This window comes from Dysgonomonas sp. Marseille-Q5470 (assembly GCF_951230145.1).
Classification (GTDB): Bacteria; Bacteroidota; Bacteroidia; order Bacteroidales; family Dysgonomonadaceae; genus Dysgonomonas.
Genome location: NZ_CATNVE010000011.1, coordinates 115,344 through 160,617 on the forward strand (window position 1 = coordinate 115,344; position 45,274 = coordinate 160,617).

At 36.8% G+C, this 45,274-nt stretch carries 38 protein-coding genes (1 of these 38 running past the window's edge); 14 read left to right on the forward strand and 24 right to left on the reverse strand.

What is annotated here, in order from left to right:
- The 5 genes in view from QOX35_RS15175 to QOX35_RS15195 are tightly spaced (at most 23 nt apart) and all read right to left on the reverse strand, a layout consistent with a single transcriptional unit that may run on beyond the window.
- On the reverse strand, positions 1-1,173 hold the 5' portion of the coding sequence (locus QOX35_RS15175; protein ID WP_135104410.1) for an ABC transporter permease. The gene continues 48 nt to the left of window position 1, outside the view; the window shows 1,173 of its 1,221 coding nt (coding positions 1-1,173); its start codon is at positions 1,171-1,173; its stop codon lies beyond the left edge, outside the window.
- A gap of 9 nt (positions 1,174-1,182) precedes the next feature.
- On the reverse strand, positions 1,183-1,923 hold the full coding sequence (locus QOX35_RS15180; protein ID WP_283687653.1) for an ABC transporter ATP-binding protein: 741 nt from the start codon (positions 1,921-1,923) through the stop codon (positions 1,183-1,185).
- Positions 1,924-1,927: 4 nt separating this feature from the next.
- Positions 1,928-3,157, reverse strand: coding sequence for an efflux RND transporter periplasmic adaptor subunit (locus tag QOX35_RS15185; RefSeq protein WP_283687654.1), 1,230 nt, complete (start codon positions 3,155-3,157; stop codon positions 1,928-1,930).
- A 7-nt stretch (positions 3,158-3,164) separates the two neighbouring features.
- The gene (locus QOX35_RS15190; RefSeq protein WP_283687655.1) at positions 3,165-4,499 is read right to left on the reverse strand and encodes a TolC family protein; all 1,335 of its coding nucleotides are present in this window, start codon (positions 4,497-4,499) and stop codon (positions 3,165-3,167) included.
- Positions 4,500-4,522: 23 nt separating this feature from the next.
- The gene (locus QOX35_RS15195; RefSeq protein ID WP_283687656.1) at positions 4,523-5,092 is read right to left on the reverse strand and encodes a hypothetical protein; all 570 of its coding nucleotides are present in this window, start codon (positions 5,090-5,092) and stop codon (positions 4,523-4,525) included.
- Positions 5,093-5,328: 236 nt separating this feature from the next.
- Between QOX35_RS15195 and QOX35_RS15200 the strand changes: the two genes are divergently transcribed.
- The 4 genes from QOX35_RS15200 to QOX35_RS15215 all read left to right on the forward strand — a co-directional run bounded on the left by QOX35_RS15200 (position 5,329) and on the right by QOX35_RS15215 (position 12,994).
- Entirely contained in the window at positions 5,329-8,184 is a 2,856-nt protein-coding gene (locus QOX35_RS15200; protein ID WP_283687657.1) for a TonB-dependent receptor, read from the forward strand.
- Positions 8,185-8,230: 46 nt separating this feature from the next.
- On the forward strand, positions 8,231-9,751 hold the full coding sequence (locus QOX35_RS15205; RefSeq protein WP_283687658.1) for a beta-helix domain-containing protein: 1,521 nt from the start codon (positions 8,231-8,233) through the stop codon (positions 9,749-9,751).
- 267 nt (positions 9,752-10,018) lie between these two features.
- Positions 10,019-10,837 (forward strand): 3-methyl-2-oxobutanoate hydroxymethyltransferase, encoded by an 819-nt coding sequence (gene panB, locus QOX35_RS15210; RefSeq protein ID WP_135104417.1) that lies wholly within the window; start codon positions 10,019-10,021, stop codon positions 10,835-10,837.
- 72 nt (positions 10,838-10,909) lie between these two features.
- A complete protein-coding gene (locus QOX35_RS15215) occupies positions 10,910-12,994 on the forward strand; it encodes a DNA topoisomerase 3 (RefSeq protein ID WP_283687660.1) in 2,085 nt (694 codons plus the stop codon).
- Positions 12,995-13,071: 77 nt separating this feature from the next.
- Here QOX35_RS15215 and QOX35_RS15220 read toward each other — a convergent pair whose 3' ends face one another.
- Complete coding sequence (locus tag QOX35_RS15220) at positions 13,072-13,311, reverse strand: hypothetical protein (protein WP_135104419.1); 240 nt, start codon at positions 13,309-13,311, stop codon at positions 13,072-13,074.
- 121 nt (positions 13,312-13,432) lie between these two features.
- Entirely contained in the window at positions 13,433-14,599 is a 1,167-nt protein-coding gene (locus tag QOX35_RS15225; RefSeq protein ID WP_283687661.1) for an AIR synthase related protein, read from the reverse strand.
- A gap of 257 nt (positions 14,600-14,856) precedes the next feature.
- Here QOX35_RS15225 and QOX35_RS15230 point away from each other — a divergent pair, with 257 nt between their 5' ends.
- The 4 genes from QOX35_RS15230 to QOX35_RS15245 all read left to right on the forward strand — a co-directional run bounded on the left by QOX35_RS15230 (position 14,857) and on the right by QOX35_RS15245 (position 17,377).
- Complete coding sequence (locus tag QOX35_RS15230) at positions 14,857-16,017, forward strand: low temperature requirement protein A (RefSeq protein WP_283687662.1); 1,161 nt, start codon at positions 14,857-14,859, stop codon at positions 16,015-16,017.
- A 72-nt stretch (positions 16,018-16,089) separates the two neighbouring features.
- A complete protein-coding gene (locus QOX35_RS15235) occupies positions 16,090-16,392 on the forward strand; it encodes a GNAT family N-acetyltransferase (RefSeq protein WP_283687663.1) in 303 nt (100 codons plus the stop codon).
- A gap of 47 nt (positions 16,393-16,439) precedes the next feature.
- On the forward strand, positions 16,440-16,658 hold the full coding sequence (locus tag QOX35_RS15240) for a (4Fe-4S)-binding protein (protein ID WP_283687664.1): 219 nt from the start codon (positions 16,440-16,442) through the stop codon (positions 16,656-16,658).
- 200 nt (positions 16,659-16,858) lie between these two features.
- On the forward strand, positions 16,859-17,377 hold the full coding sequence (locus QOX35_RS15245; protein ID WP_283687665.1) for an NUDIX hydrolase: 519 nt from the start codon (positions 16,859-16,861) through the stop codon (positions 17,375-17,377).
- 8 nt (positions 17,378-17,385) lie between these two features.
- Here QOX35_RS15245 and QOX35_RS15250 read toward each other — a convergent pair whose 3' ends face one another.
- The gene (locus QOX35_RS15250; protein ID WP_283687666.1) at positions 17,386-18,024 is read right to left on the reverse strand and encodes an HAD family hydrolase; all 639 of its coding nucleotides are present in this window, start codon (positions 18,022-18,024) and stop codon (positions 17,386-17,388) included.
- Between the two features lie 418 nt (positions 18,025-18,442).
- Here QOX35_RS15250 and QOX35_RS15255 point away from each other — a divergent pair, with 418 nt between their 5' ends.
- From QOX35_RS15255 to QOX35_RS15270, 4 genes are all read left to right on the forward strand, one after another.
- On the forward strand, positions 18,443-18,964 hold the full coding sequence (locus QOX35_RS15255; RefSeq protein WP_283687667.1) for a shikimate kinase: 522 nt from the start codon (positions 18,443-18,445) through the stop codon (positions 18,962-18,964).
- Complete coding sequence (locus tag QOX35_RS15260) at positions 18,961-20,574, forward strand: trypsin-like serine protease (protein WP_283687668.1); 1,614 nt, start codon at positions 18,961-18,963, stop codon at positions 20,572-20,574. The genes QOX35_RS15255 and QOX35_RS15260 overlap by 4 nt, the downstream gene beginning before the upstream one ends.
- A gap of 23 nt (positions 20,575-20,597) precedes the next feature.
- A complete protein-coding gene (gene radA / locus QOX35_RS15265; protein ID WP_283687669.1) occupies positions 20,598-21,962 on the forward strand; it encodes a DNA repair protein RadA in 1,365 nt (454 codons plus the stop codon).
- A gap of 145 nt (positions 21,963-22,107) precedes the next feature.
- A complete protein-coding gene (locus QOX35_RS15270) occupies positions 22,108-23,400 on the forward strand; it encodes a bifunctional folylpolyglutamate synthase/dihydrofolate synthase (RefSeq protein ID WP_135104429.1) in 1,293 nt (430 codons plus the stop codon).
- A gap of 15 nt (positions 23,401-23,415) precedes the next feature.
- Here the strand turns inward: QOX35_RS15270 and QOX35_RS15275 are convergent, their stop codons facing one another.
- From QOX35_RS15275 to hcp, 7 genes are all read right to left on the reverse strand, one after another.
- Complete coding sequence (locus tag QOX35_RS15275; protein WP_135104430.1) at positions 23,416-25,194, reverse strand: L,D-transpeptidase family protein; 1,779 nt, start codon at positions 25,192-25,194, stop codon at positions 23,416-23,418.
- A 104-nt stretch (positions 25,195-25,298) separates the two neighbouring features.
- The gene (locus QOX35_RS15280) at positions 25,299-26,972 is read right to left on the reverse strand and encodes a putative transporter (RefSeq protein ID WP_283687670.1); all 1,674 of its coding nucleotides are present in this window, start codon (positions 26,970-26,972) and stop codon (positions 25,299-25,301) included.
- A 155-nt stretch (positions 26,973-27,127) separates the two neighbouring features.
- Positions 27,128-30,019: a PD-(D/E)XK nuclease family protein gene (locus QOX35_RS15285; RefSeq protein ID WP_283687671.1), complete on the reverse strand. Its 2,892-nt coding sequence runs from the start codon at positions 30,017-30,019 to the stop codon at positions 27,128-27,130.
- Positions 30,020-30,258: 239 nt separating this feature from the next.
- Complete coding sequence (locus QOX35_RS15290; RefSeq protein WP_283687672.1) at positions 30,259-30,765, reverse strand: DUF1858 domain-containing protein; 507 nt, start codon at positions 30,763-30,765, stop codon at positions 30,259-30,261.
- Between the two features lie 6 nt (positions 30,766-30,771).
- Complete coding sequence (locus tag QOX35_RS15295) at positions 30,772-31,998, reverse strand: DUF438 domain-containing protein (protein WP_283687673.1); 1,227 nt, start codon at positions 31,996-31,998, stop codon at positions 30,772-30,774.
- A gap of 3 nt (positions 31,999-32,001) precedes the next feature.
- Positions 32,002-32,331, reverse strand: coding sequence for a cupin domain-containing protein (locus tag QOX35_RS15300; protein WP_283687674.1), 330 nt, complete (start codon positions 32,329-32,331; stop codon positions 32,002-32,004).
- 31 nt (positions 32,332-32,362) lie between these two features.
- The gene (gene hcp, locus QOX35_RS15305; protein ID WP_283687687.1) at positions 32,363-34,015 is read right to left on the reverse strand and encodes a hydroxylamine reductase; all 1,653 of its coding nucleotides are present in this window, start codon (positions 34,013-34,015) and stop codon (positions 32,363-32,365) included.
- 211 nt (positions 34,016-34,226) lie between these two features.
- Between hcp and QOX35_RS15310 the strand changes: the two genes are divergently transcribed.
- Positions 34,227-34,889: a Crp/Fnr family transcriptional regulator gene (locus tag QOX35_RS15310; protein ID WP_283687675.1), complete on the forward strand. Its 663-nt coding sequence runs from the start codon at positions 34,227-34,229 to the stop codon at positions 34,887-34,889.
- 80 nt (positions 34,890-34,969) lie between these two features.
- Here QOX35_RS15310 and ccsA read toward each other — a convergent pair whose 3' ends face one another.
- The 5 genes from ccsA to nrfH form a co-directional block, all read right to left on the reverse strand.
- Entirely contained in the window at positions 34,970-35,749 is a 780-nt protein-coding gene (gene ccsA / locus QOX35_RS15315) for a cytochrome c biogenesis protein CcsA (RefSeq protein ID WP_283687676.1), read from the reverse strand.
- Positions 35,750-35,767: 18 nt separating this feature from the next.
- On the reverse strand, positions 35,768-37,045 hold the full coding sequence (locus QOX35_RS15320; protein ID WP_283687677.1) for a cytochrome c biogenesis ResB family protein: 1,278 nt from the start codon (positions 37,043-37,045) through the stop codon (positions 35,768-35,770).
- 22 nt (positions 37,046-37,067) lie between these two features.
- Positions 37,068-38,345, reverse strand: coding sequence for an alginate export family protein (locus QOX35_RS15325; RefSeq protein ID WP_283687678.1), 1,278 nt, complete (start codon positions 38,343-38,345; stop codon positions 37,068-37,070).
- A 73-nt stretch (positions 38,346-38,418) separates the two neighbouring features.
- Complete coding sequence (gene nrfA, locus QOX35_RS15330) at positions 38,419-39,915, reverse strand: ammonia-forming cytochrome c nitrite reductase (protein WP_283687679.1); 1,497 nt, start codon at positions 39,913-39,915, stop codon at positions 38,419-38,421.
- A gap of 8 nt (positions 39,916-39,923) precedes the next feature.
- Positions 39,924-40,508: a cytochrome c nitrite reductase small subunit gene (gene nrfH / locus QOX35_RS15335; RefSeq protein ID WP_135104441.1), complete on the reverse strand. Its 585-nt coding sequence runs from the start codon at positions 40,506-40,508 to the stop codon at positions 39,924-39,926.
- A gap of 471 nt (positions 40,509-40,979) precedes the next feature.
- Here nrfH and QOX35_RS15340 point away from each other — a divergent pair, with 471 nt between their 5' ends.
- Positions 40,980-42,254 carry a peptidase U32 family protein gene (locus QOX35_RS15340; protein WP_283687680.1) on the forward strand — a complete coding sequence of 425 codons (1,275 nt, stop codon included), beginning with the start codon at positions 40,980-40,982 and terminating at the stop codon, positions 42,252-42,254.
- 5 nt (positions 42,255-42,259) lie between these two features.
- Here the strand turns inward: QOX35_RS15340 and QOX35_RS15345 are convergent, their stop codons facing one another.
- The 4 genes from QOX35_RS15345 to QOX35_RS15360 all read right to left on the reverse strand — a co-directional run bounded on the left by QOX35_RS15345 (position 42,260) and on the right by QOX35_RS15360 (position 44,972).
- Entirely contained in the window at positions 42,260-42,601 is a 342-nt protein-coding gene (locus QOX35_RS15345) for an iron chaperone (protein ID WP_283687681.1), read from the reverse strand.
- Between the two features lie 156 nt (positions 42,602-42,757).
- Complete coding sequence (locus QOX35_RS15350; RefSeq protein ID WP_283687682.1) at positions 42,758-43,150, reverse strand: HIT family protein; 393 nt, start codon at positions 43,148-43,150, stop codon at positions 42,758-42,760.
- A 4-nt stretch (positions 43,151-43,154) separates the two neighbouring features.
- Positions 43,155-43,625, reverse strand: a complete 471-nt coding sequence (gene greA, locus QOX35_RS15355; protein ID WP_135104445.1) for a transcription elongation factor GreA — start codon at positions 43,623-43,625, stop codon at positions 43,155-43,157.
- A 174-nt stretch (positions 43,626-43,799) separates the two neighbouring features.
- Positions 43,800-44,972 (reverse strand): TlpA disulfide reductase family protein, encoded by a 1,173-nt coding sequence (locus QOX35_RS15360; protein ID WP_283687683.1) that lies wholly within the window; start codon positions 44,970-44,972, stop codon positions 43,800-43,802.
- Positions 44,973-45,274: the final 302 nt, after the last annotated feature.

A 45,274-nucleotide genomic window follows, 5' to 3' on the forward strand; every position in this document is an offset into this window, starting at 1 on the left:
TGCCGGATACCACCCAAAAAATATTCCGGTAGCGGTACATACTATAAAAGACAAAGCTATAGTATAAACTTGAATATCGATAGGCCATGCTAAAATATTTTTCACAATATATGCACTGCCAATACCAATGATCACGCCTATAACGCCTCCTGTAACGCTCAATAGTATAGATTCTATAAGGAATTGCATCAATATATCAAATCCCTTGGCTCCGATAGACATTCGCAAACCTATTTCCCTTGTGCGCTCTGTTACCGATACATACATGATGTTCATAATACCGATGCCACCAACAAAAAGAGATATTCCGGCAATACATGCCAGCAAGATAGTCATCATGTCTGTTGTAGAACTCATCATAGTTATTAGTTCCTTTTGCGATCGTACATTGAAGTCATCTTCCTGATTTCCTGTTATTTTATGTTGTTGCCGCATTATATTTTCTATACTCGAAATGGCTTGATCTGTAGCATCTTCGCTAACCGCCGAAACCGATATGGATTGTATATAAGTTATTGCCAATATACGCTTTTGTACAGTAGTATAAGGTGATATCATCAGGTCATCCTGATCCATTCCCATTGTATTATCCCCTTTTGATGTTAATACGCCGATGACTTTGAATGGAATTTTATTGAAACGTATTGTTTGCCCTACAGGATCTTCTCCATTCGTGAATAGGTTATCAACTACAGTTTGTCCGATCACGCATACTTTTGCAGACGTCTTCACATCGGCATCGGTAAACATCTCTCCTTGTGCTATTGTATATTTGCGGATATCAAGAAAAGAAGGATTTACTCCATAGATAGATGTTGGAGCATTATTTGCTCCAAAAATCACTTGCCCCGAAGATTGAACTTCCGGCGATGCTGCAGAAATGAATTCTGCCTGATCTACTATTGCCTGATAATCTTCCATCTTTAATGTTTGCATACTGGAAGAGCTTTGACGCACACCACCAAATTGTCCGGTTCCGGGACGTATATTTATCATATTAGAGCCCATTGTGGAAATCTGATCCTGTATACTTTTTTTAGATCCTTGACCTATTGCAAGCATCGTAATAACGGCAGCTACACCGATAATTATACCAAGCATAGTAAGGAATCCCCTAAACTTATTACCGCTAAGGGCTCGTAATGCTATTTTAAAGAGATTGATGAAATTCATTTTAATATATCAGTTTTCTACTGGTAATTTAGCGAGAAATTCTTTTGCCGATTGAATATTTATGTTCCTTGTATCTTCCTTAATACGTCCGTCTCGTATAACAATATTACGACTGCTAAATGCCGATATTTCGGGGTTGTGTGTAACGAATATAATAGTACGTCCTTCGGAGTGTAACCGCTGCATCAGTGATAATATTTCGAACGAAGTACGAGTGTCCAAATTCCCTGTTGCTTCGTCTGCTAATATGATAACAGGCTCGTTCACTAATGCTCTGGCAATGGCTACCCGTTGCATTTGCCCTCCCGACATTTGATTCGATTTATGATTCAGTCGGTCTCCCAGTCCTACATCTTGCAAAGCCTTTATGGCTCTCTGGTGACGATCTTTTGCCGATATATCCGGATTGTACATTAATGGTAACTCTACGTTTTCAACAGCTGTTGTTTTTGCCAGTAAATTGTAAGACTGAAATATAAATCCAATCTTACGATTGCGGAGAGTTGCTCTTTCATTTTTACCCATTTTGCGTACAGAAATCCCATCCAAATAATATTCACCATCGGACGGTGTATCTAAACAGCCCAGTATATTCAATAAAGTAGATTTACCCGAGCCGCTTGTACCCATGATTGTGACAAATTCGCCTTCGGATATACTAAAGTCTATTCCCCTCAAAGCATGAACCGTTTCATCACCAACAATATAGTTTCGCTTCAGGTTTTCAACTCTTATAATTTCTTTAGTCATTACGTTATTTTTTCTTATTGTCTTCGGGGCGTTTTGGCATAAAAGGGCTAGATTCTCCATTTCCATTCGTTTGCCCTTCGGGTTTATCACCATTTGTCTTTTGTGATACTCCGGTTACAACTTCCTCTCCTACATGTAGACCTTCTATTATAGCTGTATGTATGCCGTCGGTTTTACCAATAACAATATGTTTAGGTAATAGCTTATCACCTTCCTTTACCCATACTATTTTCTGAGTTTTATCATTATTAGGATCAACAGGACCTCTTTGTTCTGATACCTTTAACCCTTCTATATCTTTCATTACTTCGGGTGCAGGGTTGAAACGTAAAGCTTTTGAAGGAATCAATAGTAAGTCTTTTTCTTCCATTGTATAGATGTTTACGTTTGCTGTCAGCCCTGGTTTTAATTTGAGGTCAGGGTTGGGTGCATCTATTACAACTTGATATGTAACTACGTTGGATGTAGTTGTTGCTTCCAGTCTTACCTGCACTACTTTCCCTTGAAATTCGTCTTCGGGAAAAGCATCCACAGTAAAAGATACTCGTTGTCCCTCTTTTACTCCGCCTATATCTGCTTCATCTACATTGGCTATTACGCGCATCTTGGTCAGGTCGTTTGCGATGGTGAAAAGAGTCGGAGTGCTGAATGATGCAGCTACCGTTTGTCCTTGTTCTACAGCACGGGAAACAACTACTCCGTCTATTGTCGAAGTAATAGTTGCATAGCCAAGATTGGTTTGAGCCTTTAATACGGCTGCTTTGGAAGATGTTACAGCCAGTTGAGCGGTTTTGTATGTCGATTCGGCATTTTCCCAATCAACCTTGCTGATCGCTTGTTTTTCCCAAAGGCTTTTTTGCCTCTCATAATTTTTCTTTTGAAGATCCAGATCTACTTGTCTCGATTGAAGTGCTGCATTAGCATTTTCCAGTTCAGATGCGAGTAGGCGTTTATCCAGTTCGGCAAGTACTTGTCCGGCCTTGACCTCCGAATTGTAATCCACATATATTTTAGATATTACACCCGAAACCTGTGTACCTACTTCTACTAGGGTAATGGGTTCTATTGTTCCTGTCGCTGTGATGGCTATAGAAAGGTTCCCTTTGTCTACCTTAGCTGTTGTTAATGTAGTTATTGTCTTTTTCCCTTGTGGGAATATAAGAAAAGCTATACAGCATAAAGTGAGTACTATAGCTCCTATTATCAGATATTTCTTGGATTTTCTTTTCATCATTATCTTATTAAAGCGTTAATTCTTGTCCTTGATAGAAATTTAGTAATTTCAAACTTAGCAATGCTGTATATTTGGCTTGCAGTAAAGACTGTAAAGCATTGGCATAATTGTTTTTCTCGGTAGTGAGTTCTACTGTATTGCGCATTCCTAATGAATATTGCTCTAGTACGAGCTGATAACTCAATTCCGAAGATTTTACTTGATCCTTAGCTGCTCTATACTTGCTTTGCCCCGATACTGCATCTTGGTATAAGGTTTCTATCGTCTTTAATAATGTTTTTTCTGTATCTATCAAGTCTAGTTGAGCTGTCTGTATGTCGAGCTCTGCCTTTTTTACGTTTGACTTGTTTTGTTTATTATCGAAAATAGGCACACTAAGCGTAAGCCCTATAGACTGATTGAAATTTCGTCCTATTTGTGTTGCAAAGGAGGGTGAATTATTAAATATATTACCGGTGCCCATACTTCCTGTAACAGAAACAGTAGGTAGATAGCCTGCCTTTGCAGATGATTTACTGAGATTAGCCAGCTGTATATTTAATTTGCTATTTGCTACTTCGGGCATTATATTTAGAGCTCTTCTGTAAACTTCGTATTTTGAAGGAATAAATAATAGTATATCTTCGTCATTTATCTCAGGAAATACAATGTCTATCTCTTCATCATAATCTAATTCGAGCAATTGTTTCAGTTGTAACTTATAACTTTCGTAAGAACTTTGTGCTTGTACAAGATTGTATTTGTCGGAACTATATTGAGCTTCCACCTGAGCATATTCACTGTGTGTAATACTTCCTGCATCAAGAAACTCTTTGCTCTGTTTCAATTGCTCTTCATCCGATGCTACAATATTCTCGTTGTTTTTTATCGACTCTCTACTATATAAAATTTGTAAATAAGCCTGTGTAATAGATATCTCAGTCTGATTACGGATATTTTCTGTATTTAGGTTTTGAGCTTCTTTTTTTAGTTGAGCTTGTTTAATATTATTCTTATTTTTTCCACCATTGTATACTGTCCAGTTTGCATTTAATGTATATTGCCCATTGAACAATCCTTCATAATGATAATTCCCGGCACCATCCGGTGACTGAGAGTTTGTGTATCGCTGCGAAACACTTCCGCTTAAACTCGGAAACAATGCAGCCTTCGATTGCGAAATATCTACATTGTAACTTTCTGTAGTGATAATGGACTTCTTTACTTGGATGTTTTCTTGTCTGGCATAGTCTATGCACTCTCTTAATGTCCATTTTTTTTGAGAGAAAGCAGCAACCGGAATGAAGAGTCCGGTTACTGCCATTACTAAACCTAACAAATTTTTAGTAAAATAAATGCTCATCTTTAAATTGTATCTTAATGTTTTCAAAACATTCCATCTGGTGATTCATCGGGAGCTGTACCTTCGTTTGGCATTGCTGAAGGGCGTTGATCTCCTTTCTCTTCGAGTCTCCTTCTGGGTGGTTCGCGGAACTCCACGCTTTGTTTCTTTTCAGCAAATATGTGGTATTGTTCCGATGTAAGTATAGACTTGTACTTTTTGTCGTATTTCTCTTGTTTAGTCTTAATCTTCTCGTCTGTTTTACTTATTTTTTCTGTAAGTTTTAATCTTTCTTTATTTGCTATTCCGGGATTCTCTGATCTCATTTTTAGCTCTTGTTTCTCTTGCATCAATTTGAAGATATCCTTCCGTTCATCCGAAATCGTTTTACTCAATTTCTCTCGTTGTTCAAGGGTTAGGTTCGGAATGTCAGGTATACCCATAATAAAAAAACTCTCGTCGCGAGAATTACCTTGATGCATAGGGGCATGGCCTTCCCCTCGTCCTTTGCCTCCTTCGGGAGGTCTTCCTCCTCCCATACCTCCCATAGAGCCTTGTGCAGCAAGGCTATCGCATACTATAGCAAGAGATATTAGTAGTAAAATTTTCTTCATTTTATCTTTCTTTTTACTCAAAAGTATATTTGTGTATTTCGCTACACAATGGTAATCGATGAATAAGTCTGTTTTATCGACAAATAGATCATATTTAGGTTTGATCTGTTGGCTAGTCGAGACATTGGTGTACCGTAACTAAAACGAAACGTTTTCTTGAATTAAACTTATTGAGGGTGTAGTTCTCTTGTAACAAAAATGTAAGTGATTTGCAATGTAAAATATCAAATAAATATATGTTTAAAATTGACTATTCAGTGAAAAAGAAGAACCGCAACTTACTAAAATCAATGTTGCTTGTATTTGCTTTATTATCAATAACTACACTTTCTGCTCAGACCATTCTGACCGGAAGTATTGTAGATGCAAAAACAAAAGAATCTCTACCGGGAGTTACCATTTCTGTTAAGAACACAACAATAGGTGCTATTTCTGATGAAGATGGAAAATATGAATTGAAGCTTAGTCCGGGGAAATATACCCTCGTAACTTCTTACATCTCATATCAACCATTAGAAATTACAGATGTAGAAATCAAGAAAGGAGAGCCCACTGTAGTAGATATTCCCATGATAGAAGCATCGCATACATTAGGCGAAGTATATGTTGTAGCCTTGGGACGTATAAATTCTGAAGTGTCTTTACTCAGCTCTATACGAAAATCGAACGCAGTAGTCAGTGGAGTATCCTCACAGCAAATTGCAAAAAGTCAGGATCGCGATGCATCGGAGGTGATAAGACGTATTCCTGGCATATCGATTATAGATGATAAGTTTGTTGTTGCCAGAGGGCTTTCTCAACGATATAACAATGTATGGGTAAATAATAGTGCTATACCTAGCTCGGAAGCAGATAGCCGATCTTTCTCATTCGATATATTGCCAAGCTCACAGATAGAAAATATTATGATTGTAAAATCTCCGCAACCAGAGTTGCCGGCTGACTTTTCGGGAGGTTTTATTAAAGTAGAGACAAAGGGGATTCCGAATGAAAATTCTATCCAGGTCAGTTACGGAGCCGGCATAAATACGCAAACTCAATTCAAAGACTTTAAATACAGTAACGGTAGTGCAACAGACTTTCTCGGATTTGATAATGGTATGAGAAGTCTTTCTAACGCATTTTCATCTGGACGTATAGATAATGATAATTCTCAGCAGGTAACAGATCTCACTCAAACCGGATTCAATAACGATTGGCTTGTTAAAAACAAGAAACCATTACCTGATCAACGTTTAGGTTTTGTTATCAACCGAAAATACGCCGGAGCGAACAACAGTATGTGGGGACTTATAGCTGCTCTGAATTATAGCAATACAAGTAAGACTTTTACCGATATGGAAAACTCTCGATATGGAGTCTACGATTCGGACAATGATAAACCATACTTTACATTTAAATATAAAGACAATCAGTACAACAATGATGCAAGGGTAGGGGCTTTGGCTAATCTGATATACATGCCTAACGATAAACACCATTTCGAGTTTAGAAATATTTTGAACCAAATAGGTAAAAACAGATATACTGAGCGCGAAGGATATCAGAATACAAGTGGCTTCTACGGGCAACGAAAAGCAGAATATATCTATAGCAGTCGTCTTGCTTATTCTGCCCAATTTGCAGGGAAGCACACCTTGACGGAGAAAGACAAATTAGATTGGGTATTAGGTTTTTCTTACAGTAATAGAAATCAGCCTGACAGACGTATTATCAACTGGGAGCAAAATGGTTATCCGGGTGATGCACACTATATGGAATATCAAATCGATCAAAATGATATAACACGCGACTATAACAAACTAAACGAATATAATTATTCCTTTTCTGCCAATTATACACATGATTTTTCTTTTGAGAATGGATTTAAACCGTCTATAAAAGCAGGTGTATATGGAGAATATAGAGATCGGAATTATAATACACGCTATTTTAAATATCGCTGGATACCTGAGAATCTGGATGAAGACTTTGGATATAAAGATGTTTATACTCAAATGCTGATTCCCCAAAACTATGGAGCAACCAAGCTGTATGTTTATGATGATACCGATCGATTAAATGATTATTCGGGAACAAATACGCAGGCTGCAAGCTATATCGGCTTCAATATTCCACTGAATAAATTGAATATTTATACCGGAGTTCGTTTAGAACACAATAAAATGTCATTGAAGAGCTATACAACAATATCGGGAGATAAGTCAAAAACATCAGATTATAACTATACAGATATATTTCCTTCTTTGAATGCTTCTTACAATTTATCTAACGATCATTTAGTAAGATTAGCTTATGGGCGATCTACAAACAGACAGGAATTTAGAGAAATATCATCTTCGTCATATTATGATTTTGATTTGTTCAGTTTTGTTTCGGGTAATCCTGACTTAAAGCCTGCATATGTCAATAATTTTGATTTAAGATATGAGTTTTATCCTTCCAATTCAGAAATTTTCTCGGTAGCTCTATTTTACAAAAACTTTACGAATCCGATAGAATGGACTTATCTCGACGGAGGTGGAACATATATCTATACTTTCAAAAATGCGGATAAGGCTAACAACTATGGTATTGAAGTAGATATAAAGAAAAGTTTAGACTTTATAGGGCTTAATAACTTCTCTTTGACCTTCAACGGGTCTCTGATAAAAAGCGAGGTAAAGTTTAAAGAAAGAAGTAGTGCCAACTACGACCGTCCTATGCAAGGTCAATCTCCTTATCTGGTAAATACAGGTATATTCTATCAGAACGAAAAATTGGGAATTAATGCGACGGCGCTCTATAATATAATTGGGAAACGGATAGTTGGTATTGGCCGTGTATCTACTACTTCTGGTGGCTCTGTAAACAATGATATTCCTGATATGTACGAGATGCCAAGAAGCGTAGTAGACTTTATTATAACTAAAAAATTCGGGAAGCATTTTGAACTGAATGCAGCAGTAAAAGATATACTTGCTGCAAAAGTAAAGTACGCTCAATTTCCTAAGTTCATAGATGCTGATGGTAATACACAAGAAAGAGAACAAATCACAAAAGAATTTAAGACCGGACAAAATATATCATTAACAGCTAGATACTCTTTTTAGAAAACAAATTATAAATCAGAAAGTAATACATTTTAATAATATGAATATGAAGACATTAAATTTATTTGGAAAATTATTTTTAGTTGCATCTATCGCTATTCTATCAGCATGTTCTGATAATGGCAATGATGATCCAATTGTAGATCCGTCTAAAGAACAGATCCTATTTAACAATGGTACTGAAATAGGTAATGGTGAGCAGGAATTTAGCATAAAAGAGAGCCATACACTTGCAAAAGGTACTTATGTATTGAAAGGTTGGGTATATATCGAAGATGGTGCTACACTGACTATCGAGCCGGGTACTATTATCAAAGGTGATAAAAATACAAAAGCAGCAATTATAGCAAAAAGAGGCGGAAAGCTAATCGCCAAAGGAACAGCTTCTGCACCTATCGTATTTACTTCTAATCAGGCGGCAGGAAGCCGTAAGCCGGGAGACTGGGGAGGTATTATACTTTGCGGTAGAGCAAAAAATAATATCGATATCGTAGATGGAATGCAAATAGAAGGTGGAGTAAATGCTAAACATGGTGGTAATGACGATAATGACAACTCTGGTGTAGTCAGCTATGTGAGAATTGAATATGCCGGATTTCCTTTTGCAACAGACCAGGAAATTAATGGTTTGACAATGGGATCTGTAGGTCGTGGCACACAAATAGATCACGTACAAGTATCTTATTCTAATGATGACTCTTTTGAATGGTTTGGCGGGACTGTAAATGCTAAATACCTTGTAGCATATCACGGATGGGACGATGATTTTGATACAGATAATGGGTATTCCGGTAACCTTCAATTCCTTTTAGGTGTTAGAAACCCTCAAATAGCAGACCAATCTTTATCTAATGGTTTCGAATCAGACAACAACGCGAATGGTACAACCGACGAACCATATACAAAAGCTGTATTTAGTAATGTGACTCTAATAGGGCCAATCGGACAAGCTACAGATTTTGCTAATACAACTCAATACATTACAGGTAATGGACTAAATCCTAATAATGGATCAAGACTAGGTGTATTCCAAGCTGCAATACAAATTCGTCGCAACTCTCGTTTGAATCTTTTCAACTCTGTTGCTACAGGCTATCCGGTAGGTTTAATATTAGACAATCAGAAAGGAACAACTCAAAAATGGGCTGAAGACGGCACACTTAAACTACAGAACAATGTTTTTGCAGGAATGAACGTTCTTGGTGCTGATATTAACAAGCAATCGCCTACATGGACAGACCAATTGTCAACCAATGGAACATCTATAACAGACGAAACAAAAGCATCATTCTCAAGTACATTCTTTAAACTAACAGCAAACAATAATAAGGTTCTGACTAGTATTTCAGACCTGAAATTCAAACAACCAAACAGTAAAGCAAGTAATCCGAACTACGGTCCTGTTTCAGGTAGCCCTGTACTTGGATTGGCTTCTTTCTCAAATGCTTCGTTGTCAGATTCATTCTTCACAAAAGTAACCTATTCAGGTGCTTTTGCCAGTGACTCTAGCAATGATAATTGGTTGCAAGGATGGACAAACTTTGATCCTCAAAACACTACTTACTAATAATAACAGAAATTTTCAAAATGAGAAAAGGCCGGATGTGAAAAACATTCGGCTTTTTTATGCTTAATATTGGGGGATATCAATAAGCATATAAGTGCATAAAATAGAAGAGAATGCAGCGTATATTCTCCTCTCTTAGCATGATTCTGGAATTGCATTGTTTTAACAAAGAGAAATTATATCACGGTAAGATTAACCCTTAAATTGATACTTTAATCATATCTTTGTGTCTTTAAATCCATAATTTTTAACCATAAAAAGGAGATTATGTCCACATACACAGAAGATAACCGCAAGGTCACTACTCGTCGCCTGATAGAAATGAAACAGCGTGGCGAAAAAATTTCAATGCTTACAGCGTACGATTTTTCAATGGCATCTATTATCGATCAGGCAGGAATGGATGTTATCTTGGTTGGTGACTCCGCCTCTAATGTAATGGTTGGTAATGTTACTACTCTTCCGATGACATTGGAGCAAATGATTTATCATGGGCGTTCTGTCATGAATGCAGTTAAACGATCATTGGTTGTCGTTGATATGCCATTCGGTACAGTGTCAGGTAACCCATTAAAGTCTCTGGAATATGCTATCCGCATGATGAAAGAAACCGGAGCCGATGCTATTAAGGTAGAAGGTGGCGAAGAAGTTATCTCGGATATCAAGAAGATAATCGATGCCGGTATTCCAGTAATGGGGCACTTAGGGCTTATGCCACAATCTATAAATAAATATGGAACTTATAATGTGAGAGCAAAAGACCAGTCGGAAGCAGATAAACTACTAAAGGATGCTCTTAAACTTCAGGAAGTAGGTTGTTTTGGTGTCGTATTAGAGAAAATTCCTGCTGAACTGACAAAAGAAGTTACATCAAAACTATCAATTCCTACTATAGGTATAGGGGCGGGGCCTCATGCCGACGGACAAGTTTTGGTAGTGCATGATATGCTTGGAATAAATAAAAATTTCTCGCCTAAATTCTTACGTCGTTATGCAGATTTACATTCTGTAATGACAGAAGCTGTTCAGAATTATATCAAGGATGTAAAGACTTCTGATTTTCCGAATGAGAACGAAAGTTATTAGAGCTTGATCTCTGTTGCAAAGTATAGCTGATCTATTAAATATTATAATATTTATAAAAGGAGTTGAGAATAAATGAAGGTTTGTATTGCAGAAAAACCAAGTGTTGCAAGAGAAATAGCAAGTATTTTAGGCGCGAATGCTCGTAAAGACGGCTATTTTGAGGGCAATGGCTATCAGGTAACATGGACCTTCGGGCATTTCTGTACGCTCAAAGAACCTCACGAATATACCCAGGAATGGAAAAAATGGTCTCTATTCGTATTGCCGATGATTCCACCTCGTTTTGGTATAAAGGTTATTGATAATGATGGTGTTAAGAAGCAGTTTTCAGTTATTGAAACCTTGATTTCTCAAGCAGCTGAGGTTATAAACTGTGGAGATGCCGGACAGGAAGGAGAACTAATTCAACGTTGGGTATTGCAAAAAGCTCAATGTAAAGTTCCTGTAAAACGTCTGTGGATATCATCATTAACCGAAGATTCTATACGCGAAGGGTTTAATAATCTTAAAGAAGAGCAGGTCTTCGATAAACTTTATGAAGCCGGATTGTCCAGGGCAATAGGCGATTGGCTGTTAGGTATGAATGCCACCCGATTATATACTGTAAAGTATGGGCAAAATAGATCTGTATTGTCTATCGGACGAGTGCAAACACCTACATTGGCACTAATTGTCAACCGTCAGCTCGAGATTGAGAACTTTAAACCTGAGCCTTACTGGGAGCTAAAAACAGTTTATAGAGAAACGACATTTTCTGCAACTAAAGGACGGTTTCTGGAAAAAGAAGAAGGTGAGAAGTTTCTTGAAGAAATAAAGCAAGTTGATTTTGAAGTAACGGATGTATCAGTAAAGAAAGGCGAGGAGGCACCTCCACGCTTGTTTGACCTTACTGCTCTACAGGTGGAATGCAATAAAAAGTATGCATTCTCGGCAGAAGATACATTAAAGACGATACAGTCGTTGTATGAAAAGAAACTGGTGACATATCCTCGTGTTGATACTACATTCCTTAGTGATGATATTTATCCTAAAATTCCTGCCATCCTTCGTGGAATAAGTGGCTATGAAGAGCTTGTGAAACCTTTATTGGCAGCAGCAAAGATTCCAAAGTCAAAAAAGGTTTTTGATAATAGTAAAGTTACCGACCACCACGCTATTATACCTACAGGTGTAAGGGCGAATGCGATAGCAGGTAACGAACAAAAGGTTTATGATCTTATAACAAGGCGTTTTATTTCAGCTTTTTATCCAAATTGTAAAATAGCAACAACGACTGTTCTGGGTGAAGTAAATAAAATAGAATTTAAGGTAACGGGCAAACTAATTCTGGAACCCGGCTGGCGAGTAGTATTTGAAAAGCAAGCGGAAAGTCAGGATGAAAAAGAAGAGGATGCTGATGATAACATACTACCTGCTTTTGAAAAAGGAGAATCGGGGCCTCATATTCCTGCCTTGAACGAAAAATGGACTCAGCCACCTAAATATTATACCGAAGCAACTTTGTTACGTGCCATGGAAACCGCAGGGAAGCTTGTAGATGATGACGAGTTGCGTGATGCCTTAAAAGAGAATGGTATAGGTCGTCCTTCTACACGGGCCGCAATAATAGAAACTCTGTTTAAACGGAATTATATCCGTAAGGAGCGAAAGAATCTTTATGCTACTCAAACAGGGGTTGAGCTTATTGGTACAATCAAAGAAGAGCTGCTAAAATCAGCCGAACTAACGGGAATCTGGGAAAAAAAGTTGCGCCAAATAGAACGAAACGAGTACGATCCTCGTCAGTTCATTGACGAGCTCAAGCAAATGCTAATAGAGATTGTAGCCAATGTGAAAAATGATTGGGGAACGACTATTACAATACAAGAAGCCGTAAAAGAAGAGGCAAAATCAACAAAGAAACCGACTAAGGAAAAGAAGGCTAGAGATAAAAAAACGACACCAAAGCCTAACAAAGAAAAGAAAACCGAATCTAAAAATAGCGAGCCTCTATCTTGTCCGTTATGCAAAGTCGGTAAAATATTGAAAGGGAAAACGGCTTACGGATGTTCTGAGTGGAAACAGGGCTGTACCTTCCGTTTGACCTTTGATGAAGTTGGTGATAGTTTGACTGATGATGAACTAAAAGCAATATTTGAAACGAAATATAAATCTTAGCTATTTTTGTGAAAGTCACATATAAAAAGAAAGAGCTATCATTCAATGATAGCTCTTATTTTTACCTTAAGTTTTAATTACTTTTTCTTATCTGTAGCAGCTTTGTCTTTGCAACAAGCTTTTTTCTCTCCGTCTTTTGTACAAGCTTTTTTGTCGGCAGCAGCTTTGTCTTTACAGCATGCTTTCTTTTCTCCGTCTTTAGTACATTCTGTTTTAGATTTAGGACAATCTTTTTTAGGTGCTTTGTCTTGAGCCATTACACTTGTTGATGCAATTAAGGCTAAACACATAATTGCCGACATGATCATTTTTTTCATACTTTGTACCCTATTAAGTGAATATTAATATTTTCGTTTGGATACAAATATAGTAGCAAATCAAATAGAATTTAATTAACTAAAGTTAAATTTGATAATCAAATACAGTAACTATTCCTAATTAATATTCAAATCGGCCAAATTCACTATCAATAAGCAGTTCTGTCTTCTCCGACTTCTCAACATATCCAACGATCTGAGCATCGATGCCGAAAGATTTTGATATATCAATTACTGCCTCTGCATATTCCGAAGGTAAGTATATTTCCATACGATGCCCCATATTGAATACTTTGTACATTTCTTTCCAGTCGGTTCCCGATTGTTCCTGTATCAGTTTAAATAAAGGTGGCACAGGGAACAAGTTGTTCTTTGTTATCTTCACTTTATCTACAAAGTGGAGAACCTTTGTTTGTGCTCCTCCCGAACAGTGTACCATACCGTGTATTACCGGGCGTAATTTATCTAGTATCTGTTTTATAACAGGAGCATAAGTACGAGTAGGAGATAGAACCAGCTTACCGGCATCAATTCCTAGCCCTTCGATGATATCCGTTAACTTCATATTGCCTGAATAAACCAGATTGCTAGGAATAGACGAATCATAACTTTCCGGATACTTCGTTGCCAAATAGTTCGCAAACACATCATGGCGGGCAGATGTTAATCCGTTGCTACCCATACCGCCATTATACTCTTTTTCGTATGTGGCTTGTCCGTATGAGGATAGGCCGACAATCACATCACCATCCTGTATATTGTCATTAGATATTACATCCAATTTTTTCATGCGGCAGGTAACCGTACTGTCTACTATTATTGTACGTACAAGGTCGCCTACATCGGCAGTTTCTCCACCGGTAGGATATATATTTACTCCTAGTGACGATAATTCTTCACAAAGATCATTTGTTCCCTGTATAATGGCAGAGATCACTTCGCCCGGAATCAGCATTTTATTACGTCCTATAGTAGACGACAATAAAATATTATCGGTAGCACCTACACACAGCAGGTCGTCTATATTCATTATCAGTGCATCCTGTGCAATACCTTTCCAAACCGACAAGTCGCCGGTTTCTTTCCAATACATATACGCTAACGAAGATTTTGTTCCTGCTCCGTCGGCATGCATAATATTGCAATATTCGGCATCGCCACCTAATATATCGGGGATTATTTTACAAAAAGCCTTAGGGAATATTCCTTTATCGATGTTTTTTATAGCATTATGTACATCTTCTTTCGATGCTGAAACGCCACGCTGGTTGTATCGTTGGTCACTCATTATTATATGAATATATTTAAGCTGCAAAGTTAATAAAATAGAGGTAATATTGAAATAAGAAATACAGTTCTAATTTCTGCAATTATACAATACTATATATAACTCTCTTCTAGGGGAGAATTGTGTGAAAAAATGAGAAGAAATTAAGCGCATACTTACATGTAAATTTTATCTTTGTTGGAATAGAAGTCATCTTGGCTTTTTAGTTTTCTTTATAATCTTTATTGCTACTAAAATATCTTTCAATTTATTATAATATGTCATTTTCACAGTCATTGTTGCGCAGTAGAGGGAATGGTATCGCATCTGTTTCTTTCTCCGAACTTCTTTTTGACCTTATCTATGTATTTGCCGTCACCCAGATATCTCATTATCTCCTGCATCATCTTACATGGCTTGGATTTTTACAAAGTGCAGTAATCTGGTTTGCCATGTGGATGGCTTGGCAGCATACTACATGGATGACTAATTGGTTTGATCCTAATACACGAAAAATCCGTATTTTTCTGTTTATCTTAATGTTGATAGGGCTTATCATTGCTGCGGCGATACCAGATGCATTCGGAGATAGAGGGCTCATATTTGCCTTGTGTTATGTTGTTACTCAAATCGGACGTTCGGGTATTATCCTTTTCATGCTTGGTAAGAAGCATCATCTGACAAAGAACTATACTCGTATATTGATATGGTTTTTTATCTCAGCCGTATTCTGGATCGTAGGAGCTTTGGAAGAAGATTTCATTCGATTGATATTATGGACTATCGCTGTTCTGTCAGACTATATAGCTCCTATGCATGGTTTTTATCTTCCCATTCTCGGTCGTTCCGATTCGAGCAAAGAATGGACAATTGAAGGACACCATCTGACTGAAAGATGTCAGCTTTTTGTAATTATTGCTTTTGGAGAAACCATATTGATGACAGGTGCATCGTTGAGCGAATTAGAAGTTTGGACACTACCTGTTGTGGCAGCAGCCCTTTTGTCTGCTGTCAGCAGTCTGGCTATGTGGTGGGTCTATTTTGATACGAGCAGCGAAGTAGGTGCTGAGAAAATCCAGAAAGTGGACGATCCCGGAATGTTAGGGCTGAAATATCATGCTGTGCATGTGGTACTGGTAGGTGCACTGATAATGAGTGCTGTTGGAGATGAACTGACTGTCAATCATCCTCTTGGCTATATTTCTTTAGCTGCAATCTTTGTAATCATAGTGGGGCCAGTCATTTATCTTGTGAGCAATATTGCCTATAAATGGCTTACTTGCCATATTATCGCAAAATCGCATATTGTGGGCATAATAGCTTTATTGCTGATAATTCCGTTTTCTCCATACCTGAATCTGTTAATAATTAATGCCTTGTCTGTGTTCGTATTTGTGGCAATCAGTATTTATGAAATGATGAATCCAAATGTTGAATGACAAAAATTGAGAACAAGAGTGCTAGAAATATGTTTTATAAATAAGAAACAAAACTTATAGTAGAAATGAAATATGGAAACAAAGGAATATGAATTGATAAATAATACAGATGAAAGCCAGTATGAATTTCATGTAGGAAAATACATTCCCAAAATAAAATATATGAAATCGGTCAACAATGAGATTTATCTGACACATACCGAAGTACCTTCCGAACTTGGAGGTCAGGGTATAGGCAGTCAGTTGGTAGAAAAAGTATTGCAGGATATTGAGATGCAAAAACTTCAATTAGTACCATTATGTCCTTTTGTTGCGGGATATATACAAAAACATCCAGACTGGAGGCGTATTCTTATGAAGGGGATAAATGTATAACGTAACACATCTTTACAAAAAGAATCAATTAAAAAATATTTCATAAAATGGAAAAAGTAATAGAATACACAAACGGGGAAGTGACCGTAATATGGAAACCTGAAATATGCAAGCATGCGGGTATTTGTGTTAAAATGCTTCCAAATGTTTATCATCCTAAAGAAAGGCCATGGGTAAAACCTGAAAATGCTACCACTGAGGAACTAATAGAACAGATAGATATGTGTCTGTCCAAAGCTCTTACCTATCGGATGAATAAGACTTAATATACTCTTTTACTTTATCCTTAAACTTTTTATATATAAATACTTTATCAAATACAGACTTATATTCAACCTTATTTATATAGTCAAATCGTAAAGCGGAAGATTCTGTACAAAAAATTGGTAGTGAAAACAAGCTAATTCTAATCAAAATAATTTCTATATTTAGAAGTCAAGAAGACTTTATAATAAAAAAGACTTTAATGCAAGAAGAAATATTTCCTCTAGTAGATGAACAAGGTATTGTGGTTGGACAAGCATCACGTAGTGTCTGTCATGATGGATCAAAGTTGTTACATCCTGTAATTCATCTCCACATCTTTAACTCTAAAGGTGAATTGTATTTACAAAAACGTTCTGCTACAAAAGATGTACAGCCCAACAGGTGGGACTCTTCCGTAGCGGGGCATATAGATTTAAACGAGACACCCGAAAAGGCAGCATTGCGCGAGGCTTCCGAAGAGTTAAATATATCGGATATTATACCTCGCTATATAACCAAATATATAATAGAGACAGATCGGGAGCGTGAATTAAGCTATTGTTATTATGCTATATACAATGGTGACTTTACACTAAATACGGAAGAGCTTGCCGACGGACGTTTTTGGACGATCGATGAGATACAAAATGAGTTGGGTAAAGATGTATTTACCCTAAATTTTGAATCCGACTTCAGATTATTCCTGCACAAAGGCTCTCAAAATATAGCTCAACAGTAGTCCTATATTTAGTTGATATATTCGATGACTTGTTTTAGATCTGAAAAATCTGAAATTATAAAATCGGCTTTACCTTGAAGTTCATTTTCGGGAATTGTAGTGGAAACACCTACAACACGCATTCCGGCATCTTTGCCTGATCGTATTCCATGAAAAGAATCTTCGAATACAACGCATTCTGAGGAAGATACATTCAGGTCTTCCGCAGCTAATAGATAGCATGCCGGATTAGGTTTACCTTTGGTTATGCGTGCCGCTGTAACTTCGGTATCGAATGTTTTGGATAAATTTAATATATCCAAAGCACGTTTCATTTTGAAATCCTGCGAACTGGTTACCAATCCTATTTTATAGTTATTGTTTTTCAGATACTCAATAAACTCCATCACACCGTCTACCAAAGGAAAGTCCATTTGCAATTCGAATTCACCTAATTCTTTCTCTACGGTTTTTACTTCTTCTTTGGGTAAGTGGCTAAAATATTTTTTCAGTATGTCCGGACTAGTGGTTCCTTTTACTTTCAAAGCAAAATTTTCGATACCTAGATTATATTTTTCACCTAAAGCATCAATGTATATATCATATTGAGGCTCGGTGTTAGCTATCACTCCATCAAAGTCGAACAGTACGGTTGTTATTTTTGTCATATTTCAATATTATTTCTTCTTTTCCGCTGCAAAGGTAAGGTTTTAAATTGTTATTAACAATTAGCGTTTGATTTGTAAATAGTTACTATATTTTTCTGTTTAAAATATCTATTATAAAGTACTGTTGCGATTGCAATATAAATTCATTAATCGCTTGTCACTTGTAAAAAGCATAGCAGAAAAGTGACAATAATAATTATATAAAAAAGTGTCACCTTTGTCACCTTTTTATACGTAATTGTTTGGATTATATTGTGTTGTGATATATTCCGGATTGTCACTTTTTGTACCATTATATAAAGAATGTTATAAAAGTTGGAATTAAGGTGCAATTAATACTTATTTGCTAAAGAATCGGTGTTGTAAAAAAGCCTCTTTATTTATTTTATTTATATTTTTGTATATTTGATTGTTTAAGATGAGAAGAATATTCCTGATAGGATATATGGGTGCTGGAAAAACAACAGCAGGGAGAGAGCTTGCAAAAGAGCTTAATCTAGAATTCGTTGATTTAGACCACTTCATACAGGCTCGCTATCAAAAAACAGTAGGACAGATTTTTTCAGATGTTGGAGAAGGCGAATTTCGTAATATTGAAAAGAGCATTCTGAAAGAAGTAGGTGAGTTCGAAGATGTAGTGATATCTACAGGTGGAGGCACACCTTGCTTTTTTGATAATATAGAGTATATGAATCAAGTAGGTACAACCATTTATTTGAAAGCATCGGCTGATGTGCTGGCTTCGCGATTGAATGATTGTAAAGATAAACGTCCTTTGATAAAGGATAAAAATGAAGAGGAACTACTTCGGTTTGTAACAGATACTCTAGAAAAGAGAGAGCCTTTTTATTCCAAAGCGAAAATTATATATGAAACTGAGGTGTTGGTCACTCGTGAAGATGTAAATGAGTATGTTCGGAAATTAATAAAATTATTATGAACTTAAGTCTGATTCGTTTTTTAGCAGGTATTACTTTGTTATCCTGTATTATTTCACTCTCTGCCCAAGAAAAGCAATATAGTTTCAATAAAGATAAATCGAAGTTGACTCTCATTGTTGAAAAAGAAAATACAAAATTATTAGTAGTAAAAAACAATGTAAAAAGAAGAGGCCTTCCACTCAAAGAGGCCAAAATTTATACATTAGATATAGCTTCCGACACAGTTGGTACATGGTCGGTATTGCCTACAAAAGAAAATGTTTGGAAGTTGTCTTTCGATATTCCCAATGCCAAAGGGTTTTATATAGGATTCGATGATTTTTATTTACCCGAAGGGGCTCAATTATATGTATATGAAAAAAGCAATGTGAAAAATGCTATTGTATACAAACATGAAGATAACCCCCAAGGTGGAGCTTACTCTCTCGAGAATCTGAAAGGAGATAATGTTGTACTTGAATATGTAGCACCACAAAATATAGGAACTCCACGATTGCATATATCCGATGTAGGGTATAAATATGTTGATGAACAAGGCGATCCGATCAGTGGCTTTAATACCGCCTCTAATTCTTGTATGGTAAATATAAATTGTGCAGAAGGCGGCTTTTGGAAGAATCAGAAAAAAGGAGTGTTGCAATTGCGTGTCAAAAGAGGAGGTAGTACTTATCTTTGCTCGGGTACGTTAATTAATAACACGAGTGAAGATAAAACCCCCTATGTGTTAACAGCATATCATTGTTTTGAATACTTATCGTCGTCAATAATATCTAATACTGAATTCTTTTTTGATTACGAGACTCCCGAATGTGAAACAGAAAACAGACCCAACTATAAATATCATAAAGGAGCAAAACCATTGGTACTTAATTCAATCGATGATGGTTCTGACGGCGCCTTACTTAGGTTGTCGGAGTCAATTCCCGATAACTGGGATGTCTATTACAACGGATGGGATAGAACAAATGATGGCGCGAGTGTAACAGGTGGAGCGGTAATTCATCACCCTCTGGGAGATGTTAAAAAAATAACTCTATTTAATAAACCTCTTACTTCGAGTAAATGGGATCCGGATTCTGAAGACGAACCAGATGGTACTCAATGGAGTGTGACTTATTATAAAGGCGCTACAGAGGGTGGTTCTTCGGGAGCTCCTCTCTTTAATCAAAATGGTTATGTGGTGGGTACATTATCAGGAGGAGAAAGTAATTGTTCAAATCAGGGGTTAGCTGATTCTTTTGGTAAATTTTGGTTTCATTGGGATCAGTACTATGATGCAGATCAGCATATGTCTAAATATTTGGATCCCAATAATACAGGAGCTACTAAATTGAAGGGTTTGAGTTCGCTTGGAACTGATGAGCCAAATCCTGATCAACAACCAGAATTCCTCGTATATTTTAAAGATGATGTCTTGCGCATATATGCTAAAGATATATTAAAGAAAGTAAGTATTGCAGACTTAAACGGACGAATATTGTATACTAAAACCACAGGTTTTGATTCTTCTATATTTGAAGAAACGTTATCTGGATGGCGTCCGGGAGTATATATTGTCTCTGTGGATGTTTCGGGAAGATCTACGAAGTCGATAAAAGTAATGAAGTAAAAGAAGAAAGACTCAATAATAAAATGGCTAAAACCAAAACAGTATATGTTTGTAACAACTGTGGAAATGATTCTCCTAAATGGCTAGGGAAGTGTCCTGTATGTGGAGAGTGGAATACTTATGTAGAAGAGATTGTTAGTAAAGATAGCTCATCGAGAGGGAATTCCAACTTATTTGAAACATCTAAGGCGAAGCCGTTATTATTGAAAGAAGTAGAAACGGGAGAAGAACCTCGTATAGACTTGCACGATGGAGAATTGAACCGTGTGCTTGGAGGAGGACTGGTTCCCGGTTCGTTGGTGCTGATTGGGGGTGAACCCGGTATCGGAAAGTCGACACTCGTTTTACAAACAGTCTTAGGACTGAAAAAAATAAAAACACTATATGTTTCGGGAGAAGAGAGCGCCAGGCAATTGAAATTGCGTGCCGATCGTATAAACTCCAATAGTGAGAACTGTTTTATCGTATGCGAGACAAATCTCGAACAGATATTCGTTCATATACAAAATCTAAAACCGGACTTTGTTATTATAGACTCTATACAGACAATCTTCACAGAAACCGTAGAATCGTCTCCGGGTAGCGTATCGCAAGTCCGCGAATGTTCTGCTTCAATCCTTAAGTTTGCAAAAGAGACAGGAACCCCTGTGGTTCTTATCGGGCATATAAATAAAGAAGGAAGTATTGCCGGACCAAAAGTACTAGAGCATATTGTAGATACAGTACTGCAATTCGAAGGAGATCAGCATTATATGTATCGTATTTTGCGAAGTATAAAAAACCGCTTTGGGAGTACTGCCGAACTAGGTATTTACGAAATGAGGCAAAATGGGCTTCGTGAAGTTAGTAATCCCTCCGAATTGCTATTAACTCAGAATCACGAAGGGCTGAGCGGTGTTTCTATTGCCGCAGCTATAGAAGGAATACGTCCGTTTCTTATCGAAACTCAGGCTTTGGTAAGTACTGCTGCTTATGGGACTCCTCAACGTTCGGCTACAGGTTTTGATCTGCGACGGATGAATATGTTACTTGCGGTATTAGAGAAAAGGGCAGGATTTAAGCTGATACAAAAAGATGTATTTCTTAATATCGCAGGAGGGCTTAGAGTGAATGATCCTGCTATGGATTTGTCAGTAATTAGCGCTGTATTGTCCTCAAGCTTGGATATCTCCATAGAGAAGCATGTTTGTATGACTGGCGAAGTGGGCTTGTCGGGTGAAATACGTCCCGTAAATCGTATTGAACAAAGAATATTGGAAGCAGAGAAGCTGGGCTTTTCTAAGATACTTGTTCCTCAAAATAACCTGAAAGGATTTACCTCGAAAGTAAACATTGAGATCGTGCAAGTAAGAAAAGTAGAAGAAGCTTTTAGGCAACTATTTGGATGAAAATATAACGATATTAGAATCGTATCAAAAAGAAGTATTGACGACATTATCTTTTTTGCTTACTACGTTATTGGGAGGTTTGATAAGTATGTCATTTTCCGTTGTATTACAACTGATAAAGAAAAAGATAGAAGAATAGTTTATAATGAATTACGAAGAAACACTAGAATATTTATATAATCAATTACCTGTTTATCAAAAAGTAGGAGGTACAGCCTATAAAGAAGGATTGGACAACAGTCTGTCTCTTGATAAATATTTTTCACACCCTCATATCCGATATAAGACGATTCATATTGCAGGAACAAACGGAAAAGGATCTACGTCTCACCTTTTGGCTGCAACATTGCAACAGTCTGGTTACAAGGTTGGATTATATACTTCTCCCCATCTAGTTGACTTTAGAGAGCGTATTCGTGTAAATGGAGAGAAGATATCGAAGCAATATGTTTTGGATTTTGTAACAAAACACAGAGAGGCTTATGAGCCTATACAGCCTTCTTTCTTTGAGCTGACGATGATGATGGCTTTTCAGTATTTTGCCGATACAAATGTTGATGTTGCAATAATAGAAGTCGGACTAGGAGGAAGACTGGATAGTACTAATATTATAACACCGGTGTTGAGTATAATTACCAATATTAGCTTCGATCATATGCAATTTTTGGGCAATACACTAGAGAAAATTGCGGCTGAAAAAGCAGGTATAATCAAGAAATATATTCCTGTTATTATTGGAGAGGCAGAAGGTGATGTCCGTAAGGTGTTTGAAGATACTGCAGAGAGGGTAGGAGCACCTATCGTTTTTGCAGAAGATGAAAAACTTATACACTCAAGCTTGCGTACTGCCAGTGGGTGGTTGTATGATACAAAATACTATCAGCAGCTCAAAGGTGAACTTTCGGGCTATGCCCAGATAAAAAATACGGCGACAGTACTATGTGCTATACGTGAACTTCAAAAACAGGGCTATGTAATACCATCCAAGGCTGTATATAATAGTTTTGCCTATGTGAATGAATATACCGGACTAATGGGACGCTGGCAAATACTACAAGACTATAATCCCAAAATTGTATGTGATACAGGGCATAATGAAGCCGGAATGAAATATATATCAGAACAGCTTGTAAACGAGCGTTATGATACATTGCATATTATTCTGGGTATGGTAAATGACAAAGATATCTCATCTGTATTATCCTTACTCCCTAAAAAGGCTATTTATTACTTTACTAAAGCATCTGTACCTCGATCGATGAACGAACGAACCTTGCAAGAATTAGCTGTCAAAAAAGGGCTTACAGGCTATTCATATCCTACAGTGAAAGAAGCTATTCGTGCAGCAAAAGATTGGGCTATACCAAGTGATTTTATATTTATAGGAGGAAGCAACTTCGTTGTAGCTGATGCACTTATCGAATTCGGCTATGAATAGAAGCAATACAGGGTATTAATTCTTTTGCTCTTTCTTTACTTTACTATGTTGCGGCTTTAGTGCATTAAGTATTGCACTATCATATTCATACACATCATCAGCATAGTATAGCATATCGTCGTCAGGATACATATAGACTGTGTAATAATCTATGAATAAAGAAATCTTGTCTTTAGGATTAAGAATATCCGGTAGCTTTTTTAATTTGTTTTCTTGTGCGAGCTTCTTTCCTGCCTTTGATATAGGTTGTTTATCTATACTATAAAATAATCGATCTTTGTATATGTCGTCTGATGTTGTCGACATACAAAAGAAAGCCAGATCGAAAGGTTTTTGTACTCTGACACATCCATGGCTTACGGCTCTGTTTTTTCTTCCGAATGCCGCTTTAGATGGGGTGTCGTGTAGATATACTGAAAATGCGTTGTTGAACATGAATTTTACTAAGCCAAGAGCATTACTTTCTCCGGGACTTTGACGAATTGTATATGAAAACTTAGAAGGGTCAACTTCTTTCCAGTTGATAGTCGTAATATCTACTTCTTTGCCGTTCCTATACAGTTTCATGTTGTGACGCTTAATGTATGTAGGATCTTTTTTTTGTAATACTGCTACTTCTTTCTGTGCTATACTTGTTGGAATATTCCATATCGGATTCAGATTCAAGTAGCTGATATCACTTTGTAATAAAGGTGTTTTATTAGTAGCAGTGCCAACACAAACTTTCATGATCAGAGGAAGGCTGTCTTGCTCCGTGGCCATAAGATATGCCGATGCAACATTTACTTCGATATGCTTGTTATGCTTTGCTTTTGTCATTTTCCAACGATAACGCTCCATATTAGCTTGTAGCTTATCCAAATAGTAATCCAGTGGCCTGTTTAGCGCATCTATAGTCAGCTTGCCTACTTCTTTTTCTTCCGGGTATGAGTTCTTTTTTCGGAATACATTTATTGCCTCGAGCAGATTTTCATCCAAGATCATATCTGAAGAATCATCTCCGATAGAGTCGCCTTCTTCCATAATATATTCTCCTGTTAGGGCTAATCTTCTGGCAATTTCAGATATATGTTTATTTTTATCTCCCAACTTATAGGTTTCTGTACTTGTTATCTTTTTAAATCCTTGTTCTTTGTTATCTTTCAGATTTTGGTATTCTTTTTGAAGTCTCAGATAGATCGGGTCTGTAGGCACAGAATTAATGATACTAGAGATCGGATCTTCTTTCAACCCCTTATATATCTCTTGATAGAAAGCAGAGTCGGCGGTTAATACTGATATATCATAATCTTTTTTGTACAATTTTTTAGGGTTGACAAAACCGTATTTCATCCCTTTGATGTATTTTACAGCAGTCAGAGTAGAAGTCAGTTCCAGATCAACCATCTTTTTATACAGATCGTCAAGGTTATACAATCCTGCGTCTATAGAATCTGTAAGAGCTTCTATTCTACTCGCAGAGAAATATTCTGACAATAAACCATGTTTATCACTTTCTTTCAGAACAGAAACAAAGTCCTTTATTCTCGCTACGTCTAATGTATCATGTGACCAAACAGGATGATATACATCTTCGGTATAAAATGGCAGTAATAGGGAATCTTTTAGAATAAGCTCATGTATAGTCTCTTTTATCAGCTGAGGATTATAGTCGGGATATAGTCGTGCAAATTTAGACTTAGCTACCTGTTTATTTGTTGATTCGCTAAGCTTTGTAGTTTCCTTTTCTTTACAGTCCGTGAAGCTAAAAATTAAGAATGCTAAGACTAAAGAAATGGATAATGTTTTTTTCATAAAAGTAAAGTTGATCAAGTACAAGTGTTTTTATAAAGACAAAATTATACAAAAAGTTATGATAGTACAAACGTGTTAAGGTACCTGATGTTATTATAGTTATTTCAGAAAAATAGCATCAGCAACAATTGTGTGAAAACGATTCGAGCAAACATTGATACCGGATACACTGTAGCATAAGCAACGGCAGGCTCATCGCCGTCGATAGTAGAATTGACATAGCTTAAAGCCATTGGATTAGCCATACTACCACATAGCATTCCTACATTCCGGGCAAAATTGATATTATATAATTTCATAGCTATCAATGCAACAATAAGTACCGGTACAACTGTAAGTATAAAGCCAAAACCAATCCATATCAATCCTTCGGTTTGGAATACTGTTTCGAAAAAGTGTTCTCCTGCTCCAATACCCAGACAAGCCAGATATACTGTTAAACCAAACTGGCGCATCAGTAAATTGGCACTTTGCGTTGTATAAGTAGTAATATGAAATCGAGGGCCAAATGATCCCATCAAAATTCCTACAATAATAGGACCGCCAGCAATCCCTAATCTGATCGGAAAATCCATTCCCGGAAAAGGTATCGGTAACGCTCCTAGTATAAGACCTAGCGCGATTCCAAGGAATATTGCTATCAGATTTGGTGTATTAAGTCGCTTCTCCTCATCACCAAGTATTTTAGCAACATTGTCTATCGATGCTTTTTCTCCGACTACAGTAAGCTTATCTCCAATTTGTAGCATAAGATCCGATGATGCTAATAGGTCTATACCTGCACGGTTAATACGTGTTATGTTTATTCCATAATTATTGCGCAGTTTCAGGCTTCCGAGTTTCTCACCGTTTATTTTGCTATTGGTGATAATGATTCTTCGTGATACTAATTGGCTATTGTCTATGTGGTTCCAGTCTATATCTTCTTTATTCCAGTCAACGTTTTCTTGTTCTCCAAATAGAACTTTGATATGTTCTACGTCGCTTTTTTTAGATATAATAAGCAAGTGGTCATTATGTCTGAGAATACTCGCAGAAGTAGGAATAGTAACTATACCATCGTGCCAGATACGTGAAATAACGAAATGCTTAGCCGTTAATTTCATTATATCAACTATCGATTTTCCTTCTATAGCCGGATTAGTTATATGAAATTCACCTACGTGCATTTCATTTTCTTTCTTTTCTGATAGCTTCGCAAATTCATCGTTTGGCACAAAGCACTTTCTAAGAAATATTATAGCCAGAATAACTCCCACTACCCCTAATGGGTAGGCAATGGCTGTAGCCAAGGCCATGTCGGCTATTACCCTTTGATTTCCGCTAATTTGTTGTAATGCCTGCTGAGCCGCACCAAGAGCCGGTGTATTTGTCGTAGCACCGCATAATATTCCTACCATATTAGGAAGGGATATGTCACTTGCATAGCTGAATATAACGGTGAGGATTAGTCCTAGAAATACAACTCCCAAGGCAAGCATATTCATACGCAATCCTCCAGCCCTTAAAGATGAAAAGAATCCCGGACCTACTTGCAATCCCAATGCATATACAAAAAGGATAAGTCCAAAATTTTGAGCAAAGTTGAGCATATCTTTGTTCAGGTCGAAATTGAAGTGACCAATAACGATACCAACAAAGAAGACAAATGTAATACCAAGAGAGATATTGAGGAGTTTTAGTTTTCCTAGTTGTAGTCCAACAGCAGAAACTATAGATATAATTATAATTGATAGAACCGATGGGGATTCTATTATGGTTTTCATAAACCAATCCATACAATTTACTACTTAGAAATGGACTGCAAAGGTAAAACATTTAATGTGAAAGAGCCAATATCCGCATGTGAAAAATAAAAAGAGAGAGAAGAATATAAATTTTCCATCTCTCGTTATTCAATTACAGAAGCTGTTAATGATAATTTACGGACTTCCTATTTTTTGCAAATGTTTGTGAATATACACCACTTACAAGCTTCTCCGGTAGGTGTTTGTGTAAATGATGTCTCAGGGTCGAATATCTCATCGAGGCACGTATCGAAGTATTCTTTGAATTCTTCTCTATACATTGAGAAGTCTGTTATATGGTCATCGTTGCGTCCCGATTTATTAATTACTCCCGGCTCAAATTTAGCATCGAATAGATTGCGGAGATAGTATATCCCCGGTTCTATTATTTTATTCGGATACTTTTGCATATAAAGATGTGAATACATAAATACCTGCATCACTGCTTTAGGGCGATCTTTAAGATCTTTATCAAAAAGATCTTTCATTTCTTTATATCGTAATACTCCTTTTCCTGTCTTATAATCGATAATACGGGTACGGCCTTTAACTTCATCTACACGGTCGATAAATCCTTTTAAGGATACAACTTTCCCCGATGGTAGAGTATATTCCATTTTTATTCTTTCTTCTGAGTCGACATAGATAAAAGGTGTAAGTCCCGCATCAGTAACTAAAACTTGTTTGATATATTTACGAAGCACTTCTCCGGTCAGATAATTCTGCCCTGTCAATTTTTTTATTTTCTCAGTTTTGAAATAGTTTTTAGCAAAAGATCGTTCTATATTTTCTGTCAGCAGCTTTTCATCCTTTCTGATCTTGTGTAACAAGTCCGCAGTAATCATCTTTCCCTTAAATGGCTCGTACAACCATTCCATTATTGAGTGAAAAATTGTTCCAAACATACTGGCCTCTATTGTTTCCACTACCTCATCCTCTTCTGCCATGTTTTCTACTACAGAGAAATAAAACTGTAGAGGACAATTGAGATACACATTGATAGCACTGGCAGATAGTTGTTTGTCTCCTCCTTGCAAAAACACATTCATCTTTTCCTGTATCTCAGGAGTTTTAGATACTGAAATGGGAAGACTCTCGGTAGAAGAAACTTTGTAAACAGTGAGCTTTTCCCTTATATCGAATGAATTGGCATATAAATGTTTTATCTGTTTAAAATAGCGGCTCACTTCGCCCGATTGTAAGCCGTCGGTGCGAGTATCATACAAAAGATAAATTCGTTTAGCCCGGTTTATCAAACGATAAAAGTGATAAGCAAAAATACTGTCCTGATGCTCGTAAGTCGGTAAATCAAATCCTTTTCGAAGATTATATGGTATAAAAGAACTGGTAGCACGTTTGAGAGGGAAGATACCTTCATTCATCGATAGGATAATAAGATTGTCGAAGTCTAAAGCACGAGTTTCGAGCAGTCCCATAATTTGTAATCCAGATAAAGGCTCTCCCGTAAAAGGCACGCTGATGTTTACTATCAACTTTTTCAATAATTTGAAATACGTATCAATTTTAATTTCAAAGGAAACATTTTGCAAAGCATCGTTCATTTTATTGATCGTCTTGTAGTATTCTACAATGAATTCGCCTTCAATGTCTACCGAACGGGCACTTATTTGCTCTTCTTCGTTCTCTGTTTCTTTCTGATTATATAAGGATCCTCTTAATGCTGATAATATCTCTTTTAAATACTCAGGTGCATCGTACCAATTATCTATTATTTTGAATATGAGACTAAATAACGGATGAATTTCTAATTCCTTGACCGATACTATAATCTTATTGTATTGAAGTATATTTTGTCTTAGTTGTTTAGCTTCCTGTCCGGCTATATTCGTTATATATCGGTGATTGAGTATAGCCAATACCGGTTTGTAATAAAAGCCTGCGCTATTTTCGGATCTTCTTACATTCTTTTGCAATTCAAAAATGTGTTCCATCAGTCCCGAAACAGAACTATTATTCAGGCTATACCCCATTGTTATGTTTATCTTGTCTATCTCTTGGGGTATGGAGTACAGCGTTGGCAATAGAAGATTTTCATCAGGTAGCACTAACGCTGTATTCATAGCTTGATCGGATGACACTATCTGATTTTCTGCCAACAAAGACTTGATGATTGTATGCACATATTTAGCTTGTCCTATGGATGACGGAATGCCAATAGCTTCCACTGTCGGTTGATCAAGGCTTAATTCTTCCGGTTGTAACGCGAGCTGAGACGGAAATTGCACCTTATTCTTATCCATAAAGAAAGATGCTTTGTTCTGAGGATCGCGCACTAAAGGTGATGAGTAATCCCAATAAAAATCGGCAATACCTTTTTTATGGAGGTAATTAAGTAGTTTCTCTTCGGATTTGCTATGCCCGTTTAGGCCTATAAATATTATTTTTTCGTATGGAAGTTCATAATCCGGATTCTTTGAAAAAGAATCTATTACATCTCTGAAAATCATTCCTTCATAGGCTTGATTTTTTTCTGCAAGTTGGTTTCTTAGAGAAGAGTATAGCTGAAAGAGTACTTCCCACATTTCGAGGAAGTCTTTCTTTTTGTCATTTTCTCCTACAGGCAAAAAGTTTGACCAGAAACGTCGTATAACTTCTATCTGTGTTTCGGTTAAGTATGAAAATCCGGCGTCAATATCTTTTAAGTCTTTTATATTTCTGAACAGTTGGTGTGCATCAACCAAATATTTATCGATGTCGTCAAAATCATTGAGCAGCATTTCTCCCCAATATAGAAATTCATCGAATGTTTCGTTGGTCTTACCTACCTGTTTGTATATATTGAACAACATAAAAAGCATCTCAATGCGATCTGCTTTTTTATATGGACTTAGTTGTTCGAACAAGTCTGCTATTGTCAGTATTTGGGGCGAAAAAATAGGCTTATCCGCTATCTGCGATAAGTAATGTTGGAAAAAGACTCCGGCTCTACGGTTCGGAAAAACAAAAGTATAACGACTTATATTTTGTCCATCGGCCTTATAGTATGCTTGAGCTACATTGTATAGAAAAGGAATCATTTTTTTAGAAAGTAGGTAAATCAATTACATGCAAAAATACGAATTTAAGACATTGGCTGCATTATTTTCTTCAAAAGATTACCGGGCAAAGTTTTTATTCTTGATGAAGTGCTTTATCATTAAAATAGATTCCTTACACGACTATAAAGATTCTGGTTCTCTTATGAGAAAGGGATGCATTTAGTATGCATCCCCTTGCCAATTTGGTTAAATGTTTAATTTTTATAATCTTACAAGGCTCAATGATTTTGTTTCATGAAATAAGCTTTACCGTTATTATACCATACTTCAAATCCTTTTGATTTTAGCAAATCCATGATTGGTACGGGCTTGAATGGTGCAGTTAATTCCATAATCTGATTGTTTTGCAATTCCTTTGATAACCGGATAATCTCTTGCATGGGGTTTTCTCCAGACTCTATAATAGGACGAGCATCAAACCGAATTGTGATATTCATTTCGCCAAACCATTCCGGCTTATCTTTCTGTTCATTATCTATATCTATTGATTCATTACTGTTATCAATAGGCAACCCGGCGGCTTGGCGCAGTGTTTCAAGAAGTAGAATAGGGGAGATGCCCGCAACTTTTGCAGCCTGCTGTAATGTCGTAACCTTTGCTACAGTACGGCGCAAAATAGGATTCCGCAGTTTAGAGAATGCAGGAGAAAGATCCAATAATGTACCCTCTAAATGAGGATATGCATCCAGCAAATCAGAAACCTTTATATGTAGATTAATATCCATGACTCTTTATTTTGAATAAGAAAGTAACCTCTGATCTCCTTCCAGCTTTCGCAAGTCGGTTATATCCTGAGTAATTTCTATCACGCCTAAATATTCTCCGTCATGTCCCCTGAGAGCGGTATAATCTATATGCACAAAGCGTCCTTTGAAGTTAGATATCCAAAATGCGGCTTTGTTTTCTTTGCCGGTCTTGAAGTCATCAATGATTTGTTCTACGATATGAACACTGTGGGGAGGATGGCACATACGTACATCACGCCCGATAATAGAACGATTTCTCTCAAATACACGATTAGGACTGTGAGAAAAGAACTTTACTTTATCATCTTTATCAACAAAAGTGATATCTACCGGAAGAGTAACAAAAAGAGCTTCTAACTCTTTTATATCGAAGCTGCCTGAAGATAGCTTAATTGCATTACCCGGCATAAAGATTGCTTCTTCTTGCTTTACAAGTTCGGGTTTCCACTCTACGCTTGGATCATAAAGGCAAAAACCGTATATCGTTGTTTCCTTATGTATTTGATACCAATTTTCTTCAGTGAGTGTATCCAGGCACATTGGCAATAGAATTTGTTCTTCTTTCATTATCATGCCTTCTATTGCATCGATGGCAGGTTGCAAAACCAAAGAGCAAACTGTTTCCAGCTCTTCTCTTGTCAGTTCGCTTTTGAGAGCTTCATGAGCGGCTTTCAATAATTCCCGGGTTTCATCATGTTTTCCCCACATCACCTTCGGTGGACCTGTAATTCCTGCCTTCTCTAGAAATGGAAACAATAGATACTCTTTGCGCAAAAAGTGTTTATCTACATCCGATAGTTGATTAAAGAGGCTTCGCAATCCCATCGTATAATCTGCAATGTCACTATCTTTCAAGTTTTTCAACACATCGAACATCCCATAAGTCAGGTCTATGCGCTTTTCCAGTTCTCTGTTTTCTTTGATAAAAGTATCTACAGGATGTCCATCAGGTACACCTTTGGCGGTTGATGTATCTATACTTCCGTCGAGTACAGCCGTGTGTATATCGCAGAGGCGTAATATATCTTCTTCGGGAAGACCTTCAGCTATCAATTCCTGCTCTACCTCTACTACCTCATTGTATGGAACCGAGTGTAGTAAATTTATCAGATGGCTTTTCACTTGTTCGGGAGCTTCGCCGTTATGCAATTGAAGAATAAGATGTTTAAGTAACTCTTTTCTTTTTTCGGAATTATTGATTAGCTCGCTCATCGCCTATTCTTTTATCATGGTTAATAACATCTTAAAAGACTCCACAGCTTGAAGTGCATGGGTTATGTTAGCCGGCATTATAATAATCTCACCTGCCTTTACCCTGTGAGGTTCGCCATTTATGCGAATCTCAACTTCACCATCCAGTACTTGTACAAGCGCATCGAAAGGTGCTGTATGCTCGCTAAGTCCTTGTCCCTTGTCGAAGGAAAATAATGTAACATTTCCTGCTCGGTTTTTAAGTATTTGTTTGCTTACTATTCCTCCTATGGAATAATCGATTTGCCCCGCAATATTGAATACGGTTGCTTTAGCGAATGTATTTGTTTCCATTTTTAATGTTTTATGTAATTATGTGCTGACATTATGAAGCAAGAAACATCTTCATATCTTCGTCAGGTGTGGTAATAGAGCCAATACCAAAATTATCAACCAGCACTTTTGCCACGTTAGGCGATAAGAATGCCGGGAGTGTTGGCCCTAAGTGAATATTTTTTACACCGAGTGATAACAATGCAAGAAGAACGATAACAGCTTTTTGTTCGTACCATGCAATGTTGTATGCAATCGGTAATTCATTAATGTCATTTAGTTCAAAAACTTCTTTAAGTTTCAGCGCAATCAAAGCGAGAGAGTAACTGTCGTTACATTGTCCGGCATCCAGAACACGAGGAATACCACCTATATCACCCAGAGGCAATTTGTTGTAGCGATACTTAGCACAACCGGCAGTGAGGATAACTGTATCTTTAGGTAGATTTTCTGCAAATTCAGTATAATAGTTACGTCCTTTCATACGACCGTCGCAACCTGCCATTACAAAGAACTTACGTATAGCTCCTGTTTTTACAGCGTCAACGACCTTATCAGCAAGTGCGAATACTTGTGCGTGAGCAAATCCTCCGATAATTTCTCCAGACTCTATTTCAGTAGGGGCTTTGCATTGTTTTGCATGCTCTATCAATTTTGAAAAATCTTTAGGCTGCCCGTCTTTTCTGTCTTCTATATGTTGGAAGTCGGTAAACCCTGATGCACCGGTAGTATATACTTTATCTGCGTAGGTTGAAGTAGAACGTGGAGGTACAATACAGTTAGTAGTAAATAGTATTACACCATTAAATGATTCAAAGTCTTCGTTCTGACGCCACCAAGCACTACCGTAATTGCCTACAAAATGACTATATTTCTTAAATGCAGGGTAGTAATGCGCCGGAAGCATTTCGCTGTGTGTGTAGACATCTACGCCTGTTCCTTCTGTTTGTTCTAATAGGTCTTGCATATCACGCAAGTCGTGACCAGAGATAAGGATTCCCGGATTATTGCGAACCCCGATATTTACTTTGGTAATTTCAGGATTTCCGTATGTAGAAGTATTTGCCTTATCAAGCAAAGCCATTGTTTTTACACCATATTCACCACACTTAAGCACAAGAGCTGTAAGCTCGTCTCCGCTTAATTCTTGGGTTGTTGCAACTAAAGCTTCTTGCATAAAGGCATGGATGTCATCATCCTCATATCCCAGATTTGACGCATGTTCAGCGTAAGCTGCCATCCCTTTGATTCCATAGATAAGAAGTTCACGCAACGAGCGTATATCTTCATTTTTAGTTTCAAGGATTCCTACATTTCCAGCCTTCACTTCCATTTCTTTTACGCTTTCGGTAGTCCAAGTAATACAGTCACAATCTAGGTTGGGTGTAGTGTTGCCTCCTTTAGCTTTTAATTCGAGTAAAAGTTCGTCTCTCAGATTTATAGCTTCACGTACACGTATTACGAAACGCTCTTTGTCGAAGTTTGCATTGGTGATTGTCATAAATAATGACTCCATTACAAAGCGGTTTGTATAAGCGGGTATTTCTACACCTGCTTTACGTAATTCTACTGTACTGTATGAGATTCCTTTGAGAAGAAACATTAACAAGTCTTGAAGATTAGCTACCTCCGAAGTTTTTCCACAAACACCTTTTACCGTACAGCCTGTATTGTGAGCTGTTTCCTGACACTGATAACAAAACATATTCATATCCTTAGTTTTTTAGTTAATTATTTTTTATAGAATGATTATTCCTTTATTTCTGATAAATTGGTTATATAGTAAATTTAACTCCTGATTATTGTGACTAACCTGTTATTTCCTATGCAAACATACGATGGTAGTGAAACTAAAATCGTAACATTTGTTACGACTGTGGATTATTTTTTGTAACTTTGTAAAAAATTACAAGACTATGAACTCTGACTTACTTTTTTTCTGTACAATGTGTCGTGAAAAATCTCAAGAAGAGATTGCTCGACTAAAGTGTACGATAGATCATACTATAAAGCATTATAAAAAAGGAGAATACATCGCCTATCAAGGTGATGTTATTTCACAGTTATATATGTTATCCAAAGGGAAAGTAAAAACAGAGATAGTTTCCGATTCGGGGCTTACTCTATCAGTAGAAGAAATTTCAGCTCCTTATCCTTTGGCTGCTGCTTTTATTTTTGCGGAAAATAATCGTTTCCCTGTGGATGTGATAGCTCTTGATGATTGCGAAATTTTATTTATCACCAAAGATTCTGTGGAGAAACAAATGGCTAAATGTCCCGGATTTTTGCGAGGATTCATGGCTTTCAATGCCGATCGCGTACAATTCTTGTCTGAAAGGCTCAAAATATTCTCACAAAAAGGAATTAAAGCTAAAATAGCATATTACATTTTGCAGCACGATAAAAACGGATCTTTTGAATTAGGAAAGAGTATCGCATCTCTTGCCGAGTATTTTGGTGTAGAACGTCCTTCCCTATCCAGAGCTATTTCAGAAATGGCTGCCAGTGGAATCATAGAATTTGAAGGAGGTAAAGGTAAAATACTAAACTATAATGAAATAAAAGAATTGTTAGGATAATTGATATCCGAATATCTTTTGTCTTACTCTATAATAATAGAGAACCGAATTTTCTATTCTATCTATATAATTCTGTATTGTCAATATACATGTACACTCCCTTGTGCGGCCGGTAGGTAATTTACACCAATCCAAGTTATCATCAGTAATATGAATGCGATAGGCAACGCCCAAAGCGCAACTTTATCATATTTACCATACAACCGTATATGTATATACGCGAGATAAGCCATGGACGTAACAAAAGCCCATGTTTCTTTAGGATCCCATGACCAATAGTGTCCCCATGCTTCTTTTGCCCATACAGCACCCATCAGCATTCCTAATACAAGGAACCCAAATCCTACATAAACGATATTATCTATAAAATTGAATATCTTTTCATCAGAATAACCATAACGATGTACTTTTCGTAATTGCACAAAAGCTCCGATAGTAGCAGCTCCAAACATTGCGTAAGAAAGAATATAGGATGTGACATGAGGTACAAACCATTCGCTTTGAAGGGCAGGCATCAAATTTTTAGAATGTATTTCGGGCTTAAATAAATTGATAAACACAAAAACCGATGCTACCAATGCAGAGAACGATAATAGCCAAGGATATTTCCATCTGCGATAAGCTAGGTATCCGACCGAAGATAGAAAAAAAGAATACCATAAGCGAGTTTCACCCATCGTTCTCATTGGCGGACGTTCGATATGTATCCAAAAGCCTGTGATAAATGCAGCAAATACAGCAATACCACATAGCATTAATATATCAGCTAATCGCTTTTGTGATCGATACACTATAATTCCGGCCGAAAACCAGAGTATTACAGCAGGAAGTGCAAACCATATAAAATTATTCCAATTCATATTCTTATCTTAGTACTATTATTCTTTGTTGTTGTCATTCTCACTTCTATGCTTAACCAATCTGCCATTCCAAATTAAAGCGATTGAACCTAGAGCGATAAAAATAAATCCGATATATACCGGTATAACCCAAGGGTCGTATACAAGTTCCATGCTACTGTATGAAGATAAGCGTCCGGCCTGATTATCATATCCATATTGATAGATTGTCCAAGTTCCGATACGCATTGGTTTATTTACTTCTATTGTTCCTTTTTTTATTGTGCCGTCAGGTGTGTATGCTTCTATATCCGACATAAATCGTTTGGGCTCAGGAACGCTCATTACCACACACTGGCGTTCATCGAGGGGAAGGGTCATATAAAGTTGTGCCTGATTTCCTCCACATATCCATCCGGTGGTATCTTTACCTTGAGATACATTGAATGCTCGTATTTTGGCAGCCGGAGTTGCTCCGGGCATAGGTACCTCCCTATAGGTACTATCGCTATTGCGTACTGCCTGATGGATATATTCTTTCAATTCAATCTCCCATCCATTAAGTCGTCCTTGAGCTATCTCTGTATCTATCTGATAATAGTCAGGCTTGTCTTCTGGCAGAGGTTTTCCACTTTTGCGATCTATAATAGTTAGTTTGGGTGGATATTCCTCCATATCAAAATCGTTTAGTTGTATCGCAATAGGTAATTCCTTTACGTTTTCATCTTCATCATAAACTCTCCACTCTACCTCTCCTTCACGTATGTGCATCAGATAACGTTCAATATCAGCATGTCCCAGTCCTGCTGCGAATAGTGTGATCCATAGTCCGATATGGTTCAAGTAAAATGCGTAGTCTTTCTTGCGGAAATTAAACAAACGGCGAACGATAAGACAGCCAAGTGATAATAGGGTGATAAAGTAAATGAGTATGAAAGCCCATGAACTTGTCATACTGTCGAAACCCAGACTTGAAAATATGTTTACTGAAACTTCGTCCGTATGGCTTGTCGTTTGTGGAGTAAGCCCCATAATGATCGTAAGAATGAGTAATGCTGAGATTAAACAGACTGAAGAGGGAATACCACTAAACCATAGTATGAAATGGTTCTTACGAACAAAAAGCGAAAGAATACATAAAATCATTATAATAGCTCCAACCAAGAGATTGGAAGGGAATGCCAATAAATAAAAATTAAAATTACCAATTGTGAGTTGAAGGAGAAATCCGACCAAAAGGATTCCGCACGTAGCAACAATGCTTTCAGGATATCCCCAAGACTGTTGCCACATTTTTCGATTATTTGTTTTTTCCATCTGTTTATATAGAAGAGAGCTATTATTTTTTTGTCGAGAATAGTTTAGGTGTTATATTTATAGATACCCATCCCCAGTCTTGCCAGCTTTTATGGTATCCGCCTTTTACTACATCCATCGATTTGCTTCCAAGCATGAACGAATAGCCTGCCATAAGTTTTACATCAGGCATGATTGACCAATTTACCTGAAAGTCAAACTCAGAACCTAAGCCTTTGTCTATTTTTTCATTTGATACAATAACTTCATTTGCAGTCAAGAAATAATGATAATTCAAAGATAGATCGACTTTCTTCGAGGGCTTGTAGAAAATGGCAAGTTGATTGTCCCATAACCCCGGATTGAGACCATTCGCAAATGAAGAAGCATAGAAGTAATCCATTGTTCCGTAGAATTTATGGTGTGTACCATACAACGGATCAAATGCTTTTTGCTTTGTGTCATCCTGCTTGTTTCCACTCAGATAGTCACTGCCCACACCTAATGACCATTTAGAGTCTATTTTGAAACCTGCAAAAAGGCTTCCCATAAAGGCTGATACTTCTTTATTTGACTTATTTTTTCCTGTTTGATAATAAAAAGAACCTTTGATATCCCAACCATTTGCTATATAAGTCAAATAAGTCCCAAAGGTTTGCATATACTTGTTGGATGAATCTTCTTCGCTTCCGTACTGAAGACCCAGATTCATTGCAAGTAATGAGATGCCGAATGGGGTCTCTTTATTTCCATAGTGATACCAAAGTGTTTGCATATTTTTATAAGGCTGTCCTCCGGCTTCATAAAAACTTCCTCCTTTTATTTTTTCATCGTTCTGGTTTAAAGCCAGGATCAAATGCAAAGTGTTTATTTTATCCGCATATCCTAACTTTAATACATCATGATAGCGTCCCGAAACGTTCCAATCGAGCCCACCTAATATACGTTCATCGTCATAAGATAAGGCTTGTCTTCCTAATTGGGCAAAGAATCCGTTGTTAAAATTTAATTTAGCCCATGCTTCGTTTAGCATGAAACGTCCATTCTTATTTACTTGGGGATCTTGCCCCCAAACTCCAACGTGCTGTCCTGATAGTTTTAATTCCAGATTTGAACGTTGAAAGTCCATTGAAATTCGAGCACGGTTGTTTATGAAAGTAGCGGGGTGTTCACCTTCATTTCTGGGGAACAAGGTTCCATTGCGATATTCTCCGCGTGATCGTAGTTGCGCCGATATGGAAAATATGTCTTCTTGATTATTCTCTTGTCCTAATAATGTGAGAGGGATTAATAGCAACCCTATTATGAAAATCTTTCTCATAATGATTATAGTTTAAAAAGCGCCTGCAAATGCTATATTAGATGAATGCAGACGCCCTTGAGGTAAGAAAAAATTAGTTCATAGCCAGCTTTCCTTCTGATTTGGCTTTTTCTATCCAAGTAGGAAGTGTTGTTTTAATCCACTTTTCTTTGTCCTCACGAAGCTTTTTCATATCCAATCCGATATATTCCTGAGCTTTTGATTTTGTAGAAATATCTGGCATTTTAACGTCTGCAACTCCAAGAGTGAATAATACTTTTTGCAGTTCCAGTTGTGCTTGTAGCGTACGGTCTAAACTATGAGCAAGGATTCGTTGAGTTTCTACAGGAGCATGGAAGGATGCACCGTGAGAGGCCACAGCAAAATCCCAACGCCATTGAGCCTGACGAATCAATTTCAAAGACTCTTTCATTTTAGCTTCATCTGCACCATTGTCCCACGCTGCTTTAGCCATTACATGGGCTTTAGCAAGTTCTACTTCTATTCTGTTTCTAATCTCTAATGCCTTATCCTGATATTGATAAACATAATTTTTCAGATTCTCTTCACTATCTCTATGGCATGTTTGACATGTTGATGACACATTTTTAAGCGGACTCATTACCTGATGGTTAGAATATTTAATACCTCCTTCGGACATATATGGCATGTGACAGTCGGCACATGATAATCCACGTTGAGCGTGTGGTCCTAAAAGGAAAATTTCATAGTCAGGATGCTGTGCTTTTAGCATTGGAGCTTTGCTCAGATGATGCACCCAGTCTGTATAATTTGCATTGTCATAATATTCTTCCATCGATTCTACTGTCATACCTCCATCCCAAGGGAAGGTAAGATATTTACCGTCACCCTTAAAGAAATATTCTACATGGCATTGGGCACATACCAGAGAACGCATTTCCTGAGGAGTTGCTTTTGTAATATCTTTGCCTTGACGCTCAAAGGCTTCTATCAAAGCCGGACGAGTGATAGTCAGATTCATTGTTTTGGGATCGTGACAATCGGCACAACCTACAGGATTTACAATCTCACTGCCAAACTGACTCCATGAGGCTTTGTAAAAATTCTCTATTCCTACTTCATGCATCATTCGTGGCACATCAGGGCTCTTACAGGCCCAGCAAGTAGCCGGTTGCATATCTTTGTGTTCATGATCAGGTGTTCCGGTACGAAGTGTATGCGTTACATCTTCTATCGTATACATATGTCCTCGTGGAGCCGAATAGTCTCTGGAAAATGCATAACCAGCCCAAAGAACAACCATTTCGGGACGGCTTTCGAGTACATCTTCAGGCATATTGCCTAAATGCTTACTGCGGAAATCCATTTCTTTTGTTTTTTTCCAAGTATCGTATTCACGAGGATAATTGATACCCCATTCTTCACTATTGGTATTAATTCCTGTAATCTCTATCTTTTTATTATTATACAGAGTCGCTATTTCAGCTCTACGTTCTGTAATAGATGCTGCTAAAAGTCCAAGCATAAATACCAAAACCATTACTATCGCAAAAATCCCCCATCCAATGATCGGTTTTCGCCTGATTGCTTCTGCTAATTTCTTTAACATATTGGATCTTATTTTTTATTTTTCATAATATTATTCAACCAATCCGGTACTGCTGACTTTGGTAACGGAACAATCGCGTTCGGTGAAGAAGATAGATTGCTCACGACGGTGTGAGGAACTTCCCGATGACAATCCCAGCACGCTTTTCCTTCACCTTCTTTTACTTGTGTGTAGTTTATCATACCGGTATTCACAAATTCTGTATTCAATTGAGTATGGCAGCGAATGCAGTTATCCATGATTACTTTTTTACTGGCATCTCGAGGACGGATAACCTGTGGCTCAGCATTTAATGTAAATACTGCAGCATGATAAAGTCCATCCATAGCTTTGAATGCATATTTATTAATGACATTATCATGTGGTACATGGCAATCGTTGCAATTGGCCCATTCTCGGTGTGCGCTGTGTTGCCATGTTTGATAATAAGGAGTCATAATATGGCAATTGATACAAGCTTCGGGATCATCAGACAGATAAGAATGTGCCCGGGACATATAGGCCGTGTATCCGCCAAGTCCGGCTATGATTCCCGCTATAACAAATAGTGGAACAACAAAATTCCGTGGTATTAGATTTAGAAGTTTTCTCATTTTATTTACCAATGAACACTGTTATTAAACAAAGATATTATATAGAAATGATAAATTCCGTAACAAATGTTACGTGGTGTTATTTTTTATTAATTAATTTAGAGCTACTTATATCATTTCGTCTCTTTTGAGAATTATCGAAATATGTTATCCTGTTTCAATGGATAATTAAAGTCGTGTCATAATATTAAAGAATAGAGTATCTGTTTATTGAAATAATTTATTTGTAATAGATACTTATACAGATTTTTTAGTTGTATGAGAGTGAACCGTTATAAAAGACGTATATAAATGTTTGTTATTCACGCCAAAATACAAATTATTTTTTATTTTTCAAAGAATTTTGATCTTTGTTTTAACTTTTTATTTGCTTAAGGTTTAGCTTGATCTCTATTTGTCCTTTTCATCTAAAAGCGGTAATTTTGCGCACAGCTTTTTTGAAGCACTAAAAAAAACATACAAAAGAAAGAAATGAATAAGAAGATATCAGATTTTGAGATAATGGCACCTGTTGGCTCTTACGACTCTTTGGCTGCGGCTATACAGGGTGGGGCAAACTCTATTTACTTTGGAATAGAAGGGCTGAATATGCGAGCCAAGTCCTCTAATAACTTTACAATGGATGACTTGAAGCAGATCGCCGCTATATGTAAAGAAAATGGACTAAAGAGCTATTTGACGGTGAATACAATAATTTACGACAATGATATCTCGTTGATGCACCAGATTGTAAATGCTGCAAAAGAGGCTGAGCTTTCAGCCGTAATTGCTTCTGATGTAGCTGTGATGATGTATGCGCGCAGCATAGGTGTTGAAGTTCATTTATCTACACAATTGAACATTACAAATACAGAGTCCTTAAAGTTTTACGGGCAATTTGCAGATGTTGTTGTATTGGCACGCGAGCTGAATCTCGATCAGGTGGCTTCTATCTATAAAGATATTGTAGAACAAAATATAAGAGGTCCTAAAGGGGAACTTATCCGTATCGAAATGTTTTCTCATGGAGCTTTGTGTATGGCTGTGTCAGGTAAATGTTACCTGAGCTTGCATGAAAGAGATTTATCTGCAAATAGGGGGGCATGCAATCAACTGTGCCGCCGCAGCTATATTGTAAAAGATAAGGAGTCGGATATCGAACTCGAAATTGACAATGAATACATCATGTCTCCAAAAGATTTGAAAACCATTCATTTTATGAACAAAATGATGGATGCCGGTGTACGTGTATTTAAAATAGAAGGGCGTGCTCGTGGGGCAGAATATGTACGTACTGTAGTCGAATGCTACAAGGAAGCAGTGCAAGCCTATTGTGAAGATACATATACTGAAGAAAAGATTGAAAAGTGGGACGAACGCCTTGCTACGGTCTTTAATAGAGGATTCTGGGATGGTTATTATCTTGGTCAGAAACTAGGAGAGTGGTCTAGCAATTATGGCTCAGGTGCAACAAAACGAAAAATATACATAGGTAAAGGGCTTAAATATTTCTCAAATCTTGGTGTTGCCGAATTCTTGATGGAAACACAATCGTTGAAGGTTGGTGACGAAATACTTATTACCGGGCCTACTACAGGAGCAGTAACACAGATCGTAGAAGAAATTAGAGTAGACCTTCAACCTGTAGAAGAGACAGTAAAAGGCGAGAAGTTCTCTATTAAAGTGAATGAGAAAATCAGACCATCCGACAAACTATTTAAGCTAGTATCGGTAGAACGGAAGAAGAAGTTTGTAGAAAAAATATAGCAATATTATTTTTTCAGATTCCTTTTTATATTGAACTTCACAATCTTCGTAACTAGATTCAATGGTAAAGGTTTATCCAATGGCAATTGTATTGCTCCTTTCGATGTTTTGTATTGTGTGAGTTCTTCTTCGAAGGCTATAATAGCTTCTGCACCCGGGTATAAACCGATGTGCTTTTTATGACCTGCAAAGTGTATAAGATTTCCATTCTGATGAAAGGTGGGCATTTGCCAACTGATTTTCTCGATTGCATCAGGTGCAGCTTTTTTGATGGTTTTTCTTAGTTTATTCATCAATGCCTGAATATTCTCAGGAAATGAAGCTATATATTCATCTATGTTTTGCATAATTATAATGTTTAACTTTAATAAAATAAATTTGTAAGGCTTGAATTTAATTTTCAAGTCTTACAAATTTATTTAAAATTATTTCAATATGAACTAAAATAAAAAAAGGTGGAAGTATGTACTCCCACCTTTTCAGAATTATATTCGTTATAAGTCTTATATATTTTCTCTTATTTTTTTTGCAATTTCTTCAAATTCAAATTGCTCAATCTTTATTCTTGGATTTGAAAGGCTCATATCAGATTCTTTATTTATAGGAATCAAGTGTATATGAGCATGAGGTACTTCAAGGCCTACAACCATTATACCTACACGTTTGCAAGGAATGGCTTTCTCAATAGATTTTGTAACTTTTTTTGCAAAAATGACCATATCTTTTAAAATATCGTCGTCAAGATCGAATATGTAATCTACCTCCTGCTTAGGAATGACAAGTGTATGTCCTTTTGCCATCGGATTTATATCCAAAAATGCAAAGAACCTCTCATCTTCAGCCACCTTATATGATGGTATCTCACCCTTAACAATTCTACTGAAAATACTAGGCATAAGTTTATAATGATATATCCATAATTTCGAAACTCATAATTCCCGAAGGAACTTTTATTTCGGCTATATCTCCCACTTTTTTACCCATCAATCCTTGCGCGATAGGAGTGTTTACAGCCATCTTGTTTTCTTTCAAGTTAGCCTCGCTCTCTGCAACGATTGTATATGTCATCTTTTGGTTATTTTTCGTATTGCGTATTGTAACCTTGTTCAATATTTGCACAACGTCTGTTCCTATTGAATCTTCATTGATCAGACGAGCATTTGCCAATAGATTTTTCATTTGGGCTATTTTAGCTTCAAGTAGCCCCTGAGCCTCTTTGGCTGCATCGTATTCAGCATTTTCAGATAAGTCTCCCTTGTCTCTAGCCTCTGCTATTTGTTTCGATATAGCAGGCCTTTCCGTAGTTTCAAGAGTGTTGATTTCTTCTTTCAACTTTTTGTAACCTTCCGCGGTCATGTAAGTGATAGCCATGGTAATTAAAAATTAAATTAATTCCTACTGTTTTTTAAATTTTTGATTGTTTTTAAAGCGACAAAAAGAAAAAGAATTCCTGCCGTTAAAGGCCAGAACTCCTTTTCCTTTTTCATTTTATCAAAAACAAAGATATACTATATTTTTCGTATTTTCAAATATTTGGAAATACTTTTATAATAATTTTTGAACTTCTGAAGCTAGGTTATCAGTAGATAAAATTCTTTTTACAATCTCTCCATTCTTGTTTAATAAATATGTAGTAGGGAAGCCTTGAATGTTGAATTTTGCAAGCCATTCAGAGTTGAGTAGTTTGCTATCTCTTACACATATCCAAGGTAAATTTGTTGCTGCATTTTTCCATGCATGTATATCCGTGTCAAAAGATACTTGGTACACTTCTACATTTCCTTTATTCTTACTATATACATTATTGATAAGTATATTGTGCGCCGGAGAAAAATCTGTTTGGTATGCCGTAAAATCGAGTATAACAACTTTTCCTTTCAATGAAGATAAACTTACCTCCTTATTATTAATATCTGGTAACGTTATATTATAAAATACACTGTGATCTGTAGCTTCGGTATTCTCTAGCTTCTTCAGTGTTTCTTCCTGACTTGCCATTTGTTTCAACTCAGCCAAAGTAGTCAGCGTAAAAGTCTTTAAATGCTCTGCCCGTGGTGATTTCGATTTATATAGATCCCAAACGGTAGCAACAGCTCTGAAAGCTACCAAGTCATTTTTATCATAAGGATCGAATATTAAATATCCATCTACTTTTTGAAATAAAGCAAAATAGCTGGCTAAGCTTTTTGAGTCAGATAAGATTAGATCTTTAGCTTTAGTTTTATATCCATCCAGTGCTTTTTGAATTTCTGCGACATATTGATCCTGTGATATTTCCTTACTTTCAAATTGTTTTCTCAAATCAGACACAGTCCGACTAAGCTTGTTTTGGGCAAAAACAATATCTTTTATTTTCACAGAGCCTTCAGAGCCCTCTATTGTATATTCCGATGCAAATGTAGGTTTGCTAGCATGTACAGTAATTGTTTCTATAGAGTCTATTGCTAAGTTTATAGATTGCTTATCCATTCTTAGTAAATAGAATTCAGGATAACCTAATGCAGGCTCTTTAAATTTGAAACTCCCATCTGTCTCTAGTTTTACTGAGTCTATTATTGTTGTTTCATTCAAAGACCGTCTTTCTAGATATAACATTGTGGTGTCGGCATTGGCAATCTTACCCTCTACTGTAAAATGAGGGCCTTTATTCTGACAAGATGCAAAAGTGATGACCGCAAGAGTAATAATAGATAACTTGGAAAAAAGAAATGTTTTCATGTATAATGCATGTTATATTATATAAGTATTTAGCGGAACAAAGATATTAATTATAATTATTATGTGATTCTCCGCAAGAGTTTCTTTCCAAAAATATTTTCATATATATAATATATAGTAAGGTTAGGATTGCACTTTTTGATGGATGCTCTTATAGTCGAAAAAACAATCATTGATTAAGTAGTTTTGTTTAAGGGTTTTGTATATTTCGGTTAAAATATTTTGAAAAAAAGGCATTAAAATATTTGGAGGTGTATAAATAAAATGCATATCTTTGCACCCGCTTTGATAGAGAACACGGC

Excerpts from the sequence above, each read along its gene's own strand:
- QOX35_RS15205 (WP_283687658.1), top strand. The coding sequence starts at position 8,231 with ATGAAGACATTAAATTTATTTGGAAAATTATTTTTAGTTGCATCTATC.
- QOX35_RS15215 (WP_283687660.1), top strand. The coding sequence starts at position 10,910 with ATGAAGGTTTGTATTGCAGAAAAACCAAGTGTTGCAAGAGAAATAGCA.
- greA (WP_135104445.1), bottom strand. The coding sequence starts at position 43,625 with ATGGCTATCACTTACATGACCGCGGAAGGTTACAAAAAGTTGAAAGAA.
- QOX35_RS15270 (WP_135104429.1), top strand. The coding sequence starts at position 22,108 with ATGAATTACGAAGAAACACTAGAATATTTATATAATCAATTACCTGTT.
- QOX35_RS15300 (WP_283687674.1), bottom strand. The coding sequence starts at position 32,331 with ATGGAAACAAATACATTCGCTAAAGCAACCGTATTCAATATTGCGGGG.
- QOX35_RS15255 (WP_283687667.1), top strand. The coding sequence starts at position 18,443 with ATGAGAAGAATATTCCTGATAGGATATATGGGTGCTGGAAAAACAACA.
- QOX35_RS15325 (WP_283687678.1), bottom strand. The coding sequence starts at position 38,345 with ATGAGAAAGATTTTCATAATAGGGTTGCTATTAATCCCTCTCACATTA.
- QOX35_RS15295 (WP_283687673.1), bottom strand. The coding sequence starts at position 31,998 with ATGAGCGAGCTAATCAATAATTCCGAAAAAAGAAAAGAGTTACTTAAA.
- QOX35_RS15235 (WP_283687663.1), top strand. The coding sequence starts at position 16,090 with ATGGAAACAAAGGAATATGAATTGATAAATAATACAGATGAAAGCCAG.
- nrfH (WP_135104441.1), bottom strand. The coding sequence starts at position 40,508 with ATGAGAAAACTTCTAAATCTAATACCACGGAATTTTGTTGTTCCACTA.
- QOX35_RS15360 (WP_283687683.1), bottom strand. The coding sequence starts at position 44,972 with ATGAAAACATTTCTTTTTTCCAAGTTATCTATTATTACTCTTGCGGTC.
- QOX35_RS15230 (WP_283687662.1), top strand. The coding sequence starts at position 14,857 with ATGTCATTTTCACAGTCATTGTTGCGCAGTAGAGGGAATGGTATCGCA.
- QOX35_RS15185 (WP_283687654.1), bottom strand. The coding sequence starts at position 3,157 with ATGATGAAAAGAAAATCCAAGAAATATCTGATAATAGGAGCTATAGTA.
- QOX35_RS15340 (WP_283687680.1), top strand. The coding sequence starts at position 40,980 with ATGAATAAGAAGATATCAGATTTTGAGATAATGGCACCTGTTGGCTCT.
- QOX35_RS15220 (WP_135104419.1), bottom strand. The coding sequence starts at position 13,311 with ATGAAAAAAATGATCATGTCGGCAATTATGTGTTTAGCCTTAATTGCA.
- QOX35_RS15250 (WP_283687666.1), bottom strand. The coding sequence starts at position 18,024 with ATGACAAAAATAACAACCGTACTGTTCGACTTTGATGGAGTGATAGCT.
- radA (WP_283687669.1), top strand. The coding sequence starts at position 20,598 with ATGGCTAAAACCAAAACAGTATATGTTTGTAACAACTGTGGAAATGAT.
- QOX35_RS15320 (WP_283687677.1), bottom strand. The coding sequence starts at position 37,045 with ATGGAAAAAACAAATAATCGAAAAATGTGGCAACAGTCTTGGGGATAT.
- QOX35_RS15290 (WP_283687672.1), bottom strand. The coding sequence starts at position 30,765 with ATGGATATTAATCTACATATAAAGGTTTCTGATTTGCTGGATGCATAT.
- nrfA (WP_283687679.1), bottom strand. The coding sequence starts at position 39,915 with ATGTTAAAGAAATTAGCAGAAGCAATCAGGCGAAAACCGATCATTGGA.
- QOX35_RS15190 (WP_283687655.1), bottom strand. The coding sequence starts at position 4,499 with ATGAGCATTTATTTTACTAAAAATTTGTTAGGTTTAGTAATGGCAGTA.
- ccsA (WP_283687676.1), bottom strand. The coding sequence starts at position 35,749 with ATGAATTGGAATAATTTTATATGGTTTGCACTTCCTGCTGTAATACTC.
- QOX35_RS15345 (WP_283687681.1), bottom strand. The coding sequence starts at position 42,601 with ATGCAAAACATAGATGAATATATAGCTTCATTTCCTGAGAATATTCAG.
- QOX35_RS15280 (WP_283687670.1), bottom strand. The coding sequence starts at position 26,972 with ATGGATTGGTTTATGAAAACCATAATAGAATCCCCATCGGTTCTATCA.
- QOX35_RS15245 (WP_283687665.1), top strand. The coding sequence starts at position 16,859 with ATGCAAGAAGAAATATTTCCTCTAGTAGATGAACAAGGTATTGTGGTT.
- QOX35_RS15200 (WP_283687657.1), top strand. The coding sequence starts at position 5,329 with ATGTTTAAAATTGACTATTCAGTGAAAAAGAAGAACCGCAACTTACTA.
- QOX35_RS15350 (WP_283687682.1), bottom strand. The coding sequence starts at position 43,150 with ATGCCTAGTATTTTCAGTAGAATTGTTAAGGGTGAGATACCATCATAT.
- QOX35_RS15195 (WP_283687656.1), bottom strand. The coding sequence starts at position 5,092 with ATGAAGAAAATTTTACTACTAATATCTCTTGCTATAGTATGCGATAGC.
- QOX35_RS15310 (WP_283687675.1), top strand. The coding sequence starts at position 34,227 with ATGAACTCTGACTTACTTTTTTTCTGTACAATGTGTCGTGAAAAATCT.
- QOX35_RS15225 (WP_283687661.1), bottom strand. The coding sequence starts at position 14,599 with ATGAGTGACCAACGATACAACCAGCGTGGCGTTTCAGCATCGAAAGAA.
- QOX35_RS15275 (WP_135104430.1), bottom strand. The coding sequence starts at position 25,194 with ATGAAAAAAACATTATCCATTTCTTTAGTCTTAGCATTCTTAATTTTT.
- QOX35_RS15285 (WP_283687671.1), bottom strand. The coding sequence starts at position 30,019 with ATGATTCCTTTTCTATACAATGTAGCTCAAGCATACTATAAGGCCGAT.
- QOX35_RS15260 (WP_283687668.1), top strand. The coding sequence starts at position 18,961 with ATGAACTTAAGTCTGATTCGTTTTTTAGCAGGTATTACTTTGTTATCC.
- panB (WP_135104417.1), top strand. The coding sequence starts at position 10,019 with ATGTCCACATACACAGAAGATAACCGCAAGGTCACTACTCGTCGCCTG.
- QOX35_RS15180 (WP_283687653.1), bottom strand. The coding sequence starts at position 1,923 with ATGACTAAAGAAATTATAAGAGTTGAAAACCTGAAGCGAAACTATATT.
- QOX35_RS15240 (WP_283687664.1), top strand. The coding sequence starts at position 16,440 with ATGGAAAAAGTAATAGAATACACAAACGGGGAAGTGACCGTAATATGG.
- hcp (WP_283687687.1), bottom strand. The coding sequence starts at position 34,015 with ATGTTTTGTTATCAGTGTCAGGAAACAGCTCACAATACAGGCTGTACG.